We start from the raw sequence: 44,464 nt of genomic DNA, 5'->3' as shown, positions 1-44,464 counted from the left end.
TAGTACCCCCCCTTTTTTATGTAATGTAAATGGATGCTATAAAGTTATCCACAGATAGAAAAAGCCATGGATAAGGTTATCCAAACACTGTTAAAAAATTATCCACAAAGTAAAAATGTATTGTGGATAACTTTAGTTTTCCCCAGCTATATTTCTATTCGACAGGAATTATAATATCAGAAAATCACTCTGATAGCAAGGACTTACAAAATCTATCCACAAAACTGTCCAGATGTGAAAAACGGTTGTCCACAGCCAGTTAACTTGTGTATAACTTGTGTGTAAAGAAATCTGTAACGAAATTGTTAGATTTAATTATCCACAAGCCATTGTGTGTAATTAACCACTAATTGTGTATAAGTTTAAACTAATTGAAAAGGTTATCCACAATAAAAAGGTGTTATTAACTAGTTATCCACACTTTCCGGAAAAGGATTTCATTACGACAATGTGTTAAACTATTTACCAGAATAAGAAAAAAGACAAATAAATGAGGTTGTGAAAAATGATATTTCAACGGCTTTTGAAAACGAGAGATACAGAATTTTATCGAGTTATACAAAACGGGAATATTGAAGATGTGTTTGGATACTTACTAATTCACGACAAACGGGAACCAGCAGAAATTGATGATTTTAAAGTGTTTGCAAAAAGTAATATAAATAAAGAAGCTTTTTCAGTGAATATCAAAAAAAATCATATTTACACGATGTTTTTTCACTTTACCGATTTAGAAGAAGAACAGGAAATTCCAAAATTTACTAAAGTTATTCGTTTTATAGAAGGACTTTTATCTTTTCAACCAGAAACAAGTCATTATGTTGATAATTATTTAATAAAGGAAAAACTAATTTTTGAATATCCTGCTGAATTTGAGAAAATCGGGGAGTTTGCTAAATATTTAGTAGAGGTTTCTGGTCGGGAAATTACTATTCCAGACACTACGAGAGAAAAATATATCTATTTGACACAATAATTTTCGAAAAATGGTTTTTCTCTCTATAAAAATATGATATGATAGTGAACGGAGTCTAAATAGAAATTCGTCTAAATAGTATTGACAAAAAAGACCAGTTCACGTACAATATCTAAGACTGTCTAATAGATAAATTCGATTGGACCCTTTCATGGGAGGTGTAATTAATGAAAAGAACATATCAACCAAGTAAACGTAAAAGAAAAAAAGTGCATGGTTTCCGTACGCGTATGAGTACTAAAAACGGACGTAGAGTTTTAGCAAGTCGTCGTCGTAAAGGAAGAAAAGTTTTATCTGCGTAGACCACTGAAAACGACTCAGTGGTTTTTTTTTTGAAAAATCGCTGAGTCAAACGGCCTTATACTAAGATATGTAAGAAGATGGAGAATGTATGAAAAAAAAATATAGAATTAAAAAAAATGACGATTTTCAAAAAGTATTCCGAAGAGGAAAATCTTTTGCTAACCGTCAATTTGTTGTTTATACTTTAAAGCAAGAAGGATCGAATCATTTTCGAATTGGTTTATCAGTTAGTAAAAAAATTGGAAACGCTGTCTGTCGAAATCGAATTAAACGTTACATAAGACAATCATTCCATGAATTAGAAAGCCAAATCAATCCTGAAAATGAATATATTATCATCGCCAGAAAACCGGCGGCCAATATGGATTTTCATGAGGTAAAGAAAAGTTTGATTCATGTTTTAAAAGTGGGGCGTGTTTTAAAGCAAAAACCAAACAATTCAAAGTGAGTGGAAATTTTAAAAAGGCGAAATTGGAGGTTACATCAATTTGAAGAAGAAAAAGCGATTCAAACAGAAGTTGCTCATCGCAAGTCTTGTAATCGGATTAATGGCTGTACTTTCGGGTTGTGGCTATTCAACTGATCCAATTACATCAGAATCAACTGGATTTTGGAGTCACTATATTGTATTTCCATTGTCCTGGACTATTACTTGGTTTTCCGATTTATTCGGGGGAAGTTACGCAGTCGGAATTATTGTTGTTACCATTTTAATCCGTCTACTTATCATGCCTTTAATGATCAAACAGCTGAAAAGCCAAAAGGCCATGACCAATTTACAACCGAAAATCAAAGAACTACAAGAGAAATACTCGTCTAAAGATAATGAAACAAAACAAAAACTACAACAAGAAACAATGCGTCTATATCAAGAAAATAGCGTAAATCCAATGATGGGTTGTTTACCATTATTAATCCAAATGCCTATTCTACTAGGATTTTACCAAGCGATTAGTAGAACAGCAGAAATCAAAACAGATTCATTCTTATGGATGCAACTGGGAAATCCAGATCCATATTACATCTTACCGGTTGTTGCGGCATTAACAACATTCTTGTCATCAAAAATTTCTATGATGGGGCAAACACAGCAAAATAAATCAATGGCAATGATTGTTTATATCATGCCTGTAATGATTCTATTTATGGGTATTACACTACCGTCTGCCCTTGCTCTATACTGGATTATCGGTAACATTTTCACCGTATTCCAAACACTTTTAATTAATAATCCTTTTAAAAACAAACGCGAACAGGAGGCGCTTGCTGCTGCTCAAGTTGCGGAAGATCGTTTGAAGAAAAAAGCAGCTAACATGAAGGCTTCCAAAAAAGGAGGTAAGAAAAGAAAGTGAGAGATATAACTGCGCAAGGCTCAAACGTTGAAGAAGCTATCCAAAATGCATTAGCCACTTTAGAAACAACACGCGACAAGGTCGAAGTAGAAGTTCTAGATGAAGGTAAAAAAGGTATTTTCGGAATTGGTTCAAGACTGGCTATGGTAAAAGTAATTGAAAAAGAAGATGGTATCCAAGTAGCGATTGATTATCTTTTAGATGTTGCTACCAAGATGGGTGCAGTAATCACAATCGATGTAGAAGAAGTTGGTAAAGATGTGAAGTTGCAAATTAAAGGTGACAGTCTAGGTATGCTAATTGGCAAACACGGTCAAACCCTTAATGCACTTCAATACTTAACACAATTAATTGCTAATAAAACAACGAGCCAATACAAAAATATTATTGTTAATGTAGGGGATTATCGTGAAAGACGTCATGAAACGTTAGTAATTTTAGCAAATAAAATGGCAGATAAAGCTCTTAAAACGAAGCGCGCTGTTCATTTAGAACCAATGCCTTCATTTGAAAGAAAAATTATTCATGCTATTTTAAGCGAGAATGAACAAATTGAAACGCATTCTGAAGGACGCGATCCTTACCGTTATATTGTGATTAAGCCAGTTCGCAAATAAATTCTTAGACTGAGGTTTTAACGAACCTCAGTCTTTTTTTAGGAGGATACTTAAATGGCGATTTATAAGGATTCAGTGCATGAAATGTGGGAGAAATACCGGACAGAATACCCGATGATTTCAAGTAAGTTTGAGGCATGGGCATTTGGTAACTCTAATCAGATGGCGAATGAGCTTGGTGGGCTTGTTATGGATGGGATAAAAACCGGCACGAGCAGCTTGTTTTATTGGTATGATCAAGGCGGAGAAACGATGCCGTCTGTTGGTTCTCATGTAGTGCTTTTAGATGGTAATGAAGAAGCAATGGGGATTATCAAGTTAACAGGTGTAACTATTATGCCTTTTAATGAAGTACCTGAAACGTTTGCTTATTTGGAAGGAGAAGGTGACAGAACGCTAGAATATTGGCGAGAAGTACATACATCCTTTTTCAGTAATGAATGTGTGGAACTCGGTATTCCATTTGAAGAAGATGCTCTAGTGGTTTGTGAAGAGTTTGAGGTTGTTTATAAATAGAATGTTTCACGTGAAACAATAGAAGAGTACTGCGATTAATGCAGTACTCTTATTTTTTATTTCTTACTTCATTGGGTAAGAGATTGAATGTTTTTTTGTATAAGGAGTAGAAGTAAGTCTTGTTACTAAAGCCAACTTTTTCAATAATCAACTCAATTGGAGTGGAAGTGGTTGCGATTAAAAGATTTGCTGCGAGCATTTTTTGTTTATTGACTAGTTCGGTAAAAGTGAAATTGGTATTTTTTTTAATAAAGTTACTGAGGTAATTTTTATTGTAACCTAATGTATCCGCGGCACTTGTTAATGTGATTGTCCGATAGTTGGATTCTATAAGCTTAATAACTTCGAGCATGGTGGAAGTGGTGCTTGATTGTGAGTTGGTAAGATCATCAGCTAAATATGTATCACATTTACGTACCAGTTCAGTGAACAGAATTGGCAAATAAAGAGTGATAATTCTTGATGAAAATTCTTCTTCTAAAAAATATTCTGTGATAATTTGGTTTAAAATTTGTTGGATATGCGGAATTTGCGCACTTTGAAAAATAATATATTTCTTTAAAGATTGCTCGCTTACGCTGGAATGAAGAAGAAAGTCGAATAGAAGGCTGTTTTTTTTCTTTATACTCGTTAGCCATTCTAGGCTGATTTGTTGGTCACGGAAAAGGATGTTGATGAGAATGTCTTTTTCGCCTGTTGCTTTGATGGAATGATGGCAGCCACTGTCTAAAAGTAAAAGTTCTCCTTCATGCAAAGTTTCTTTATTTCCTTCAATGACTTGTTCGGAGCTTCCTGAATACATGTAATTTAGCTCAAGAAATTGGTGTGTATGATAAGGATAGTCCGCAAATCGGTTGTGTTTGCTTATATAAATGTCTTTGTTTTTGAAGAAATAATCATTTAATAATTCCATGCTGCCGTTCTCTTTTAAAAAGGATCCATTGGGTAAATCGGGAACAAAAGTGCCAGTGCTTTTTTGGATTTTTTCTTTTGAATTTAGACGAAATAATTTTTTATTAAGCGCTTCCATTTCACAATCTCCTTCTGTAAATTTGATACTTTAATTATAAACACAGGATATTGTAAAGCGCAATCATTAATTGTTTAATATAAAGTAAGCGCTTAACTAAAATAAGTAGGAGGGTTAAAAGAATGGCTGGATCGAGTACAAGTAAAAAAGGAACGATAGCGGTATCTTTGACGAACTATTTAGATTCTGGATGTATTGTAGCGGGAGCAAGTGGACTAACTTTGTGGGCAACACAATTCGGACTTAGCAGTTTTGCGGTGGGATTACTTGGGGCTGTGAGCGCGAATGCGTTTGGTTCTGCAATTGGCGCACTTATTGGTGGTCATTTAGCAGATAAATATGGACGGAAATTTATTTATACGTATAACATGTTGGTGTATATGCTTGGGGTTACAATCATTATGTTTGCAATGAATTTCCCAATGCTATTAATTGGATTTTTAGTTACAGGTCTTTCTGTTGGGGCTGGGGTTCCGGCTTCATGGACATATATTTCTGAAATGGCGGATCCTAGTATAAGAGCTAGAAATATTGGTATATCTCAATTTGCTTGGTCATGTGGGCCAGCAATTATCTTTACTTTAGGAATTATTGTATCTCCACTTGGACTTTTAGGTAACCGCTTACTTTTCTTATCTTTATTGATTGTAGCGTTTGTTGCTTGGCAGTTACAGCGTAAATTAGAGGAGTCGAAGGACTGGGAAGCGGAGCAAGTGAAAATGAAAGAAAGTGGTAATCGTTTGGAACACCCTTTTAAAACAGCATTTTCTAGTATGGTAAATGTAAAATCAGTACTTTTCTTAGTGGGTGTGTACTTATTTTGGAATTTAGTAGCGGGTGCAATGGGATTCTTTATGCCGTTTGTATATGAAACGGTGGGTGGTCTTTCTAATACACAAGCGAATTTATTGCAAGCTGTATTATGGATACTCACAGCAGCTTCTACATACTTTGGCTTTGCTAAATTTGGTGATCGAGTAAGTCATCGTGGATTGTTTTTTGTAGGGGCTTTAATGGCAGTTGCTTCTTGGGTTGTACTTACTTTTGTTGGAATGTCTTGGGTTGGCTTATGGACATTTGTTATTTTATGGGGTATTTCAGCAGGGATTGGTGCACAAGCTTTTTACGCACTTTGGTCAACAGAACTTTTTCCAACAAAATATCGTGGTGGGGTTCAAGGCGTGATGTTTTTCTTAGTTCGTGGTAGTACAGGTGTCTGGTCGATTGTGTTCCCAGTAATCTTGGCAAATCTTGGCTTTACTGTGGCGGGGACAATTATGATTGGTTTACTTACAGTGTCGCTTTTAATCGGTGTAATTTGGGCGCCGAAAACACGTGGCAGATCACTTGATGATATTACGAAGGAACGTTACGGAAATACAATTGATTAAAGAAAAGGAGCTAGACCAGTGAAACATTATGTTGCAGTAGATATTGGTGCATCAAGTGGTCGATTAATTCTAGGAAAATTGGTGGATGAAAAATTACAATTAGAAGAAATTCACCGTTTTAAAAATGGTTTTACGTACCGAGATGGGCACGAACGCTGGGAAATTGATCAACTGATGCAGGAAATCTTTATTGGCTTGGAAAAAGTAAAGCAACTAGGAATTTCGGAATGTGTGCTTGGTATTGACACGTGGGGCGTTGACTATGTTTTGATAGGGGCTTCCGGTGAGAAGTTAGCAGATCCAATTAGTTACCGCGATAAACGAACTTTAAATGCGGTGCAGAATTTAACGAGTGAGTATCCACGAGAATATATTTATAAAAAAACAGGTATTCAGTTTATGGAATTAAATACTCTATATCAGCTGTACGTGGAAGAGCGAGATTTACTAGAACGAGCGGAGAAAATTTTGTTGATTCCTGACTATATTGGTTATGTTCTCACGGGGGTTAAGGTGGCAGAAACAACAAATTCATCGACTACACAAATGCTTAACTTGCGAGAACAATTATTTGATAAGGATTTACTTTCGCATTTGAACATTGATGTGGAAAAATTTGCGCCACTGACGGATGCAGGTACGTATTTAGGTAAAGTAAAAGAGGAGTGGCTAGAGAAGTATGATATTCCTAATTGTGATGTAGTGACAGTGGCAACACATGATACAGCTTCGGCAGTGGTGGGAACTCCGGCAGAAGGAGAAAATTGGGCATTCTTGAGTAGTGGGACTTGGTCGCTAATAGGGATGGAGCTAAGTGCGCCAATTAATAACGAAGCAGCTTTTAAAGAAAATTACACGAATGAATGGGGCGCATATGGAACTTATCGCTTTTTAAAAAATATTATGGGGCTTTGGATTGTTCAAGAAATTGCGCGCATGGACGACTACAAGCATAGTTTTGCTGAGATGGCTGAGGAAGCGAGTAATTATCCTTATTTCAAGCAAATTATTAATGTCAATGATGCCAGGTTTAATAACCCGGAAAACATGGTGGATGAGATTAAATTGTATTGCCAAGAAACTGGACAAACTATACCGGAGACGATTGGAGAACTGACAAATTGTGTGTATGGAAGTCTGGCACTCTATTATGCACTAGAATTGGAGAAAATGACTGAAATTACTGGTAAGAAAATCGAAAAACTTTATATTGTCGGTGGAGGAAGTAATGTAGCTATGCTAAATCAATTAACAGCTAAACTTGCAGGGATAGAAGTATTTGCGGGACCTTCTGAAGCAACGGCGATTGGAAATTTAGTTGTACAAATGATTAATCAAGGTGAAATCGAATCTATGCGTGCGGGAAGAAAAATTATTCGAAATTCATTTGAAATTGGCGAATTTTCTTGTGGTGATGTGAGATTTGAGGAAATAAAAGAAAGATTTACTAAGGTACTTGAATTTAATTAGGAGGCTTTTAAAATGGGACATGAAACAGAAATTAGTAAACGATACCAAGTGGCGAAAGAACGTTATCAAGCAATTGGAGTTGATACGGAAAACGCGCTTAAAACACTGAAAGACATTAAAATTTCGATGCACTGCTGGCAAGGCGATGATGTTAAAGGTTTCTTAAATCCAGACGGCGAACTTACAGGCGGAATCATGGCGACCGGGAATTATCCGGGTGCGGCTCATACTCCTAAGCAATTACGCCAAGATTTGGAAAAAGCTTATTCACTTATTCCTGGAAAACATAAACTTAACTTACATGCAATATACGTAGATACAGATGAAAAAGTAGATTTAAATGAAATTGAACCTAAGCATTTCACTCCATGGGTAGAGTGGGCGAAAGAGCAGGGTTTGGGTCTGGATTTCAACCCAACTTTCTTTTCACATCCAATGTTTAAAGATAATTATACTTTAGCTTCACCAGATAAAGAAGTACGCGATTTTTGGATAGAGCACGGGAAACGCTCGCGCAAAATTTCTGAGTACTTTGGGAAAGAACTTGGTCAAACAAGTATTAATAATTTCTGGGTGCCGGATGGTATAAAAGATTGCCCGATTGATCGCTACACCCCGAGAAAACGTTTGATGGAAGCTTTAGATGAAGTTTTTGCAGAAAAATTAGATGAAAAATATACCCAAGAAGCTGTAGAAAGTAAGTTGTTTGGTTTAGGCGCAGAGGCTTATACTGTCGGTTCGCATGAATTTTATATGGGTTACGGAATTACGCGGGATAAATTGATTTGCTTGGATGCGGGACATTTCCATCCAACTGAAGTCATTTCTAATAAATTATCTTCTTTGGCACTTTTCAGTAAAGGCGTAATGTTACATGTGAGTCGTCCAGTCCGCTGGGATAGTGACCATGTGGTGATTATGGATGATGAATTAATTGAAATTGGTCGCGAATTGGTGCGCAATGATTTACTTGGGATTACAAATATCGGTCTTGATTTCTTCGACGCAACAATCAATCGGATTGCTGCATGGGTTGTTGGAACTAGAAATACGCAAAAATCATTACTTAAAGCCCTTTTAGAACCTACAGCTGATTTGAAAAAAATGGAACTGGAAAATGACTTTACATCTCGTATGGCAATTACAGAAGAACTAAAAGACTTCCCATTTGGCGATGTATGGAACTACTTCTGTGAAATTAATGGTGTCCCAGTTGGTCTTGACTGGTTGAAAGAAGTAAAAGCTTATGAAGAAGATGTATTACTAAAAAGATAGGAGATAGTGACGATGACAAAGGATATAATGGATGCTGTTTTTATTAAGGAAATGGCGAAAACTACTTCAAATTTATACCGGTTAGGCTGGGATGAAAGAAACGGTGGCAATATCACTTATTTGTTGGATGAAAAAGAAGTTGTGGAATATTTAGATGTAAAGCAAATCATTCGCACAATTCCAATGGACTTTGACGGTAAAAAGCTTGCTGGCAAGTATTTCTTAGTAACTGGTTCGGGTAAATATTTTAAAAATGTTGAAGAAGCTCCAGCTGTGAATTTAGGTGTAATTCAAGTGAGTGAAGACGGGAAAGCAGTTCATTTGTTGTGGGGCTATACAGACAGCGGACTACCAACGAGTGAACTTCCAGCGCATTTTATGAGTCACATTGCAAGACTTTCTGTGGATCCGGAAAACCGCGTTGTTATGCATTGTCACGCTACTCATTTGCTCGCGATGACATTTACACATGAGCTAACGGAACGAGAATTTACAAGAACTTTATGGCAAATGTGTACGGAATGTTTAGTCGTTTTTCCAGAAGGTGTTGGGATTATTCCTTGGCTGGTTCCTGGTACGAATGAAATTGGAGAAGCTACATCTGAAAAAATGAAGGAAAATCGTTTAATCGTTTGGCCACATCACGGGATTTATGGTGCGGGAAAATCAATGGATGAAACATTTGGATTAATTGAAACCGCGGAGAAAGCAGCAGAAGTTTATACTATTGTGATGTCACAAGGCGGTATTAAACAAGCGATTACAGATGAACAATTGAAAGCACTGGGTGAAAGATTTGGCGTTGAAGCAAAGGCAGGTTATTTAATTAATTAGGAGGTAACAATAATGGAACGAGTGGCATCTATTATGTATTTATATCCTGGTAATCAAGAAGAATATAAAAAAAGACACGACGCACTTTGGCCAGAAATGAAAGAGGCTTTAAAAGCACATGGAGCAGCTAACTATTCGATATTTCTAGATGAAAAGACGGATACATTGTTTGCTTATGTGGAAGTCGAGGATAAAGCCATTTATGACAAAATAGCAGAAACAGAAATTTGTCAAAAGTGGTGGAAATATATGGCTCCAATTATGAAATCAAATCCTAATAACAGCCCGGTTGCATTAGATTTAAAAGAAGTTTTCTATTTAGCATAAGAAAAGAGACATGACTTTAACGCAAAGTCATGTCTCTTTTTTAAATATTTTTCGGTAACCGGAATACAAGTAGGAAACAAACAACGAGCAGAACAATATTGACGTACATACTCATTTGCAAACTGTCGGAAAAGGCGCTTGCTTTTGAAGTAGCGGCAGTATTTCCAAGTGTGCGGAAGAAGACTGAGCCAACAACAGCAATCCCAAAGGACGATCCAATTCGCTGCGCTGTATTAAACATACCACTAGCTCCGCCGCGATCCACACCAGTTACTGTGGAAAGGGTGAAACTATTCAATGGTGCAATAGTCAAACCACTGCCGATACCAGCGATGAAAAGAGGTAAGAATAAGAGCCAAGCAGAAAAAGCGCCGTCGTTCAAATGGAAAACAATAGACACGGTGCCAAGCCCGATGATAACAAGCGCAACTCCAAGCATTAAGAGCTTTCTACCTAATATAGGGATTAGTCGGTAACTATTAGAGGCAGCTAACACACTACCTAACGCAAAAGGACTAATTGCAAGCCCGGATAAAATAGCCGAACGATTGAAACCAGTTTGCCAAGTTAGCGATAGGACGAAGAAAATACTAGTAAAAGCGGCAAAGTATACAAGCGATAAAAGCATACCTGAAACAAATTGATTATTTTTAAGTAGGTTGGGAGCAATTAATGGCTGATTTCCTTTCTTTTCTTGGTAGACGCTCCATTTGTAAAGAATGATAAAGAGTGGAATAGATAGCGCCATTAAAAGATAGTCTATCGGTTTGAAGTCATTTGCGCCGTTTGAGATAAGTGGAAAAAGTAATAGTAAAAGTGCAATGGTTAGTAGTCCAACTCCAGGCAAATCGAAGCTAATTTTTTTCGTGGAGACAGTTCTTTTGGGAAGATAAAGCATTGCTAGGACTAGCGTTACTAACACAAAAGGTACGTTAACGAAAAAAACTGCACGCCAACCATTTGTAGTTCCGAAAAGTTCAATTAAAAGACCTCCTGTAAGAGGTCCGATGGCAGTTCCCACACCAATAACAGATCCAAGAATTCCGAAGATTTTCCCAAGGCTTTTTCCAGAATACATATCCATAATTGTGGCATTGATTTGCGGGAAAAATAATCCGGCAGCAAGTCCCTGTATTACCCGGGAAATAATTAGACTATTTTCGGAATCTGCAAAACCAGCTGTCACACTCATAATTAGAAATAGCGTAATCCCGATAATGTAGATATTTTTTCGGCCAAATTTATCCCCGAGTCGACCAGCTAAAATAAGTACAAGTCCAAAAGCAAGCGCATAGCCTGAAATTACCCATTCGATGGTTTCACTCGTGGCATGTAGAGTAGTTGTGATATCAGGTAAGGCAACGTTGACAATTGTTGTATCTAATAATGAAATAAAAGCTCCAAGCATAATTGAAATAAGTGCTAAAGTATTACGTTTATTCGTCTGTTCCATGAATCATTCTCCTTTTTTTGAAGCTTTTTGAGATATTTTCCATTATAAACCTAAAAACTCTGATGATAAAGAAGGAGCGAATGTTTCACGTGAAACATTTTACTTTGCGAGTAAGATTTGATAAGCTTCTTTTATTAAAAGGGCGGGGGTTAACGTATGGAAAATCGGAAGCAAATGATAAAAACGGAACGACTTTTTTTAAGCGAAATGACGTTAGCTGATACTGAAATATTGTTTGGTTACTGGTCAGATGATTCTGTTACTAGATACATGAATATTGAACCTTTCCAAAGTTTGCAACCGGTTGAAGAAATGATTCGGATGCTACGACAACTAGAAATTGAAGGAAAGGCACTTCGTTGTGTGATTATTTTGCAAGCAACAGGAGAAATCATTGGTACATGCGGATTTAATTATATTGATCATGAAAACCATCGGGCAGAAATTGCCTATGATCTAGGTACACGCTTTTGGAAACGGGGTTATGCGACGGAAGCAGTGAGAGCGTTGATGGAATGGGGAAAAGAATCATTTGAATTGCACCGAATCGAAGCAAAAGTAGACCCAAGAAATAGTGCTTCTATTGCATTGTTAGAAAAGCTTGGTTTTTCGAAGGAAGGTTTACTGCGGGATTATGAAAAAATTGGTGAGACATACCAAGATGTGCAATTGTTTTCGTGGATAGATGAAATTCAGTAGTAAATGTGTCGATTTTTTTACTAAATAGTGTAGATAAACCAAAAGTTATTATATCATATAGATTTTGCCTTGTTTGTTCTATTTATTTATTGCTAGAATAAGGTTATCTAAAACACTTAAGGAGATTACACAATGACAAAAGAATATTATTTTATAAAACCAGAGTTAAGTTCTCCTGAAACAAAACAAGAAAACATTGATTCTTGGTTAAAGACACAAGATAAAACTTTTTACGATGCACAAATTGCGCAAGAACGTGATTACTGCTTCTGGTGTAATATCGTAGAAACGGCTAAACCAAATTCACGCACGAGTTATACTTCGATGGCATATACATTAAATGAACCCAACATGCTCAATTCAGCCGGCAAGACGAGTTTTATTTTATCAGAAGAAGAGGTATTATACATTCACACTTTATCTGTTGTTCGTGATGGTAAAGTGATTGATAAATTGGATGACATTAATGTAAAAGTACTTGACTATGTTCGTGATGAAAATCAAGCGAGTTTTAATGATGAGAAAAAAGTGACAGTACTTATTCGTGACTTACATTTAAATGATATCTTTATTGTGGAGACGACAATTGAGCGTAAATATGAAGAAAGCAGCATTCGCAATGACTTTTTCCGCTGGATTTATTCCGCGCCAAATTCCTACTGGGCTTATGGAAAATACCGTTTTGAATTAAAAAATGAAACGGAGAAAAAATTAGAAGCGAATTTCCATTATTTCCGAGATGAAGCAGGCGCCATCTTAGAAAAAGACAAAGTTATGGTTGAACATAACGAATCTTATACAATCGAAAAAGAAGATTATATTGGAGAAGACGCAAAAGAACTTGAAATTACACCGTTTGTTGATTTTGTTACGGAGCAGTCGTATCCGCAAATTACAAAAACAATCAGTGACATTTATCAAAAATTCTATCAAGTAAACCTTGCTGAATTTGCGGCTGATATAGTGGCTGAACTAGATGAGTTACCGACATTAGACCATAAAATTAAGCATGCCATCGATTTTGTTCAAAAAGAAGTATACTATTTATATAATGAAACAGAGATGGATGGTCATGAACCTCAAGCTGCTGAAGTGACTTATAAAACGAAACAAGGCGATTGTAAGGCGAAAACAGTTCTTTTGAAAGTGATTTTAGATTATTTAGACGTGAATTCAGAGCTTATTTTGGTTAACTATGGTAGTGATGTATTCCTACCAGTTTATACACCGTCACCATTCAACTTTAACCATGCGATTTTAAAAATAACGCATAATAATCAAGTCTATTTTATTGATGCTACAATGAGTAGTGATCAAGGATTTTTGGCTAATCGTCAAAAAAATAGTTTTATGTATTATTTGGAAATTAAATCAGGTACGGAATTGCAAAAACAAGAGCCATTTCAAGATGAAATTCCATCTGTGGAAGAAGTGGTTTACTGCGATGTTAAAGATAATGCGGCTGAAATTACTTTTGAAAGAAAATTACGCGGTGGAATGGCAAACGGGTCACGAGAAATGTTTAAAAATGATTCCAATAAAGACATTATCAATCGATATAATTTTTCGATTTATAGCAATATGACTTTATATAAAAAATATGAAGAAAATGAAGTTGATAGTCATTTTAGTAATACATCCATTCAAATTGTGGAAGATAATAAAGACTTAAATGAGCTTTCTATAATTTATAAAGCAACTATTTCCGATCCATATATTGTAGAAAATAAAAAGCGTTATTTACATTTTTGGAATTGGAATAATTTTATTGATGATGGTGCGGAAAAACATTTTCATAAGGATTTTCCATATTGGATTGATCGGAATGTCATCAAAACAGAACTTCATTTGACGACAGATAAATCAATTGATCAGCAAGAACGCTACACACGTCAAGAATGTGACATCAAATCTAAGTATTTGAACCATCGTATGACGAAGAAAATTCACAAAAACGGAGCTTCTTGTTATTTAGAATATCGTCCATATCACAATCTCACTATTAAAGAGAAGGATTTGGAAGAATATGTGGAAGCTAATAAAGAAATTCTCAAGAGTAACTGGGGTATCGGTATTGATATCATTGAGGATGGATTGTTTAAGAAATTAGGTAAGTTATTTAAATAAAATAAAAAAAGCATCCTTTATAAAAGGGTGCTTTTTTTATAAATGGTCCCGACTGGTCTCGAACCAGCGACCCCCACCATGTCAAGGTGATACTCTCCCAACTGAGCTACAGGACCAGTAAACTCAGAAAATAAGTTTAGACGTTTATTTTCTGAATGGATTCACGTTCAATCATTTCGGTTTTAATAATAGTTGTTTTTGGTACATTTTTATCTTGATGAATTAGGCGGAATAATAAGTTAGTCGCTTTTTTTCCTAGTTTATTGATTGGAATATCAATAGACGTTAGCGGCGGCGACAAGAAAGAGGACGCTACTTTATCATTATAGCCGATGACGGAAAAATCTGCAGGGATTTGTAAGTTTTTATCGGCGGCCATTTTGTAAATGCTAAGGACCTTTAAATCGTCGGTTGCGAAAACTGCGGTTGGTTTATCTGGGCCTTCCATTAGGCGTAGTGCTGCTTTGTAGCTATCTTCTATACTATAACCGCTATCAATAATCCAGTCGTTACGTAAATCTAATTGGTGGTCAAACAGGCAGCTGCGGAAACCAGCAAGACGATCTATCGACACGTGATAATCGAGTGGAGCATGGATACAAGCGATTTTTTGATGACCTTGCCTGATTAAATGTTTTGTTAGAGCATAACTGTCGCCAAAATTGTCGGTGTCAACAGAGTATATATTTTTGTAATGACCTTCTACTTTTCCGGTCACGACGATGGGGATATTATATGGGTCTAATTGGTGAAAAAAATCTTCATCAGCGGGAGAACTTAGCATAATAATGCCTTTTATCATTTTTTCTTGAATTTTGGAGAGGCATTTTTTAAGTTCGTCTTCGCTGTTTTTAGCAGTTTGAAGAATTAGGTCGAAATTTTCCAACTCAGCTTGAGTGGAAATCGATTGAATTATTTCGGAAAAAAATGGGTTTCCGGTTGTGGTTGTAGTAGAGCGATTTGAAATAACCATGATAGCATCAAAGCCCGAAGAGGTAAGTGCGCGCGCTAGTTTGCTTGGCTGGTAGTTTAGTTCGTCAATCGCTTCTAGTACTTTTTTTCGTGATTCTTCGGAAATGTTAGCTTGATTGTTTAGTACTCTAGATACCGTCGATTTTGAAACTCCCGCGTGTTTTGCTATGTCATATATGGTAGATGCCAAGGTAATCTTCCTTTCTCTCTCTATTGTTTCCGGTATCGGTTCCGGTCATTATCATCCATGTTTATATTACTCAATTTTCTAGTAAATGTCCAACTAGATGTTATCTATGCAAGAAAACTCACTATTAGCAACGTGTTAGAAAAAACATTAAAAATTGTGTTTGACAGAAAGCGCTTTCCATACTATAATTCTTCTTGTGGGAGCGCTCCCGGTTAGGAGGTAAATGATGACGAATTTAAGAAAACGACTTTCGCGGTTATATGCCGAAGATGTGGTAGATAGTTTGGCAGCTAGAATCGAAGCGCGGGTACAGCAAACGCAACAACGAAAGTTAACACGAAAAGATCAGTGGGACGAGAAAGATATTGTTTTAATTACATATGGAGACCAATTTAAAGAGGAATCCAAAAAAACGTTAAAAACTTTTAAGAAAATGTATGATAGTTATTTAAAATCGACTTTTGAGGTAGTTCATTTCTTGCCTTTTTATCCTTATTCTTCGGATGATGGGTTTTCGGTCATCGATTATAAAGCGGTGAACCCGGAACTTGGTGATTGGGAAGATATTAAGGAGATGGAACAGTCGGCGCGGTTGATGTTTGATTTTGTTTGTAATCATATGTCGGCGAAAAGTGATTGGTTTAAGCGATATTTGGCGGGTGACGAGGAGTTTAGGAACTTTTTTGTGGAAATGGATCCAAAGACGGACCTTAGTTCGGTAACAAGGCCACGTGCGACACCAGTGCTGACACCATTTCAATTTGATTCAGGAAAAGTAGGGCATATTTGGACGACTTTTAGTGAGGATCAAATCGATTTAAACTTTGCTTCTCCGGAAGTGCTTTACAAGATGATTGATGTTTTGATGTTCTATTTAGAAGAAGGTGCGGAATATGTGCGACTTGATGCGGTTGGCTTTATGTGGAAAGTGCCGGGAACGAGCTCGATTCATTTAGAAGAGACGCATGAAATCGTGAAATTATTTAGAGATTTAGTAGACATTGCAGCTCCGGGGACGATTATTATAACCGAAACCAATGTGCCGCATGTTGATAATATTAGTTATTTTGGAAATGGTGAAAAAGAAGCGCATATGGTTTATCAATTCCCGCTTCCACCACTTGTGCTCCATGCGATACATCATGGTAATGCAGAATTCCTCCGTAACTGGGCGAAGAATTTAGAGCTACCAGAAGGCAAGCGAACATTCTTTAATTTCCTTGCCTCACATGATGGGATTGGGTTAAATCCAGTGCGCGGCATTATTCCAGAAGCTGAAATTTTGGCTTTAGTGAATGATTTGGAGGAAGAAGGCGCGCTCGTTTCATATAAGCAAAATCCAGATGGTTCTAAGAGTCCGTATGAAATTAACGTGACGTACATGGATGCGCTAAGTAAACAGGCGGACACAGATGACTTGAGGATGTCGAGATTTCTTGTGGCTCATGCAGTACTAATGTCTATCCCAGGCGTTCCAGCCGTTTATGTTCAAAGTATTTTAGGAAGCCGCAATGATTATTCAGGCGTAGAAACAACAGGCCACAATCGCTCTATTAATCGAAAAAAATACGACTTGGCGGAAATTACAGCAGAGTTGGAACAAAGAGGCTCCTTACGAAAAGCAACTTATGATGCGTTAACGAAATTAATTAGCACACGAAAAGCGGAATCACTTTTCCATCCAGAAATACCGATGGAAGTTTTAGAATCTACGGCGGAATTGTTTGTTGTTAAACGTTCATCCGACGTGGAATCGATTATATTGATTCATAATTTATCAGAAAAAGAAGTGAGTTATTCACTAGACAGCGGTGTTTATACAAATCTTTATACGGGCTCCACAGTAACTGGGAGCGATTCCATAAAGCTTAGTGGCTATGAATTCTGCTGGCTAAAAACCAAAAATTACAGGGAGGAACAAAAATGAAGAAAAAGAGTCTTGTATTACTTGTTGTTGTGTTGGTTCTAAGTGCGGTTCTAGCTGCATGTGGAGGGAAAGAGTCTAGTAGTAAGGAAGTAACGATTGAATTTATGCATTCATCCGTTGAAAAAGAGCGTTTAGATGTTATTAATAAATTAATTGCTGATTTTGAAAAAGAAAATCCAACAATCAAAATCAAACAAATTCCAGTTGAAGAAGATGCGTTTAATACAAAAGTTGTCACACTTGCTCGCTCTGGTAAACTTCCAGCAGTTATGGAAGTAAGCCAAGATTTTGCCAAAGTAATGGATAAAGATGAGTTGATTGACCAAGATGCAGTGAAAGAAGTTATCGACTCGGTTGGAGAAGACAAATACTACGAAGGTGCAACAAACTTAGTACGTTCTGAAGATGGTAAAAGCTATATCGCAGCACCATTAAGCGGTTGGGTTCAAGGTATTTGGTACAACAAAAAAGCTTTAGCCGATGCTGGTTTTGAAGAACCTAAAAACTGGGCGGATATTGAAAAAGTAGCGAAAAAATTCACAAATAAAGCAGATAAAAAATACGGTATTGCAATTCCAACAGCAGAAAGCACGATGAGTGAGCAAGCTTTCTCCCAATTTGCACTTTCTAATAAAGCCAATGTTTTAGATGCAAAAGGTAATGTAACGATTGATACACCAGAAATGAAAGAAGCGCTTCAATATTACAAAGATTTGTCAGCATACACGATGCCTGGTTCAAATGATGTAACTGAAATTAAAGATGCATTTATGAATGGAACAGTTCCGATGGCAATGTACTCTACGTATATCCTTCCATCCGTTTATGAAGAAGGCGATCCAAAAAATATCGGTTTCGCAATTCCAGAAGAAAAAGAAAAAGCAGTTTATGGTACAGTTTCTGGTTTAACTATTTCAGCAGGACTTGATGATGAGCAAAAGAAAGCAACGAAGAAATTTGTTGAATACTTGTCTCAACCAGAAAATATGGCAACTTGGGTATTAATGTCTCCAGGTGGAGCGCAACCAGTAAATAAAGAAGTAGTAGAACAAAAAGCATACAAAGAAAATGAAGTAATTAAATCGTTTGGTGAACTTCCAAATGAAATCGCAGCATCATTCAATGACATCCAAGTTTTCGGACTTGTTGACGGTAAAAACCTTACAAAAATGGGAGATATTACTAGCTCAGGCATTATCGCACAGATGGTTAATAACGTAACTGTTGGCGGTGGCGATGTATCAGCGGACTTAAAAGCTGCACAGAAAAAAGCTGAAGAAGGTAAATAATCAAATAGCGGGGAGTTGAGTCTCCCCGTCTTTTTTAACAGTTTAGTACGTCGCTTTTTGATTTAAGGAGGCATTATGAAAACGAAAGTATATAAAAGGTCCGACTTTAAGTTAGCAATGATTTTACTTGCGCCAAGTTTTGTTTTACTGGCAGCACTTGTTTTATATCCGATGATTTCAAATATCCAGATTAGTTTTTTAGATATGCCACTAAATCCGAATATTAAATCAGTCTTTATCGGTTTACAAAACTATATAGATATTTTGAAGGATCCAGAGTTTTATAAATCACTAGGTCTTACTGTGGCTTATACAGTACTTGTAGTGGTTGGAAGTACTGGGATGGGACTACTTGTGGCGATTTTCTTTAACCGCGAATTTCGTTTTAGAAGAACGGCTCGGTCGCTTATTATTTTGTCATATGTAACACCATCTATTTCTCTTATTTTTGCATGGAAATATATGTTTAATAATGGTTATGGCGTAATTAATTTTATGACTGTGGATGTACTCCATCTGTTCAAAGAAGCGCCACTTTGGTTTGATAATCCAGTTTCTAGTTTCTTTTTAGTAACCTTTTTTGCAATATGGCGTTACTTCCCGTATGCATTTATTTCGTTTTTAGCGATTTTGCAAACGGTCGATAAGTCGCTTTATGAGGCGGCTGATATGGACGGAGCGAACATTTGGGATAAATTCAAAATTGTTACTTTGCCAGCGATTATGCCGGTACTTGCGACAGTTATTACGCTTCGTGCGATTTGGATGTTCTATATGTTCACCGATGTATACTTACTCACGAATAAAGTAAACATCCTTGGAGTTTATTTATATAAAACAGCATTCGCATTCAATGATTTAGGGAAAGCAGCAGCGATTTCTGTCATATTATTTGTCATTATTTTTGTTGTGATTATTTTTGCAAGAAAGCGGGTGGATTTGAATGGCGGTAAGTAGTAAAAAGTCAAAAAGAACAAAGAAAATCGCGTTTTATGTGACGATGGTTGCATTTTTATGTATCACGTTGTTCCCATTTGCGATTATGTTAATGACTTCATTTAAGAGCAGTAAAGAAGCCATTTCAACACATCCAACATTTTTCCCGAAAGAATTCACTTTCCAGCATTACATCGATATTTTCAACCCAGATATTTTTCCGTTTTTAACGTACTTTAAAAATAGTTTGGTTGTTTCGGTTTTTGCGGCCGGGATTGCAGTCGTTTTGGGGATTTTAGGCGCTTATGCGTTGTCGAAATTACGCTTTAAAGGGCGTATGACGATTAATGCAAGTTTTTACACGGTTTATATGTTCTCCGGAATCTTGTTAATTGTTCCGTTGTTTAAAATAATTTCGAGTTTGGGGTTATATGATACGGAAACAGCTTTAATTATCACGATGGTTGTACAAACACTACCAACTGCAGTATTTATGCTGAAAAGTTATTTTGATACGATTCCAACTGATATTGAAGAAGCAGCAATGATGGACGGGCTGAATCGCTTCCAGATTATCTTACGAATTATTGTTCCGCTTGCGATTTCGGGTATTGTTTCTGTGTTCGTATACTGCTTCATGGTAGCTTGGAATGATTATCTGTTTGCTTCGATTTTCTTATCTAGCGCAGAGAAATTCACGTTACCGATTGGCTTGAATACATTATTTAGTACACCTGATTATATTTGGGGTAGAATGATGGCTGCATCGCTTGTTACGGCGCTTCCAGTCGTTATTATGTACGCAATTTCAGAACGATTTATCAAAGGAAACTTAACAGACGGTGGAGTTAAGGGATAAGAAAGGAAGTTATTGAAAATGAAAAAATTAGTAGCGACAGCGCCTCGTGTGGCGGAATTAATAGAATATAATGATCGTGAAGTTTTAGAAGATGAAGTAAAAATTAAAGTTCAATTCGCTTCTCCAAAACATGGCACAGAAGTAGTTGATTTTAGAGGAATTAGTCCTTTTATTGATGAAGAATTTTCACCAGAATGGAATTTATTTGTTTCACGTGAAACAAATAGTGCGCGAGGCATTGTATTTGGCGAGTTTCAGCTAGGTAACATGGTCGTTGGTGAAGTAGTTGAATGTGGGAGCAAAGTAACAGAATACGAGCTTGGAGATATTGTTTGTTCTTACGGACCGATTATGGAAACTGTTATTGTAAAAGCTGTCGATAATTATAAACTACGTAAATTGCCAAAAGGTGCTAATTGGAAAAACGCGGTTTGCTATGACCCGGCTCAATTTGCGATGAGTGGCGTGCGTGATGCACATGTTCGTGCGGGCGATTATGTTGTTGTTGTCGGACTTGGTGCGATTGGTCAAATTGCGATTCAACTGGCGAAAAAAGCTGGAGCAAGTGTTGTTATCGGGGTGGATCCACTTAGTCATCGTCGTGAAATTGCTGAAAAACATGGAGCAGATGCTACTTTTGATCCAATTACGACAGATGTTGGCTTAGAAGTGAAGCGTCTTACTGGTAAACTTGGTGCGGATTCGATTATTGAAACGAGCGGGAATGCGGCTGCACTTCAAGCGGCACTACGCGGAATAGCTTACGGCGGAACAATTTCTTATGTAGCCTTCGCGAAACCTTTCCCAGAAGGATTTAACCTTGGTCGGGAAGCTCATTTCAACAATGCGAAAATTGTCTTTTCACGTGCGGCTAGTGAACCAAATCCGGATTATCCGCGCTGGGATCGTAAGCGTATCGAGGAGACTTGTTGGGAACTACTGATGAACGGTTACTTGGATTGTTCGGACATTATTGATCCAGTCGTTCCGTTTGCAGATTCAGCTGAGAGCTACATGAAATACGTTGATCAACAACCTGATTTAAGTATTAAAATGGGGATTACCCTTTAAGGAGCGATAATAATGAAATTAGGCACACAAAACCAAGCATTTTTCCCAGAAAATATAGAAGAAAAATTTGCTTATGTAAAAGAAATGGGCTTTGAAGGTTTTGAAATTGATGGTAAATTACTTGTTGAAAATTTGGACGAAGTGAAGAAAGCTATCGAAAAAACGGGGCTACCTGTTAGTACTGCATGTGGTGGCTATGACGGCTGGATTGGTGACTTCATTGAAGAGCGCAGACTGAATGGTTTAGAAGAAATTAAAGCGATTTTAGAAGCTTTAGCAGAAGTCGGTGGGCAAGGGATTGTCGTTCCAGCGGCGTGGGGGATGTTCACGTATCGTCTTCCGCCAATGGTTTCGCCGCGTAGCCAAGCCGGAGATTTCAAAGCAGTGAGCGAGTCGTTGGTTTATTTGGACAAAATTGCTGGTGAAACTGGGACGAAGGTTTATCTTGAGCCGCTTAACAGATACCAAGATCATATGATTAATTTGCTAAGTGATGCGCAAAAATATATTGATGAAAATGAACTTAAAAATGTAGAAATTATCGCTGATTTCTATCATATGAATATTGAAGAAGATAGCATTCCGACTGTGCTTGAGACGTATAAAGATTCGATCGGTCACATTCATGTTGCTGACAATCATCGCTACCAACCAGGAAGCGGTAGCCTTGATTTTAAAACAAGTTTTGATCAACTGAAAAAGAACGGTTACAACGGATTTTTAACTTTTGAATGTCGTGTTCGCAGTGAAAATCCAGAACAAGCTTATAAAGATGCGTTGGCACATTTAAAAAGCTGTTTAATTTAAAATAGAAAATCCGTCCCAATTAAAGCGGACGGATTTTTCTAAAAGGAGTTTCGGATATGAAGAAAAGAGTTGCAATTATCGGTGCTGGACAAGTCGCTGAGAAGGTCCACGCTGCGTATTATAAGACAAGAAATGAACTGGAGCTTGTAGCTGTTTGCGACCCAAGTTTGGAGCGTGGCGAAGAGTTTCGTGCGAACAATGGTTTTGAGAAGCATTATGCTACGGCAGAAGAGATGTTTGCGGTCGAGAAAATCGATATTATTAGTATTTGCACGCCTAATCGGTTCCATTTTGATAATGTGATGTTGTCACTAGCGAATGGAGCGGCCGTTATGTGTGAAAAGCCACCCGCAATGAGTGCGGCGGAAGCGAAAGCAATGTGGGAACTTGCGGAAGAAAAAGGCGCGATTTTGGCGTATGATTTTCATCATCGTTTTTCCAGTGAAGCACAGTTTTTAAAGAGAAATTCGGCGCTTCTAGGTGAAATTTATTGTGTGAAAGCAACTGCGCTTCGTCGTTCTGGCGTGCCGGGTTGGGGAACTTTTACGAATAAAGAAATGCAAGGCGGGGGTCCGCTGATTGATATGGGAATTCACATGCTCGACGCGGCGATGTTTGTCCTTGGTTTTCCAAAAGTGAAGAAAGTAACGGCAAAAAGTTTTCAAAAAATCGGAACCAAGAAAAGTGCGGGGACATTTGGTTCATGGGATCCGGAAAAATATACGGTAGAGGATTCTTTATTCGGCTTTATTGAACTGGAAAATGGAGGATTAATTGAATTAGATACTTCTTTTGCGCTACATATCAAGCCAGAAAGTGCGCTAAATGTTGATTTTTTCGGTGATTTAGCAGGAGGCAGTTTATACCCGGCTGAAATTTATACAGATAATGCAGGTGAATTTCAGTTGTTAGAGAAGTTAGGACAACTGGAAGAAAATAAACACGAAAACAGCATGAAAGCATTTGTTGATAGCGTTCTTGGTGCTGGAAAAGTGGAACTTGCTGGCGCTGAACAAGGTTATATCATACAAAAAATTGTTGAAAGTTTATACGAATCGGCAGAAAAAGGTGAGAGTGTTTCTTTATGAAGAAAATAATCGAGAAGGAATTTGCATTAAATTATCTAAATAAATATGGTAGCCAAATGACTGTGGGAAATGGCTATATGGGCGTGCGCGGTGCTCTTGAAGAAGAATATCCGGAGCAAGTTCGCGGTATGTATGTGGCGGGGATTTATAATCGTCCGAGCGGTTCGCTGAGTTCGGAACTTGTTAATTTGCCGGATGTGACGCGTTTCCAAGTGATGCTTGATGGGGGAAATTTTTCGATGCAAGCGGGGAAAGTCCATGCTTACGAGCGTTATTTAGATATGAATACAGGAGAATTAATTCGAAAAATTACTTGGGAAAGTAGCGCGGGCAAGAAGTATCAACTGAATTTTCACCGATTTGTTTCAAAAGCAGCAAAGCACGTCATTGCTGCTAAAGTGGAGATAATGCCTTTGAGCGGTGCGGCGAAAGTCAAAGTAAAAACTGGTATTGATGCGCAACAAACTAATTTTGGAACACAGCAGCTGGCGGAGTTGAGTCTACGAATTTTTGATGAGAAGTTGATGGTTGGCGAATATGAGACCATCGAGAGCAAACAGCATATTACAATAGCAACAAAAGTGAATAAAAAAGGGATTTTCACTGCGAAAAACAGACAATTAATGACCGAAGTAGAGCAAGAAATCGCTGAAAATCAACTATTTACTTTGGAGAAAATAAGCATGGTTAAAACATCCCTGGATCAAGTGGATGCGGAACTTCCAAATACGACTTATGCAGAATTGAAAAGAGCTTCGGAAACTTTATGGGCAGATTTTTGGGAGCATGCGGGTGTCCGTGTTGAGAGCACGAATGATTTTGACCAATTTGCACTAGATTTTGCGTGCTATCACTTAGAAATTATGACGCCGAAAGATGATTTTCGTTGTAGTGTTGGTGCGAAAGGGCTGACCGGGGAAGGTTACAAAGGGCATGTTTTTTGGGATACAGAAATTTTTATTATGCCATTTTTCCTTTATAATAAGCCGGAAATTGCCAAACAATTATTAAAATATCGCTACCTTCATTTGAAAGAAGCGAAAGAAAAGGCAACGAAAAACGGCTATAATGGGGCGCTTTTTCCGTGGGAAAGTGCATTCTCTGGCGAAGAAGAAACGCCTGAATTTGCAGCGATTAATATTCGAACTGGCACACGTCAAAAAGTAGCGTCGGCGATTTCGGAGCATCATTTAGTTGCGGATATTGCTTATGCGGTTTGTGAATATGAAACGGCGACTAAGGATGCTCAGTTTATGAAAGAGTGTGGTTCAGAGCTGCTCCTTGAAACAGCGGAATTTTGGCTAAGCCGTGCAACTAATCGTAATGGACGACTGGAAATCCTTGATGTGATTGGTCCAGACGAATACACCGAGCATATCGATAATAATACGTATACGAATTATATGGCACACTATAATGTGAAAAAAGCTTTAGAATGGAATAAAGATAATGCAGATTTTGTAGCCCGTGCAGAAGCTTTTCTTGAAAAAATCTATTTACCTGTCGCAAATGAGTCTGGCTTAATTCCGCAAGATGATACTTTCTTAGAAAAAGATTGGATAAATTTGGATAAATATAAGGCGGCACAAGGAACACAAGGGATTCTACTAGATTATTCTCGTCAAGAAGTGAACGAACTACAAATCTTAAAGCAAGCAGATTTAGTCATGTTGTTTTACCTGTTTCCGAGGATGTTTGCACCAGATGCTGTGAAGCAGAATTTGGATTACTATGAAAATCGAACAATTCATGATTCCTCTTTAAGTAAAGCAATCCATGCAATTGTAGAAAATCGAACTGGAAATCGCGCACAAGCCTACCAATTTTTCCAAGAAGCGTGTTTAATTGACCTTGGAAATGAGCCGCATTCATCGGATGACGGGCTCCATGCGGCCTCACTCGGCGCAATATGGTTGGCGGTGGTTTTTGGATTTGCGGGTATAGATACTAGTGGAGAACTACTTGAAATCGCGCCAAACATACCGGATTCCTGGCAATCTGTGGCATTTGAATTCTCTTGGAAAGGTGAAAAAATCTTGGTAGAAATTGCGCAAAACAGATTACACCTTTCAAAAAGCACAAAAAGCGTGCTAGAATTAGTTATTCACGGAGAAAAACATCAATTAACAGATACATTAACTATTAAGTTGGATCAGAAGGATGTGTCTTTATGAAAATTGTCATTGCACCGGATTCATTCAAAGAAAGTTTGACGGCGCATGAGGTGGCAGAGTATATTAAAGAGGGCTTTCAAGAAATTTATCCGGATGCTGATTATCATTTACTCCCTGTCAGTGATGGCGGGGAAGGTACGCTAGAGATTTTAAGTAAAGCTTTAGGTGCGAAAAAAATGAAAATCGATGTGTCCGGCCCTTTTGGTGACCCAGTTTCAGCACAAGTTGCTTTTACGGATGGGAACAAAAAAGCTTTAATAGAAATGGCCGAAGTTTGTGGTTTGCACTTGGTTCCGACGACTAGACGCGATCCACTTCAAGTGAGTACTAAAGGAGTGGGCGAGCTAATTTTGCACGCCATGGAAAAAGGTGCGACCGAGATTATTATTGGGATTGGTGGAAGCGCTTCAAACGATGGCGGAATTGGCATGGCTAGTGCGCTTGGCTATGAATTCCTAGATGCAGAAAATAATATCGTCAACCCGATTGGCGCAAATTTAGCTGATATAGCAACCATTCGTTCCGAAAAAGTCCCAGCTGAACTAGAAAACATCACAGTAAATATTGTGACGGATGTCGAAAACCCACTTTGTGGAGAAGCTGGCGCATCGTATGTGTTTGGTCCACAAAAAGGGCTAGCCGTTACAGATTTAGCAACAGCTGATGGGGCAATGCGCCAGTTTTATCAGTTAGCGAATCCCGCCATGGTTACAATGCCGCGAGCAGGTGCTGGGGGTGGAATTGGTGCTGGACTTGTGACGTTTGCAAAAGCTAACCTGTTATCGGGAATTGATTTTGTTATTGAAGCACTTCAAATCAAAACTGTTTGTGAGGATGCAGATTTGGTCATTGTAGGCGAAGGGAAAATGGACGGGCAAACCGCACAAGGGAAAGCTCCTGTGGGTGTTGCGAAAGTAGTGCCGAAAGAAACCCCAGTTTTTGCAATTTGTGGAAGTGTTGGTGAGGGACTAGAAGCAGTATATGAAGTCGGAATCAGCGCAGTATTTCCATCCATTGCCAAACCAGCAACTTTAGAAAATATACTGAAAGAAACACCAAATAATTTAAGAAGAACCGCGCGAAATGTTGCGGCAGTTTGGAAAGGACGAGTAGAATGACAACAGCATTAAAAGGAGTAGTTTTTGATTTAGATGGCGTCATCACGGATACAGCACATTATCATTACTTAGCCTGGAAAAAAACAGCTGAGAGTATTGGAATCGAATTTGATGAAGCATTTAATGAGAATTTAAAAGGGGTAAGCAGAATTGACTCCCTACTTCTTATTTTAAAGAAAGACGGCCGCGAAAATGACTTTACAGAAGAGCAGATTGAAGCTCTTGCAGCTGATAAAAATGACTTTTATGTTAGCTTGCTAAAAGAAATTACGCCAGCGGATGTTTTACCAGGAATTAAAGAACTTATAGTGGATCTTAAAAAGCAAAATCTCAAATGCGCAATTGCATCTGTTTCGAAAAATGCTCGGACGGTTTTGAGCGCATTAGAAATGGAACAAGAATTTGATTATATTGTCGACGCGGCTAAAATCACTAAATCAAAACCTGATCCAGAAATTTTTGTGGAAGCTTGCCGTGGTCTAGGCTTAGAAACATCAGAGGTAGTCGGAATTGAAGACGCTCAAGCTGGAATTGAAGCCATAAATGCAGCTGGAATTGTAAGCGTTGGTGTTGGTTCTGGACTCCGTGACGCGGATATGACTGTGAAAAGTACTGGTTTGCTAGATTTACGCATTTTAGAAATCTTACATAGCAAATAAAATGTTTCACGTGAAACAAAAGTGTCAAAAAATGAACAAAAAGCAAGATATATTGCTATTCTAAAACCCTTTACTTGACCACGATACAACTTTGGAATATTCTGAATGTGAGGTGGATATGTATGGCGATTATTTTTGCAAAAGAAGATGACTTGGAAGAGATTATTAGTAGCCATCCTAAAATATTACTTAACTTTTGGGCAGAGTGGTGCGCACCGTGTCGCTGCTTTTGGCCAACACTTGAGCAATTCGCTGAGATGGAAGAAGGTAATGTCCAAGTTGTGAAAATTAATGTAGATAAACAACGCGCATTAGCTCAGAAATTTGATGTAAAAGGAATACCAAATTCGCTTGTTCTTGTTGATGGAGAAATTAAAGGCGGGATTGCTGGTATTGTAAGTTGTGATGAACTTAGAAGCAGATTTAAAAGTTTGGCAAAATAAAAATTCCGCGATACCAGTTAATGGTCGCGGAATTTTTTGTTTCACGTGAAACATTTATTATTTGAAAACGCGGAAACGATCAGCGTCATCGATGAATTCTTTTTCGCCAGCTTCTTGAACGATGTTACCAAACGGCATTTGCGCGCGTAAGTTCCAGCTTGCAGGAATATTCCATTCAGCTTTAACAGCATCGTCAATTAGTGGGTTGTAATGTTGTAGAGATGCACCAATTCCAGCGTTTGCAAGAGCAACCCATACTGAATGTTGTGCAATACCTGAAGATTGTTCAGACCATACAGGGAAGTTGTCTGCATATAGAGCGAAGTTTTCTTGTAAGCCTTCAATAACAGCAGTATCTTCAAAGAAAAGAACTGTTCCGTATCCAGCGCGGAAAGAACCAACTTTTTCTTCTGTAGCTGCAAAGTTTTCAGCAGGTACGATAGCGCGTAATGTATCTTCTACGATATTCCAAAGTTTATCATGGTTTTCTCCTAAAAGAATGACAGCGCGAGAGCTTTGGGAGTTGAATGAAGATGGGCTATATTTAACAGCGTCTTTAATAATTTCTTCAATTTTGGAATCCTCAACGGAAACGTTTTTATCTAGTGCATAAATGGAACGACGAACTTTAATAGAATCTAAAAATGTATTAGTCATAATAATAAAACTCCTTTGTTAATGTTATTTACTTACATAAGTATAGCAACTATTCATTAATTTGCAAGTGTTTTTGTCGGAAAAAGAATATGTAAGCGCTAAACCTATTCAGGCTCTTATGAAAAAAATTTTTTAGCAAATTACTTGATTTTAAGAACGTTTGTTCGTATAATAAAGTTAAGAGGTGATAATGATGGTTACGGCAATTCAGAAAGAGCAAGTGCGAACAGAGAAGAATGCTGCTTTTTTAACGAGTCGGCCAGAAGTGGATTATTTAGAGCGCGAAAGCTTTTTTATCACATTAAAAGATGCTATAAAGCGAGAATGGGTCGTTCGTTTAAAATATTTTCAAGAAGCAGATGTATCTTCTCTGCGTTTAGCGCCATTTGAATATCCTTCCGCATTTCTTGGGCTTGGAGAGATTGAAACACAGGACTTAGTGCCGCTAGAAATAGATATGTTAACGGAAGAAGTTATTTTGAAAGATATTGTTGGGTATGAGTATGTAATCGAATTTAGAGATATTATAGATGTGGAATTATTGTAGGAACAGTCGTTTATTCGACTGTTTTTCTTGTCAAAAAAGTAATCAGTATGTATAATGGTTGTTATGACAATTATTGTTACGACAATAGAAATGAGGATAAATATGCGCGGATATTATGATGAAATATCATTTGATGTAAATACGACAGCGAAGAAAATGCATTTATTTTTGCTGCGTTCGATTGCAAGTTATGATGTGACCCCAGAGCAATGGTCAGTTTTAGAGGGAATTGAGGCGAACGAGCCGATTTCGCAAAAAGAGATTGCTCTTTGGACGAAAAAGGACACGCCAACCGTGAATCGGATTGTCGATGTTTTACTTAGGAAAGAGCTTGTTGTGCGGGAAGTGAGTACAGAAGATAGACGGATTTCACTTTTATCTTTAACGGACAAAGGGAGAAAAGAGACGAATGAACTCCGCGATATCGTGGAGGCGAGTTGTGAAAGAATGTTTGCTGGGATTTCTCGCGCAGATTTGGAACAATTCACGGCTATTTTAAAGAACATTTCTACTAATATAGAGTAAAGAGGGGTAAATTTTGGAAAATAAGACAAGACTTTGGACGAAGGACTACGTATTTTTATTGTTAGGAAGTGTACTTTTATATATTGGATTTATGGTGTTTATGCCTACGTTGCCGGCACGCATTATTGAGCTAGGTGGAACGCAAATGGAAGCGAGTTTGGCGGTGGGGCTATTCTCCATCGTAGCACTATTAATGCGGGCGATTGCTGGGAGTTGGAATGACAAATTCGGACCGAAAGTACTTATTATCGTGGGCTTTTTGATTTTAATTTTAACTACAGTGAACTTTTATTGGTCAACGGCGGTGGCGGCCTTACTTATATTACGGCTTTTTCACGGGGCTGGCTGGGGTATCGGAACAACTTCTATTGCTACAGGCGTTTCTAAACTCGTGCCACCAAGCAGAACGGGAGAAGGTATTGGTTTTTATGGGCTTACGACTGCACTTGGAATGTCACTTGCGCCGATTATCGCTATTTTAATTATGAATTATTTTTCTTTCGATGTTTTAGTGACGTTTTCGCTTGTTTTGATGGTGTTTATTTTAATTTTGATGACACAGGTGAAAATTCCAAAATCAGAAAAGATGGTACATCAAAAAATGAAATTGTTTGAGAAAACGGCCTTGCTTCCGGCGGGCTTGTGTTTATTAATGGCTATTCCGCTTGGTGGGATCCAGACATTTATGATGGTATATGGAACAGAACTGGGGATTTCGACAACGTGGATATATTTTATCGGGCAAGCGATTATGGTTCTTGTAAGCCGTTTGTTTGCTGGGCGACTTTATGATACGAAGGGACACCGTTTTGTTATTATTCCAGGAGCGCTTTCGATGATAATTGGGATATTAATTCTTTCTTTTGCAACTGGTGCAATCAGCTTGTTTATCGCATCGTTATTCTTCGGGTTAGGTTACGGGATGTCGCAACCGGCGCTTCAAGCACTGGCTGTGGACCGGGCTGCACCGCACAATAAAGGTACCGCGAACGGGACTTTTCTTTCGGGAATGGACATTGGAATGGCTGTTGGTAGTTTTGGTTTGAGTATTGTTGCGACTTACTACAATTATGCTATTATGTATCGCACAGCAATTATTGCACTTGTTGTATTTTTTGCTGTGTATTGGTTTACTTTAGGACGAAAAGTGAAAAATAGCTAACATCTTTTGTGAAGTGTTTTTCAAAAAGTAGAAGTGCGAGAATTGCTTTAAATAGCGGTTTCTCGTGCTTTTTTAATGTCAGAAAGTTTAAACATCACATTTATTTGTAGATTTAGTATAAATTTTCTGAAAAACAGCTCTGTTTCTGCTATAATATACAAAAGTACAAAAGGCAGTGTTTACTTTTAAGCGCTGAAAAATCCGAATATTGTGTAGAATATCACAGGTTCGGCTTTTTTATTTCTTAACAACAGAACTTCGAAAAGCATAAGTGTAACGAGGAAGGCTCATATCTGGCCAATAAGTATTCGATTATTGGTGAAAATTTTTGTAAGTAATTGGGGAAATTTGAAGACAGGAGAGATGTTGAGTGGAACGTGTTTATAATTTTTCGGCAGGTCCGGCAGTTTTACCAGTACCGGTACTTGAAAAGGTTCAAAGGGAGCTACTCTCTTATAATGGTTCAGGAATGTCAGTAATGGAGCTGAGTCACCGTTCAGAATTATTTCAAAACATCCTAGACGATGCGGAGAGCTTAATTCGAGAATTGATGGAGATTCCAGAAAATTACAAAGTACTATTTTTGCAAGGTGGCGCGAGTTTGCAATTTGATATGGTGCCAATGAATCTTGCAAATGGCAAAAAAGCAGCGTATGTAAACACTGGATCTTGGGCGAAGAAAGCAATTTCCGAAGCTAAGAAAATTCAGGGTGTAGAGGTGGAAGTAATTGCCTCATCGGAAGACCGCAATTTCAGCTATATTCCTGAGATTCCTACAGTTTCTAGTGACGCGGCTTACTTACATGTAACTACAAATAATACAATCGAAGGAACAGCAATGTTTGATGTGCCAGACTCAGCTGTCCCGGTCGTTGCGGATATGTCCTCCAATATTTTATCGAGCGTTTATGATGTGAAAAAATTTGGCTTAATTTATGCAGGAGCGCAAAAGAACATTGGGCCTGCTGGATTAACGCTTGTCATCGTGCGCGAAGACTTGATAGGGCAAGTAGAGGGACTTCCTTCTATGTTAGATTTTAAAGTACAAGCCGAGAATGATTCCATGTATAACACACCACCGACATTTGCCATTTATGTAGCAAAATTAGTATTTGAATGGATTAAGGAGCAAGGTGGCGTTGCTGGAATTGAAGCGTTGAATCGCAAAAAAGCGGCCTTATTATATAATTATATTGATCAATCGGATTTCTTTTCTTCACCGGTCGAACCTTCTGCTAGATCGCTCACGAATGTTCCTTTTGTGACGAATTCAGCGGAGTTTGATAAAGCTTTTGTTCAAGAAGCTGAAGCAAATGGTTTTAAAAACTTGAAAGGACATCGCTCAGTGGGCGGTATGCGAGCAAGTCTTTATAATGCATTTCCAATTGAAGGGGTGGAAGCTCTAATCGCCTTTATGGAAAAATTTGCAAATGCAAGAAAAGGGGGAGAAGTACGTGTTTAATATCCAAACGTTTAATGCTATCGCAAAAGAAGGCTTAAAGACATTTGATCTCGAAAAATATGTGATTGATGCAAATCAGCCAGCAGACGGGATTTTACTACGGAGTTACAACTTACACGATTTTGACTTTCCGGAGACAGTGAAGGCAGTTGCCCGAGCTGGTGCAGGAGTTAATAATATCCCAGTAGAAAATTGTTCTGAAAAAGGTATTGTTGTATTCAATACACCTGGCGCGAATGCCAATGCTGTGAAAGAACTAGTTCTTGCGAGTTTATTCGTTTCGGCGCGCCCAATTTTGGAAGGAACGGAATGGGTCAAAGAATTACCGGCGGAAGATGATGTGGAACAGAAAGTTGAAGCTGGGAAGAAAGCCTTTGCGGGAACAGAACTTGCTGGCAAAAAACTTGGGATTATCGGTCTAGGCGCAATTGGTGCATTGGTAGCCAATGACGCTTTATCGCTTGGGATGGATGTGGTTGGATACGATCCATTCGTTTCAGTAGACACGGCTTGGAGAATTTCTAAAGAAGTGGAACGTGCGATGACGATAGAAGAAGTTTTGGCCACATGCGATTATTTAACAGTTCATGTGCCTTTAACGGATAAAACACGTGGCATGTTTAACGCAGATACACTACAATTAGTGAAGGATAATGCTGTTTTATTAAACTTTTCTCGTGGTGAGTTAGTGGATTCAGCCTCTGTGAAAGAAGCTTTAGATGATGGACTTTTACGTTTATATATTACAGATTTCGCGACAAAAGAATTACTAAACCACAAAAAAGTGCATGTATTTCCTCATTTAGGTGCATCGACGGAAGAAGCCGAAACCAACTGTGCTAAAATGGCTGCGAAAGAACTGCAATCATATCTTGAAACAGGTAGTATTAAAAACTCGGTTAATTTTCCGAACGTGGAAATGCCGTATAATGGACATCCGCGAATTGGAATTTGTCACAAAAACATTCCTAATATGGTCGGACAAATTACGACGGAGCTAGGGAAATATTCGTTAAACATTTTAGATATGATAAATCGCAGTAAAAATGAATATGCCTACACATTAATTGATATTGATAAGGAAACGCAAGCTAATTTGGAACAACTGAAAAGTGATTTATTAGCTGTGCAAGGGGTTTTGCGTGTTCGAGTTATTGAACCATTAGGTGTTACGGTTTAAAATTATTACCCGGGAAATAATGAGAGCATGAAACTTTATGGTTATTGCCAGACGGGTTCATGCTCTTTTACTAAAAAGGAGGATAACAATGGTAAATATACGTCCATTTAAAGCAATTCGTCCGATTAAAAATTTAGCGGAAAAGGTGGCTTCCTTGCCATATGATGTACTTAATTCGGAAGAGGCGCGCGAACTTGGTGATGCAAATAAGTATTCTTTTTTACATATTGATAAGGCGGAAATTGATTTAGATCCGGCGGTTTCCCCTTACGACCCAGCTGTTTATCAAAAAGCAGCGGATAATTTGGAACAATTTGAGTTGGATGGTTGGCTTGGTAGAGAAGCAAACCCGGCATTTTATATTTATCAACTGACGATGGATGGTCGCCCGCAAACAGGGCTGGTTGTTTGTACGTCGATTGATGATTATACCAATGGGAAAATTAAAAAACATGAGTTAACTCGTGAAGAGAAAGAGTTAGACCGGATTCGTCATGTAGATGTTTGTGATGCAAATACAAGTCCGATTTTCCTTACTTATCGTGGAAAAGAAGCAATTAATGCACTTGTTGAGTCTTGGGTGAATGAAAATGAGCCTGAATATGACTTTGAGAGCTTCCACGGGGTCGCGCATAAGGTTTGGGCAATTACGGACGCACATATTTTAGAAGACCTGTCAGCGGCGTTCTCGGAAGTCCCAGCGCTATATATCGCAGACGGTCACCATAGAACGGAATCTGCTGTGAAAGTTGGTTTGAAACGGCGCGAGGAATTCCCAGAGGCTGGGCCAGAAGCAGAATTTAATTTCTTTTTATCAGTTGTTTTCCCAGAAGAGCAATTAGAAATTCTTGATTATAATAGGGTTGTGAATGTGCCAATTGAAGCGGATTTCCTTAGCAAAGTAGAGGCTAGTTTTGACGTGGAGAAGGTTGGAAAAGAAGCATTTAAACCAGAGAAGCCAAAACAAGTAGGGATGTATTTAGATGGAAATTGGTACAAACTTACGGCGAAAAGCGAAGTGATTCCAAACGATGTTATTGGTCAGCTGGATGTTTCAATATTACAATCGCAAGTTTTAACGCCAATTTTTGGGATTGAAGATATTCGCCGTGATAACCGCATTGATTTTGTCGGCGGAATACGTGGACTGAGCGAGCTAGCGCGTTTAGTTGATAATGGCAGTCATTCAGTGGCATTTGCGATGTACCCGCCGACAATGGACGATTTACTTAGTGTAGCAGATGCCGCAGAAATCATGCCGCCAAAATCGACTTGGTTTGAACCAAAATTATTAAGCGGGCTGTTTGTCCACGATTTAGAAAGTAAATAATTTTAATATGAAGCAAATTAGTTACTTTTATTCTGCGGAAAATGAGTCTGAGATTAACCTAGAGATATGGAAAATGTTTATGAATCAAAGTGAAGATGAGCGAAAAATCCATTTTGATTATACAGGCATCGTGTTTGATATTCAGCTAGGAGAAGTCGGGAAAGTGGACTTGCCAGAGCGGGTTCAAATGTTGATTGATAAGAATGGAATGGAAGCTTTGCCGATTTTAGTTGTAGATGATGCAGTATACAATTATGGGGAGTTTTCTGTGATTGATGCAGTTGAGGAATTACTGGATGTGGGTGTTTCTATCCAAGTGGAAGAAGATTGAGATCAAAAAGCCGGTCGGGAAATTAATCCTGGCCGGCTTTTTTACTATTTTTTCTTTTTCCAGATAACTAGAGCTGTGGATGATAGGAAGACCCCAAGTAGAGCTGATTTCCATGGTGTGGAATCGCCTGTTTTTGGTAGGGTATCTGAAGCTTTTTTCACTTCGGTTGTCTTTAAATTAGACGGTTTCGTTGTTTTTTTATCTGGTAAAGGTTGGTCGATGTTTGTGTTTTTCGTGTAAATGTAGTTGACAGTTTGTGCGCTATTTGTGAATTGTCCAGTCGCATTGGTTGGTTCGGCGGATAATGTGTAGCCGTCGATTTGTTTGGCAGTGGCGTTATATGTGTCGCCAATAGTTCCGTTTAGGGTTTCGGATGGAGCGAGCGTTTTGCCATTAGCATCCACGTAATTCACTGTTACAGGCTCTGCTGCTACGATATTTTTAGTATACACATATGTCACTGTTTGGCTACTTGTGTTGAATGTTCCGGTTGCGTTATCTGGTGTAGTTGTTAGCGTATAGCCGTCGATATTTTTTGGCTCAGTTGTGTAATTATCTCCTACTGTTCCAGAAATTTTAGTGGCGGAGCTCAGTTGTTTATTATTTTCGTCAACATAGTGAATTTCTACAACTCCTTTTTCAGGGGCTGGATTTTTTGTGTAAATATAGTTGACGGTTTGCGCGCTACTTGTGAATTGTCCAGTTGCATTGGTTGGTTCGGCGGATAATGTATAGCCGTCGATTTGTTTGGCAGTGGCGTTATAGGTGTCGCCTACATTTCCGTTTAATGTTTCGGATGGAGCGAGCGTTTTTCCAGTATCGTCCACGTAATTAACGGTTACAGGCTCTGCGGCTACGATGTTTTTAGTGTACACATATGTCACTGTTTGGCTACTTGTGTTGAATGTTCCGGTTGCGTTATTTGGTGTAGTTGATAATGTATAGCCGTCGATTTGTTTGGCAGTGGCGTTATATGTGTCGCCTACATTTCCGTTTAATGTTTCGGATGGAGCGAGTGTTTTTCCAGTATCATCCACGTAATTCACTGTTACAGGCTCTGCGGCTACGATGTTTTTAGTGTACACGTACGTTACGGACTGGCTAGTAGTAGTGAATGTTCCAGTGGCGTTATCTGGAGTAGTCGTTAATGTATAATCTGGGATGTCTTTCGCGCTAGAAGTATAAGGATCGTCCAAATTACCGCTTAAAACTTCATCAGCCGCCAATTTTTCTCCTTTGTCATCAAGATAATGAACTGTTACGTCTTCTCCTTTGATGGGTTGAGGGGCTTCAAATGGAGTTGTTACGGTTCCTACTATAGCTCCGTTTTCGGAAGTGAAAGTATAGGTTACGGCTGGATTGTCTGTGCTGAGATTTTCCCAAGTTATTGTATTTGTTGCTTGATCGTATACACCGCCGTCTCCCGGTTCAATATTCATCGGATTTCCAAACTGATCTAATAAATCAGGACTAACTGCAATGGTTAAACTGTTGTTTGTTAAAGTTTCTTTAGGCATCGTGATTGTTTGCCCTTCAGCATCCAAGTTATTGTTAAGGACAGGAATTTTACCTACAGAAGAGAAGTCTTGGATGTGAGCATTTACGCAAGACAAACTTTTCAGCTTTGTGTTATGAGAAACGTCTAATTTCGTTAGTTCAGTATTATTTAAATACAAATAGACTAATTTGGGGTTTTGTGAAAGATCCAATTCTGTTATACCAGCGGCTTGGCAGTCTAATAAATATAATTGTGTATTATGCGTGACATCAAGCTCTTTTATTTTTCTACATCCTTCAGCTTGAAAATATATTAATTGTGTGTTGTGTGTTAGGTCTATTTCTAATAAATCTGTTTGTATACAGTGTAGTGTAGTTAATTTTGAAAGCGTAGACACATCTAATTCAGTTAAAGGATTTACGCTACAATCAAAATATGTTAACTGTGTAAGCGGGGTTACATCTATTTCGGTTAATTTGTTACTGGAGCAATCTAGGAAAGTTAGCTGAATATTTTGGTTGAGGTCCAGTTTAGTTATATTATTAGTGTCGCAGTTTAGACGGTTCAGTAATTTATTTTGACTTACATCTAATGCAGTTATTTTATTAAAGCTACAGTCTAAGGTTGTTAATTGAGTTTGTGGTGTCACATCTAATTTGGTGATTTTTTTATTTAAATGGCAGTCTAGCTCAGTTAATTGTGTATTGTGGCTGACATCTATTTCGGTTAAGGTGTTGCGTGCGCAGTTTAAATAAGTTAACAATGGATTTTGACTTACATCTATCTTTGTGAGTTTGTTCGTGTCGCAATTTAAGTAGGTTAATTTTGTAAGCGGGGTTACATCAAGGTTTGTAAGTTTATTTGAATCACATGCCAGATAAGTTAAATTAGTGTTTTGGCTAAGATCAAGAGTAGTAATGTTATTATACGTGCAAATTAATTTTGTTAAACCAGTTAATTTTTCAATACCAGTCATATCGGCTATGGAAGAATTGTGGCAATCTAGGCTTGTTAGAGTAGCAAGTTGTTCTTCGCTGATAGTGTCAGTTGCTTGCATTTCAAATGCTGCTGCTACCTCTGAAGCAAAATTGTCATCAGGAAACCAGTCGTTAAAACTTTGTGTTTGACCAGCTTTGAGTGTGGTTTTAATAGTTGGTTGAGTGGAGCTTATTTCTTTATCAGTAGTGATTTCTGTCGTACTATCAATCACATCATTCGTTGCTGCGAATGTTAAAATTGGGTTTGAAACCAGGGTTAAACTAACTAATGAAGCTATTATTATTTTAGAAGTTTTCAATTTGGCGCACTCCTTATTCGTTTTCTACAATCATTTATTATACGCCGTTTTATTTATCATTTTGTCTCGCAAAAGTACAAAAATTCCGGATATATGTGACTCGATTGTGTCGGTTTAATGACTAAAACAATCATAAAAACTGATAGCGATTAATTTTCACGACTATGATAATATAAAAGTGTCCGATTAAGTTAAACGAAGGGGTGAATCGAGTGTCTCATTTAAAAGATTATACGATTGGTATTCAACATATAAAGCAGCTGACGTCGGAAATATCACTTGGAACTAAATTGGTATTTGCTATTTCTGGACAAATAACAATCAAGGTTTCTGAGCAAAAATTTTACTTGCAGGAAGGCGATGTTTTAGTTCTTGATCGCAATACCTTTTATACAATTGAGGGAAATGAAGATAATTTATTTATTAATTTAACGATTTCAGATACATTTTTTGCGCATTATTATGAGGATTATTTTCAGCATTCTTTTAAATTTTTCTCGAAGGAGAGTGACCCTGGGAGAGAGCGGGTTGTTGGGTCTTTGAGGAAGTCGGTGAGTGAGCTTTTGATTGCTTCGGCGACGAAGAAACGAGCGAATAAATTAGAAGCGCAATCGGCGTTGTTCCAAATTTTATTATTACTTACGCGTTTTTTGAAAAAAGGAATTCCATCTTCTGCTAGGAAAGAAGTCAATGATAAACGGATTTCGCGCATTATTCGAGAAGTGGAAGAGCGGTTTGATGAAGCCTTGTCGCTTCGTGAGTTTGCGCAAAAAGAGTTTTTAAGTGAGGCGTACTTATCACGTTATTTTAAAAAGACGACGGGGCTTGGTTTTTTACAGTATTTGACAGAAGTCCGATTGAAGCATGCGATTCAAGATTTACTACATTCGGCGGAAAGTATTACAGAGATTGCGTTAAAAAATGGTTTTTCGAGCCAAAAGCATTTTTCAGAAGTATTTAAGTTTCATTTTGAGCTAACGCCAAGTGAATACCGAGCGGAACATCATGTGGAAACGAATTTGTTAATAGACAATAAGACATCTGAGCTGGGCGCTAGTATAGAACAAATTGTGCCATCTCCGGAAATTTTAGTGAAATTGTCACGACTTTATCATGATGTGGAGCCGGGTAAGGAATTAAATAAAGCACCATTTGAGAAAAAGAAAATTGATATCACGGAAAAGACCGAACGTTGTTTAAGTGAGAATATGAATATTTTGACGATTGGTGAGCTTAAAGAAGTGCTTAAAGATAATGTCCAAAAGCAGATTATTACGACGCGTGATGAGATTGGGATTAATTATATTGGTATTCGTCATTTGTTTAGAGGTTCGACGTTCTTGCCTGAAACGGAAACGGACGAATTAGTGCCAACTTCTTCTCCATATGCGAATGCGGATTTAGCGCTCACTTTTTTAAAACAGCAAAATTTACAATTGTTTATTCGCTTGGAGTATCAAGATATTGTAGGCGATGAGGCGGCTGTTTTTGAACGATTGGATCACTTTTTAAAGCATTGTATGCAGGTTTTTGGGCGGGAATTTGTTTCAAAATGGCATTTTATGTTTTTTGAACCGAAAAATACATATGCTGATAAGGAAGAACTGAAAAAACTTTATTTGAAAATATATCACACTATAAAATCGCGTTTTCCAGCTATCCAAGTCGGAAATTTTGTCCCATTTTCATTGTCTAAAAATGCAGTGCCTGAACGACATACGTGGTTTTTAGAAGAAGCGGATAAAATGGACTTTGTCGCCTATAATGCGAATCAAAATGAAGCGGTAGATTTTTCGAAAGAGGATATGAAGTCGTTTTCGATTTCAGAGGATTATTGTTTGTCAAAAACGCTTCAATTAAAGGCTTTCTTGAAACATCATCATATCAATAAGCCGCTAATGTTAGTAAACTGGAACACATTATCTGGGAATACGAGATACACAAACGGGACTTTTTTCAGAGGAGCATTAGTTTTGAAAACGATGCTAGATTTGGTACCAGAAGTGGATGCATTGGGCTTTTGGATTAATACGGAACTTCACGAAGGGGACGATAGCAAATTAAATATTAGTCTTGATGGAATTGAAATGTTCCACTTTTTCAATGGTAAACGACCGGCGTTTTATGCTGTGAAGTTTTTGAGAAGGCTTAAGGGTGTTGTGGTTGCTAAGGGTGAAGATTATATTATGACGAAGCACGCAGACGGTTATCAGCTTATTTTGATGAACTGTGCGACGATTAATCCGCGTTATTCTGTGGAGGAAAGGTTCATTAAGGAAGAACAAAAAGAAGTGCATATTAGACTTACAGGGCTTCACGCGGGTGATTATCAAGTCTGTAAATGGCAATTCGACCGTGACAATGGGGCACTTTATTCGAAGTATTGGCAACTGAACAGTAAGTATGGGCTAGATAAAGAGATTTTGGACTATATTGTGGATGCCTCTCAGCCTACACTTACGGTGAGTGATGAAACGATTACGGAAGATTGGTCGTTTTATGCTTATTTAGATATTAATGCGATTCATTTTTATGAGTTTAGAAGTACGGTTTAAAAAGTTCAACTCTAGCAGTTGAGCTTTTTTTGTGACTTCAACACCGGATTTTTGACATTGGTTTGAGTAATTTACAAAAGAAGAAAATTTCAAGCTAAAACTAAGCAAAAAAGTAAACTTCTTTTCGCTTGGTTTTTTTTATAATTAAGTTGTAGTGAAAATACGGAAGTTCTGGCCAGCGGAAGTATTAAAAATGGAGGTTTGGACAATGAAAGAGAAGTTATTTCAAAAACTAGACGAAAAACGAGATCGCATGATAGAAATTCGTCGTTACTTACATGAACACCCTGAACTTTCTTTTCAAGAGGAAAATACGGCGAAGTATATTGCGGATTTTTATAAAGAAATGGACTGCGATGTGCGGACGCATGTTGGTGGGAATGGCGTTGTAGTAACGATTGATACAGGCAAGCCGGGCAAGACACTTGCAATTCGTGCTGATTTTGATGCACTTCCTATCCAAGAAGAAACAGGTCTAGCTTTTGCATCTAAAAACCCTGGTGTAATGCACGCTTGTGGTCACGATGGACATACTGCTTACATGCTTATTTTGGGCGAAACACTTATTGAAATGAAACAAGAATTAACCGGGAAAATAGTTATTTTACATCAGCATGCGGAAGAAACTCCTCCTGGTGGCGCGATTCAAATGATTCAAGACGGGGCGCTGGATGGTGTTGATAATGTCCTTGGGATTCATGTGATGTCTACGATGAAAACGGGTGAAGTTTTCTACCGTGAGGGTGCAATTCAAACTGGTCGCTCTTATTTCAAACTTAAAGTACAAGGTCAAGGTGGACATGGCTCATCTCCGCATTTAGCGAATGATGCTATTGTTGCAGCAAGTGAATTTGTAGTAGCTGTTCAAACGGTGATTAGTCGCCGTTTAAACCCATTTGATGTCGGCTCAATTACGATTGGTTCTTTTGATGGAAAAGGTAGTTTTAATGTCATCAAGGATGCGGTTGAGCTTGAAGGCGATGTGCGCTCTATGTCTGAAGAGGCACGCAACATTATTCAAAAAGAAATTACCCGTATCGTTAGCGGAATAGAGGCAATGTTTGGCGTTACTTGTGAACTTGATTACAAAAATGATTATCCTGTTTTAAATAATGACGAAGCTTTGACTGATTTTGTTGTTAAATCTATTAAAGGGGCGAAAATTCCAGAAATTACAGATGTTGTGCGCTGTGAACCGCAACCACCATCAGAAGACTTTGCTTATTATGCAAAAGAACGTCCGAGCTCATTTTTCTATGTGGGAGCGATGCCGGCAGATGGGCATTTTTATCCGCATCATCATCCAAAATTTGACATCAATGAAGATTCATTATTAATTGCATCAAAAGCCATGGGAGCTTGTGTTGTAGATTACTTAAAAGGAGAGAATAACTAATGACTTCAACAGCGTATAAAGGTACAAATAAACTTATTGTTGGGATTGTTTTCGGGGTTATCACGTTTTGGCTTTTCGCCCAATCAATGGTGAATATCGTTCCGGCCGTGCAATCTGACCTTGGAATTTCCTCTGATTTACTTAGTATTGCCATCAGTTTAACCGCGCTATTTTCAGGTATTTTTATCGTTGTAGCAGGTGGTATGGCTGACAAATTTGGTCGTGTGAAATTAACTTATATCGGACTTATTCTTAGTATCATCGGTTCACTGTTACTTGTTGTCACTCAAGGGGCGACGTTACTTATTATCGGCCGTATTATTCAAGGACTTTCAGCTGCTTGTATTATGCCAGCAACCCTGGCCTTAATGAAAACTTATTTTGAAGGGGCTGATAGACAAAGAGCGCTTAGTTACTGGTCGATTGGCTCATGGGGTGGATCAGGTATTTGTTCATTCGCAGGTGGAGCTATCGCAACATACATGGGCTGGCGCTGGATTTTCATTATTTCCATCGTATTCGCACTGCTTGGAATGCTACTTATTAAAGGTACTCCAGAAAGTAAAGTCGTTCAAAATACAAAAGCAAAATTTGATTCATTTGGTCTTGTTCTTTTTGTTATCGCAATGGTTTGCTTAAATCTTATTATCACTCGTGGTTCCACATTTGGCTGGACAAGCCCAATTACTATTACAATGCTCGTTGTTTTCCTTATTTCTGCGGGATTATTTTTCCGGGTGGAATTACGACAAGCGAACGGATTTATTGATTTCTCGTTATTTAAAAATAAAGCTTATACTGGTGCGACACTTTCCAACTTCTTGTTAAATGCAGCTGCTGGAACACTAGTTGTTGCAAATACTTATGTGCAAATTGGTCGCGGTTTTACAGCATTCCAATCCGGTTTACTTTCTATCGGTTACCTTGTCTGTGTGCTTGGAATGATTCGTATTGGTGAAAAAATTCTTCAACGAGTTGGCGCGCGTAAACCAATGATTTTAGGCTCTGGTATTACGGCTGTTGGTATTGCTTTAATGGCGCTCACTTTTATTCCAGGAACCCTTTATACGGTGCTTGTGTTTATCGGTTTTGCTTTATTCGGGATTGGACTTGGTATGTATGCAACTCCTTCCACAGATACAGCTATCTCTAATGCTCCAGAAGATAAAGTCGGAGTAGCATCAGGTATTTACAAAATGGCAAGTTCGTTAGGTGGCTCATTCGGTGTGGCAATTTCTGCTACGATTTATGGTGTGATTGCACTTTCTGGAAATATTGATTTAGCCGCAATGGTGGGGCTTTTAACTAACGTCGGTTTTTGTGTCGTGTCACTTATTTCCGTTGCTATAACAACACCGTCTGCGAAAAAAGCGCTCGAATTAAAAGCCGCAAAAGAATAGGAGGTTGGATTTATCATGATGCGTACCAAGTTAATGAATATGCTTCAGGAACGAAAAGATGAAATCACTCAGATTAGACGTCATTTGCACGAACATCCTGAATTATCGTTCCATGAAGCAGAAACCGCAAAGTTCATCCAAGATTTTTACAAAGGAAAAGACGTAGAAGTGGCAACCGAAGTGGGAAATGGTCATGCGGTTGTTGTAACGATTAAAGGCGGGAAACCGGGGAAAACGATTGCGTTACGTGCCGATTTTGATGCTCTTCCCATTGAAGAACAAACGGAATTACCATTTAAATCTAAAAAACCTGGCGTAATGCATGCATGTGGTCATGACGGACATACTGCTTATTTACTCGTTTTGGCAGATTGTTTAATCCAACTAAAAGAAAACATCCCTGGAACGATAAAAATTGTTCATCAACATGCCGAAGAAACACCACCCGGCGGAGCGAAAAGTGTTGTCGAATCTGGTATTTTAGATGATGTGGATCAAATTTTTGGTATTCACGTATTTCCATTTGGTGAAAGCGGCCAAGTTTATTATCATAGTGGCTTCGCGATGGCTGGTCGCACTTATTTTAAACTTAAAATTCAAGGTGTTGGCGGGCATGGTTCGTCTCCACATATGGCGAATGATGCGATTGTCGCGGGTGCTTATTTTGTGACGGCCATTCAAACAGTAGTGAGCCGCCGTTTGAACCCATTTGATACGGGCGTTATAACGATTGGTTCTTTCGATGGTAAAGGTAGTTTTAACGTTATTAAAGATGCAGTGGAGCTAGAAGGCGATGTGCGTTATATGAATACTGAAAACTGTGATAAAATGGATGCAGAAATCCACCGTATTGTTACTGGTATGGAAGCGATGTTTGGTGTAACGGTGGAACTAACGTACACGAACGACTACCCACCACTTTACAACGATCCAGCTGTAACAGAACAAGTAGTTGCAAGTTTGCAAAAAGGTGTTGGCGAGTACTTAACGGGCATTTCTGAATACGACATGCTTTCCGGATCAGAGGATTTTGCTTATTATTTACAAAAAATTCCTGGAGTCTTCTTCTATATTGGCGCGAAACCGAAAAATACTTCGAATGCTTATTTTAATCATCATCCAAAATTTGATATAGATGAAGATGCGTTGTTAGTTGCTGCCAAATCGGTTGCGGACGTGGTTTTAGATTATTATAAATTGAATGGATAATAGCTTTGAAAA

Annotated in this window: 40 protein-coding genes and 1 tRNA gene; 35 read left to right on the top strand and 6 right to left on the bottom strand. The window is 38.1% G+C overall.

Annotated features, from left to right (window positions below; genetic code table 11):
- Window positions 1-505 precede the first annotated feature (505 nt).
- From GL301_RS14455 to GL301_RS14430, 6 genes are all read left to right on the top strand, one after another.
- Window positions 506-976, top strand: coding sequence for a hypothetical protein (locus GL301_RS14455; protein WP_003725801.1), 471 nt, complete (start codon window positions 506-508; stop codon window positions 974-976).
- Window positions 977-1,143: 167 nt separating this feature from the next.
- On the top strand, window positions 1,144-1,278 hold the full coding sequence (rpmH, locus tag GL301_RS14450) for a 50S ribosomal protein L34 (RefSeq protein ID WP_003718062.1): 135 nt from the start codon (window positions 1,144-1,146) through the stop codon (window positions 1,276-1,278).
- 89 nt (window positions 1,279-1,367) lie between these two features.
- Entirely contained in the window at window positions 1,368-1,727 is a 360-nt protein-coding gene (gene rnpA, locus GL301_RS14445) for a ribonuclease P protein component (protein WP_003723727.1), read from the top strand.
- Window positions 1,728-1,767: 40 nt separating this feature from the next.
- Window positions 1,768-2,631 (top strand): membrane protein insertase YidC, encoded by an 864-nt coding sequence (gene yidC, locus GL301_RS14440; RefSeq protein WP_003723726.1) that lies wholly within the window; start codon window positions 1,768-1,770, stop codon window positions 2,629-2,631.
- Window positions 2,628-3,248 carry an RNA-binding cell elongation regulator Jag/EloR gene (gene jag, locus GL301_RS14435; RefSeq protein ID WP_003725800.1) on the top strand — a complete coding sequence of 207 codons (621 nt, stop codon included), beginning with the start codon at window positions 2,628-2,630 and terminating at the stop codon, window positions 3,246-3,248. The genes yidC and jag overlap by 4 nt, the downstream gene beginning before the upstream one ends.
- 54 nt (window positions 3,249-3,302) lie before the next feature.
- On the top strand, window positions 3,303-3,764 hold the full coding sequence (locus GL301_RS14430; protein ID WP_003725799.1) for an ASCH domain-containing protein: 462 nt from the start codon (window positions 3,303-3,305) through the stop codon (window positions 3,762-3,764).
- A 49-nt stretch (window positions 3,765-3,813) separates the two neighbouring features.
- On the opposite strand, the gene GL301_RS14425 is transcribed toward GL301_RS14430, so the two are convergent.
- Entirely contained in the window at window positions 3,814-4,794 is a 981-nt protein-coding gene (locus GL301_RS14425; protein ID WP_021496908.1) for a helix-turn-helix domain-containing protein, read from the bottom strand.
- A gap of 122 nt (window positions 4,795-4,916) precedes the next feature.
- Between GL301_RS14425 and GL301_RS14420 the strand changes: the two genes are divergently transcribed.
- From GL301_RS14420 to rhaM, 5 genes are read left to right on the top strand one after another with little or no spacing between them, the layout of a single operon-like run.
- Window positions 4,917-6,185, top strand: a complete 1,269-nt coding sequence (locus tag GL301_RS14420; RefSeq protein ID WP_003725797.1) for an MFS transporter — start codon at window positions 4,917-4,919, stop codon at window positions 6,183-6,185.
- 18 nt (window positions 6,186-6,203) lie between these two features.
- Window positions 6,204-7,655, top strand: coding sequence for a rhamnulokinase (rhaB, locus tag GL301_RS14415; RefSeq protein ID WP_009927986.1), 1,452 nt, complete (start codon window positions 6,204-6,206; stop codon window positions 7,653-7,655).
- 12 nt (window positions 7,656-7,667) lie between these two features.
- On the top strand, window positions 7,668-8,930 hold the full coding sequence (gene rhaA, locus GL301_RS14410) for an L-rhamnose isomerase (protein ID WP_003727577.1): 1,263 nt from the start codon (window positions 7,668-7,670) through the stop codon (window positions 8,928-8,930).
- 12 nt (window positions 8,931-8,942) lie between these two features.
- Complete coding sequence (gene rhaD / locus GL301_RS14405) at window positions 8,943-9,764, top strand: rhamnulose-1-phosphate aldolase (RefSeq protein WP_010959116.1); 822 nt, start codon at window positions 8,943-8,945, stop codon at window positions 9,762-9,764.
- Window positions 9,765-9,776: 12 nt separating this feature from the next.
- Window positions 9,777-10,091: an L-rhamnose mutarotase gene (gene rhaM / locus GL301_RS14400; protein ID WP_003725794.1), complete on the top strand. Its 315-nt coding sequence runs from the start codon at window positions 9,777-9,779 to the stop codon at window positions 10,089-10,091.
- Window positions 10,092-10,131: 40 nt separating this feature from the next.
- On the opposite strand, the gene GL301_RS14395 is transcribed toward rhaM, so the two are convergent.
- Window positions 10,132-11,544: an MFS transporter gene (locus tag GL301_RS14395; protein WP_010959115.1), complete on the bottom strand. Its 1,413-nt coding sequence runs from the start codon at window positions 11,542-11,544 to the stop codon at window positions 10,132-10,134.
- Window positions 11,545-11,700: 156 nt separating this feature from the next.
- On the opposite strand from GL301_RS14395, the gene GL301_RS14390 reads away from it, so the two are divergent.
- On the top strand, window positions 11,701-12,243 hold the full coding sequence (locus GL301_RS14390) for a GNAT family N-acetyltransferase (protein ID WP_003727579.1): 543 nt from the start codon (window positions 11,701-11,703) through the stop codon (window positions 12,241-12,243).
- 132 nt (window positions 12,244-12,375) lie between these two features.
- Entirely contained in the window at window positions 12,376-14,370 is a 1,995-nt protein-coding gene (locus GL301_RS14385) for a hypothetical protein (protein ID WP_003725791.1), read from the top strand.
- Between the two features lie 43 nt (window positions 14,371-14,413).
- Here GL301_RS14385 and GL301_RS14380 read toward each other — a convergent pair.
- Window positions 14,414-14,486 (bottom strand) — tRNA-Val (locus GL301_RS14380).
- A 20-nt stretch (window positions 14,487-14,506) separates the two neighbouring features.
- Window positions 14,507-15,532, bottom strand: a complete 1,026-nt coding sequence (locus GL301_RS14375; RefSeq protein WP_274758818.1) for a LacI family DNA-binding transcriptional regulator — start codon at window positions 15,530-15,532, stop codon at window positions 14,507-14,509.
- Window positions 15,533-15,758: 226 nt separating this feature from the next.
- Between GL301_RS14375 and GL301_RS14370 the strand changes: the two genes are divergently transcribed.
- The 11 genes from GL301_RS14370 to GL301_RS14320 all read left to right on the top strand — a co-directional run bounded on the left by GL301_RS14370 (window position 15,759) and on the right by GL301_RS14320 (window position 27,903).
- Entirely contained in the window at window positions 15,759-17,459 is a 1,701-nt protein-coding gene (locus tag GL301_RS14370; RefSeq protein ID WP_003734197.1) for a sugar phosphorylase, read from the top strand.
- On the top strand, window positions 17,456-18,748 hold the full coding sequence (locus GL301_RS14365) for an ABC transporter substrate-binding protein (protein WP_003725788.1): 1,293 nt from the start codon (window positions 17,456-17,458) through the stop codon (window positions 18,746-18,748). The genes GL301_RS14370 and GL301_RS14365 overlap by 4 nt, the downstream gene beginning before the upstream one ends.
- Window positions 18,749-18,823: 75 nt before the next feature.
- The gene (locus GL301_RS14360) at window positions 18,824-19,705 is read left to right on the top strand and encodes a carbohydrate ABC transporter permease (protein WP_003725787.1); all 882 of its coding nucleotides are present in this window, start codon (window positions 18,824-18,826) and stop codon (window positions 19,703-19,705) included.
- Window positions 19,692-20,543, top strand: coding sequence for a carbohydrate ABC transporter permease (locus GL301_RS14355; RefSeq protein ID WP_003725786.1), 852 nt, complete (start codon window positions 19,692-19,694; stop codon window positions 20,541-20,543). The genes GL301_RS14360 and GL301_RS14355 overlap by 14 nt, the downstream gene beginning before the upstream one ends.
- An 18-nt stretch (window positions 20,544-20,561) precedes the next feature.
- Window positions 20,562-21,614 (top strand): zinc-dependent alcohol dehydrogenase, encoded by a 1,053-nt coding sequence (locus GL301_RS14350; protein ID WP_003727584.1) that lies wholly within the window; start codon window positions 20,562-20,564, stop codon window positions 21,612-21,614.
- Between the two features lie 12 nt (window positions 21,615-21,626).
- Entirely contained in the window at window positions 21,627-22,421 is a 795-nt protein-coding gene (locus GL301_RS14345; protein WP_003725784.1) for a sugar phosphate isomerase/epimerase family protein, read from the top strand.
- A gap of 56 nt (window positions 22,422-22,477) precedes the next feature.
- Window positions 22,478-23,509, top strand: a complete 1,032-nt coding sequence (locus GL301_RS14340) for a Gfo/Idh/MocA family protein (RefSeq protein WP_003727585.1) — start codon at window positions 22,478-22,480, stop codon at window positions 23,507-23,509.
- The gene (locus tag GL301_RS14335) at window positions 23,506-25,683 is read left to right on the top strand and encodes a glycoside hydrolase family 65 protein (RefSeq protein WP_070298316.1); all 2,178 of its coding nucleotides are present in this window, start codon (window positions 23,506-23,508) and stop codon (window positions 25,681-25,683) included. The genes GL301_RS14340 and GL301_RS14335 overlap by 4 nt, the downstream gene beginning before the upstream one ends.
- Window positions 25,680-26,801, top strand: a complete 1,122-nt coding sequence (locus GL301_RS14330) for a glycerate kinase (protein WP_003740335.1) — start codon at window positions 25,680-25,682, stop codon at window positions 26,799-26,801. The genes GL301_RS14335 and GL301_RS14330 overlap by 4 nt, the downstream gene beginning before the upstream one ends.
- A complete protein-coding gene (gene pgmB / locus GL301_RS14325; RefSeq protein WP_003727588.1) occupies window positions 26,798-27,460 on the top strand; it encodes a beta-phosphoglucomutase in 663 nt (220 codons plus the stop codon). The genes GL301_RS14330 and pgmB overlap by 4 nt, the downstream gene beginning before the upstream one ends.
- A gap of 122 nt (window positions 27,461-27,582) precedes the next feature.
- Complete coding sequence (locus GL301_RS14320; protein WP_003727589.1) at window positions 27,583-27,903, top strand: thioredoxin family protein; 321 nt, start codon at window positions 27,583-27,585, stop codon at window positions 27,901-27,903.
- 57 nt (window positions 27,904-27,960) lie between these two features.
- Here the strand turns inward: GL301_RS14320 and GL301_RS14315 are convergent, their stop codons facing one another.
- Window positions 27,961-28,560, bottom strand: a complete 600-nt coding sequence (locus tag GL301_RS14315; protein ID WP_003727590.1) for a nitroreductase family protein — start codon at window positions 28,558-28,560, stop codon at window positions 27,961-27,963.
- A 193-nt stretch (window positions 28,561-28,753) separates the two neighbouring features.
- On the opposite strand from GL301_RS14315, the gene GL301_RS14310 reads away from it, so the two are divergent.
- The 7 genes from GL301_RS14310 (at window position 28,754) to GL301_RS14280 (ending at window position 35,097) form a co-directional block, all read left to right on the top strand.
- Window positions 28,754-29,107 carry a hypothetical protein gene (locus GL301_RS14310; RefSeq protein ID WP_003727591.1) on the top strand — a complete coding sequence of 118 codons (354 nt, stop codon included), beginning with the start codon at window positions 28,754-28,756 and terminating at the stop codon, window positions 29,105-29,107.
- Window positions 29,108-29,209: 102 nt separating this feature from the next.
- Window positions 29,210-29,632: a MarR family winged helix-turn-helix transcriptional regulator gene (locus GL301_RS14305; protein ID WP_003734200.1), complete on the top strand. Its 423-nt coding sequence runs from the start codon at window positions 29,210-29,212 to the stop codon at window positions 29,630-29,632.
- Between the two features lie 13 nt (window positions 29,633-29,645).
- Window positions 29,646-30,794: a lmo2826 family MFS transporter gene (locus GL301_RS14300; RefSeq protein WP_003727593.1), complete on the top strand. Its 1,149-nt coding sequence runs from the start codon at window positions 29,646-29,648 to the stop codon at window positions 30,792-30,794.
- A 370-nt stretch (window positions 30,795-31,164) separates the two neighbouring features.
- Complete coding sequence (gene serC / locus GL301_RS14295) at window positions 31,165-32,256, top strand: 3-phosphoserine/phosphohydroxythreonine transaminase (protein WP_003733356.1); 1,092 nt, start codon at window positions 31,165-31,167, stop codon at window positions 32,254-32,256.
- On the top strand, window positions 32,249-33,436 hold the full coding sequence (locus tag GL301_RS14290) for a phosphoglycerate dehydrogenase (protein WP_003740334.1): 1,188 nt from the start codon (window positions 32,249-32,251) through the stop codon (window positions 33,434-33,436). Before serC ends, GL301_RS14290 begins: the two co-directional genes overlap by 8 nt.
- 88 nt (window positions 33,437-33,524) lie before the next feature.
- On the top strand, window positions 33,525-34,766 hold the full coding sequence (locus GL301_RS14285) for a DUF1015 domain-containing protein (protein WP_003727595.1): 1,242 nt from the start codon (window positions 33,525-33,527) through the stop codon (window positions 34,764-34,766).
- A gap of 7 nt (window positions 34,767-34,773) precedes the next feature.
- A complete protein-coding gene (locus GL301_RS14280; protein WP_003725851.1) occupies window positions 34,774-35,097 on the top strand; it encodes an arsenic metallochaperone ArsD family protein in 324 nt (107 codons plus the stop codon).
- Between the two features lie 44 nt (window positions 35,098-35,141).
- On the opposite strand, the gene GL301_RS14275 is transcribed toward GL301_RS14280, so the two are convergent.
- On the bottom strand, window positions 35,142-37,892 hold the full coding sequence (locus GL301_RS14275) for a MucBP domain-containing protein (RefSeq protein WP_014929284.1): 2,751 nt from the start codon (window positions 37,890-37,892) through the stop codon (window positions 35,142-35,144).
- Window positions 37,893-38,104: 212 nt separating this feature from the next.
- Here GL301_RS14275 and GL301_RS14270 point away from each other — a divergent pair, with 212 nt between their 5' ends.
- From GL301_RS14270 to GL301_RS14255, 4 genes are all read left to right on the top strand, one after another.
- A complete protein-coding gene (locus tag GL301_RS14270) occupies window positions 38,105-40,447 on the top strand; it encodes a helix-turn-helix domain-containing protein (protein WP_003727598.1) in 2,343 nt (780 codons plus the stop codon).
- A 193-nt stretch (window positions 40,448-40,640) separates the two neighbouring features.
- Window positions 40,641-41,843, top strand: a complete 1,203-nt coding sequence (locus tag GL301_RS14265; protein ID WP_003728683.1) for a M20 family metallopeptidase — start codon at window positions 40,641-40,643, stop codon at window positions 41,841-41,843.
- Window positions 41,843-43,243 carry an MFS transporter gene (locus GL301_RS14260; protein WP_003725847.1) on the top strand — a complete coding sequence of 467 codons (1,401 nt, stop codon included), beginning with the start codon at window positions 41,843-41,845 and terminating at the stop codon, window positions 43,241-43,243. Before GL301_RS14265 ends, GL301_RS14260 begins: the two co-directional genes overlap by 1 nt.
- An 18-nt stretch (window positions 43,244-43,261) precedes the next feature.
- Window positions 43,262-44,452: an amidohydrolase gene (locus GL301_RS14255; RefSeq protein WP_012681487.1), complete on the top strand. Its 1,191-nt coding sequence runs from the start codon at window positions 43,262-43,264 to the stop codon at window positions 44,450-44,452.
- The last annotated feature ends 12 nt before the right edge of the window (window positions 44,453-44,464 follow it).

It is taken from the genome of Listeria sp. LM90SB2, from assembly GCF_028867355.1.
GTDB lineage: Bacteria > Bacillota > Bacilli > Lactobacillales > Listeriaceae > Listeria > Listeria monocytogenes_B.
Note: the sequence above shows the minus strand (reverse complement) of the source record. Positions and strands in the feature narration are given on the sequence as shown.

Excerpts from the sequence above, each read along its gene's own strand:
- rhaD (WP_010959116.1), top strand. The coding sequence starts at position 8,943 with ATGACAAAGGATATAATGGATGCTGTTTTTATTAAGGAAATGGCGAAA.
- GL301_RS14420 (WP_003725797.1), top strand. The coding sequence starts at position 4,917 with ATGGCTGGATCGAGTACAAGTAAAAAAGGAACGATAGCGGTATCTTTG.
- GL301_RS14390 (WP_003727579.1), top strand. The coding sequence starts at position 11,701 with ATGGAAAATCGGAAGCAAATGATAAAAACGGAACGACTTTTTTTAAGC.
- GL301_RS14265 (WP_003728683.1), top strand. The coding sequence starts at position 40,641 with ATGGAGGTTTGGACAATGAAAGAGAAGTTATTTCAAAAACTAGACGAA.
- GL301_RS14260 (WP_003725847.1), top strand. The coding sequence starts at position 41,843 with ATGACTTCAACAGCGTATAAAGGTACAAATAAACTTATTGTTGGGATT.
- GL301_RS14315 (WP_003727590.1), bottom strand. The coding sequence starts at position 28,560 with ATGACTAATACATTTTTAGATTCTATTAAAGTTCGTCGTTCCATTTAT.
- GL301_RS14350 (WP_003727584.1), top strand. The coding sequence starts at position 20,562 with ATGAAAAAATTAGTAGCGACAGCGCCTCGTGTGGCGGAATTAATAGAA.
- GL301_RS14340 (WP_003727585.1), top strand. The coding sequence starts at position 22,478 with ATGAAGAAAAGAGTTGCAATTATCGGTGCTGGACAAGTCGCTGAGAAG.
- rhaM (WP_003725794.1), top strand. The coding sequence starts at position 9,777 with ATGGAACGAGTGGCATCTATTATGTATTTATATCCTGGTAATCAAGAA.
- pgmB (WP_003727588.1), top strand. The coding sequence starts at position 26,798 with ATGACAACAGCATTAAAAGGAGTAGTTTTTGATTTAGATGGCGTCATC.
- GL301_RS14255 (WP_012681487.1), top strand. The coding sequence starts at position 43,262 with ATGCGTACCAAGTTAATGAATATGCTTCAGGAACGAAAAGATGAAATC.
- GL301_RS14320 (WP_003727589.1), top strand. The coding sequence starts at position 27,583 with ATGGCGATTATTTTTGCAAAAGAAGATGACTTGGAAGAGATTATTAGT.
- GL301_RS14385 (WP_003725791.1), top strand. The coding sequence starts at position 12,376 with ATGACAAAAGAATATTATTTTATAAAACCAGAGTTAAGTTCTCCTGAA.
- GL301_RS14395 (WP_010959115.1), bottom strand. The coding sequence starts at position 11,544 with ATGGAACAGACGAATAAACGTAATACTTTAGCACTTATTTCAATTATG.
- GL301_RS14365 (WP_003725788.1), top strand. The coding sequence starts at position 17,456 with ATGAAGAAAAAGAGTCTTGTATTACTTGTTGTTGTGTTGGTTCTAAGT.
- GL301_RS14310 (WP_003727591.1), top strand. The coding sequence starts at position 28,754 with ATGGTTACGGCAATTCAGAAAGAGCAAGTGCGAACAGAGAAGAATGCT.
- GL301_RS14335 (WP_070298316.1), top strand. The coding sequence starts at position 23,506 with ATGAAGAAAATAATCGAGAAGGAATTTGCATTAAATTATCTAAATAAA.
- GL301_RS14305 (WP_003734200.1), top strand. The coding sequence starts at position 29,210 with ATGCGCGGATATTATGATGAAATATCATTTGATGTAAATACGACAGCG.
- GL301_RS14330 (WP_003740335.1), top strand. The coding sequence starts at position 25,680 with ATGAAAATTGTCATTGCACCGGATTCATTCAAAGAAAGTTTGACGGCG.
- GL301_RS14370 (WP_003734197.1), top strand. The coding sequence starts at position 15,759 with ATGACGAATTTAAGAAAACGACTTTCGCGGTTATATGCCGAAGATGTG.
- rnpA (WP_003723727.1), top strand. The coding sequence starts at position 1,368 with ATGAAAAAAAAATATAGAATTAAAAAAAATGACGATTTTCAAAAAGTA.
- rhaA (WP_003727577.1), top strand. The coding sequence starts at position 7,668 with ATGGGACATGAAACAGAAATTAGTAAACGATACCAAGTGGCGAAAGAA.
- rpmH (WP_003718062.1), top strand. The coding sequence starts at position 1,144 with ATGAAAAGAACATATCAACCAAGTAAACGTAAAAGAAAAAAAGTGCAT.
- GL301_RS14360 (WP_003725787.1), top strand. The coding sequence starts at position 18,824 with ATGAAAACGAAAGTATATAAAAGGTCCGACTTTAAGTTAGCAATGATT.
- GL301_RS14280 (WP_003725851.1), top strand. The coding sequence starts at position 34,774 with ATGAAGCAAATTAGTTACTTTTATTCTGCGGAAAATGAGTCTGAGATT.
- GL301_RS14285 (WP_003727595.1), top strand. The coding sequence starts at position 33,525 with ATGGTAAATATACGTCCATTTAAAGCAATTCGTCCGATTAAAAATTTA.
- GL301_RS14455 (WP_003725801.1), top strand. The coding sequence starts at position 506 with ATGATATTTCAACGGCTTTTGAAAACGAGAGATACAGAATTTTATCGA.
- GL301_RS14355 (WP_003725786.1), top strand. The coding sequence starts at position 19,692 with ATGGCGGTAAGTAGTAAAAAGTCAAAAAGAACAAAGAAAATCGCGTTT.
- GL301_RS14345 (WP_003725784.1), top strand. The coding sequence starts at position 21,627 with ATGAAATTAGGCACACAAAACCAAGCATTTTTCCCAGAAAATATAGAA.
- GL301_RS14430 (WP_003725799.1), top strand. The coding sequence starts at position 3,303 with ATGGCGATTTATAAGGATTCAGTGCATGAAATGTGGGAGAAATACCGG.
- GL301_RS14425 (WP_021496908.1), bottom strand. The coding sequence starts at position 4,794 with ATGGAAGCGCTTAATAAAAAATTATTTCGTCTAAATTCAAAAGAAAAA.